A 57671-nucleotide genomic window follows, 5' to 3' on the forward strand; every position below is an offset into this window, starting at 1 on the left:
GCCGCCCCCCCACCCCCCCCCCCCCCCCCCCGGCCCACCCTCAGATGCAGTCCGAAAACAGCCCGCCGCGAGGGGGTTTCACCCGTTCGACGCACCCACTGCCATCGAACCAGCGCCGCGCCGACGCTCGATCACCACCGACACACCCCACAACAGCAGGCCGGCCGCCGCCGTAGCGGCACCTACGTACCCGGTGGACGCGTAACCGAAGCCGCCGCCGATGGCCATGCCACCCAGCCACGGGCCCAGCGCGTTGGCCGTGTTGAAGGCGGCATGGTTGGACGCGGCGGCCAGGGTCTGGGCCTCGCCGGCGGCATCCATCAGGCGGGTCTGCAGCGCCACGGCCAGTGCGCCCATGGTGCCCACCGCAATGATCGCCGGCACCATCGCCCAGGGCGAATGCGCGGCCAGCGGGAACAGCAGCAGGACCACCACCGACCATGCCAGCAGCACGCCGGCGGCGCGGAACTGCAGGCGATCCACCAGCCAGCCCCCCAGCATGTTGCCGATGATCGCGCCCACGCCGAACAGGCCGACGGCCGCAGGCATCCAGCGTTCGTCGATGCCGGTGACGTTGACCAGCGTCGGTGCCAGATAGGTGAACACGCAGAACATGCCGGCAAAGCCGATCGAGCCGATCGCCAGCGCCAGCCACACCTGGGTGGTGTTGAACGCACGCAGCTCACGCATCGGGCTGGTACGTACTTCGTTGGGGTCCGGCGCAAGGTGGCGCGACACCATCACCACGGTGGCCAGCGCCAGCAGGCTGACCAGGGCGAAGGCCGTTCGCCAGGTGAACTGCTGGCCAAGCCAGGTGGTAAGAGGATTGCCGACCAGGATCGCGATCGACAGGCCCAGCAGCACTTTCGACACGGCCGCGCCGCGCTGTGCCGGCGGGCTGATCGAGGCCGCCACCAGCATCGCCACGCCGAAATAGGCGCCGTGCGGCAGGCCGGCAACGAAGCGCGCCAGCAGCATGGTGTGGTAGTTGGGGGCCAGCGCGCTGGCCAGGTTGCCGATCGCGTAGAAGCCCATCAGGCCCAGCAGCAGGCTGCGCCGGCTGATACCGGCGCCGGCGAAGGCCAGCACTGGCGCACCCACCACCACGCCGATGGCGTAGGCGCTGATCAGGTGCCCGACCTGCGCTTCTGTGATCGACAGCCCGCGGCTGATGTCCAGCATCAAGCCCATGCTGGCGAACTCGCTGGTGCCGATGGCGAATCCGCCCAGCGACAGGGCCAGCAGGATGAAAGTGCGCTGGCGGGGCGACAGCACGGCGGCCAGCGTGGACGTGGCAACCGGGGGAGCAGACGGGTTCACGGGAAAAATCCGGGGCATTTGTACGAGTACGGATTGTACTGCTGCAGCGCAGCATAGTCGCCCGATTTGCGTCCTGCCGGCTGAACGCTGTATTTCTGCGTGCGTCATGGCGCGTTCGGGGGCAGCGCCCGCCGAGCATGGCTCGGCGCTACCGCTTCGGCGGCGCCCGCAATCTGTCAGGGGTCGGGCGGTGGGGCTGGGCGGGGGCGTTGAGCGCCATGGATGGCGCGAAACGAGGCCCGCAGGATGCGGCTTCTGCCGTCCCCCGACCAGCCCCATCGCCCGGCCCACTCACAGCCAATCCGGCCCCGACTTGCCCCGGCCAACCCCAACAGGCATAATCGGCGGCTTCCTGCGCCCAGCGTAGGAACCCTTGCCCCACCGCCGTCACCACCGCGGGGGGCTGTCCGGCCGAAACGGCCACATCCGAAAGGTATATAAACATGAGTCGTCATTACGAAATCGTGTTCCTGGTCCACCCGGATCAGAGCGAGCAGGTCCCGGCAATGATCGAGCGCTACAAGTCGCTCGTCGAGAACGGCAACGGCACCATCCACCGTCTGGAAGACTGGGGCCGCCGTCAGCTGGCGTACCCGATCCAGAACCTGGTGAAGGCCCACTACGTCATGCTCAACATCGAAGTTGACCAGGCCGTGCTGAGCGAGCTGGTGGAAAGCTTCCGCTTCAACGACGCCGTGCTGCGCAACCTGGTCGTCAAGCGCGATGGCCCGGATACCGAGCAGTCGCTGATCATGAAGAGCAAGGACGAGAAGGGCGACAAGCCCGAGCGTGGCGAGCGTCGTCGTCGTGACGACGAAGAAGGTGAGACCACCACCCCCGCCGCTGACAACGATGCCGGCGACGACGCCGCTTCGGCCGCTTAAGGAGCACTGACATGTCCAAGTTCTTCCGTCGCCGCAAGTTCTGCAAGTTCACCGCCGAAGGCGTGAAAGAGATCGATTACAAGGATCTCAACACCCTGCGCCAGTACCTGACCGAGAACGGCAAGATCGTGCCGAGCCGCGTCACCGGTACCAAGTCGAAGTACCAGCGCCAGCTGGCAACGGCCGTCAAGCGCGCCCGTTTCCTGGCCCTGATCCCGTACACCGACAACCACGACATCTGATGCCGGCGGGCGGCCTTGTGCCGCCCTCCCGCACTGATATTCGGACAGCCATCCGCTGCGGGGCATCGCCTCGCTAACGAATACATTCTGGAGTAACACCATGCAGCTGATCCTTCTGCAGAAAGTCACCAACCTCGGCAACCTCGGCGACCTGGTCGACGTGAAGCCGGGCTACGGCCGTAACTTCCTCGTGCCGCAGGGCAAGGCCGTGCCGGCCACCGAGAGCAACAAGGCCGAGTTCGAAGCCAAGCGCGCCGAGTACGAAGCCAAGGCCGAGTCGATCCATTCCGACGCCGAAGCCCGCAAGGCCAAGCTGGAAGGCAAGTCGGTGACCATCGCGGCCAACGCTTCCACCGAAGGCAAGCTGTACGGCTCGGTCGGCGCGCGCGAAATCGCCGATGCCTTCACCGCTGCTGGCCTGCCGGTCAACAAGAGCGAAGTCATCCTGGGCGAAGGCGCCTTCCGCAACATTGGCGAGTACGACGTCCTGGTGCACCTGCACGCCGACGTTGAAACCACCGTCAAGGTCGTGGTCGAAGCCGAAAAGGCCTGATCCCACGCCGAAAGGCATGGAATCACCAGAACGGGCGCCCGCAGGGGCGCCCGTTTTGTTTTGGCGCGCGCGCCGGCCGCTGCGTAGAACGCGGCCACATCGGTATACTCGGTGCATTACGCCCGACCGACGGCCCTGATCCCAGCCGGATCAAGGGGTTGGCGGGTAAATGCAGGCCTCACAACGGCCCCGGCCCGGAAACCCTATGCGTCTTTCCACGATCAAGCTGTCCGGCTTCAAGTCCTTCGTCGATCCCACCACGCTGCATCTGCCGACCAACATGACCGGCGTGGTCGGACCGAACGGCTGTGGAAAGTCCAACATCATCGATGCCGTGCGCTGGGTGATGGGCGAAAGTTCGGCCAGCCGCCTGCGTGGTGACTCGCTGACCGATGTGATCTTCTCCGGCTCGGCCGCGCGCAAGCCGGTATCGCAGGCCACCGTGGAGCTGATCTTCGACAACAGCGACCACACCATTTCCGGTGAGTACGCCTCGTTCAACGAGATATCGGTCAAGCGCACCGTCAGCCGCGATGGCAGCAGCAACTATTACCTCAACGGCACCAAATGCCGTCGCCGCGACATCACCGACCTGTTCCTGGGCACCGGGCTGGGCCCGCGCAGCTATTCGATCATCGAGCAGGGGATGATCAGCCAGATCATCGAAGCCCGGCCTGAAGACCTGCGTGTCTACCTGGAAGAAGCCGCCGGCATCTCCAAGTACAAGGAGCGCCGCAAGGAAACCGAAACCCGCATCCGCCATACCCGCGAGAACCTGGACCGGCTGGGCGACCTGCGCGATGAAATCGGCAAGCAGCTTGAACACCTCAAGCGACAGGCGCGCCAGGCCGAGCAGTACCAGACGTTGCAGGAGGAGCGCCGGGTCAAGGATGCCGAATGGAAGGCGCTGGAGTTCCGTGGCCTGGATGGCCGGCTCGGCAAGCTGCGCGAAGGGCTGTCACAGGAAGAGACCCGCCTGCAGCAGTTGATCGCCGAACAACGCGACGCGGAATCGCGGATCGAAACGTCGCGCGTGCGTCGCGAGGAGTCGGCCGAGGCGCTCAATGCCGCGCAGGCCGAGGTCTACCAGGTGGGCAGCATGCTGGCCCGGCTGGAACAGCAGATCCAGCACCAGCGCGAGCTGTCGCAGCGCCTGCACAAGGCGCGCGATGAAACGCAGCAGGCACTGGCCGAACTTGGCCAGCACATCAGTGGCGACGAGGCCCGGCTGAGGGTGCTGCGCGAGGCGGTGGATGCGGCCACGCCGCAGCTGGAACAGCTGCAGGAAGAGAACGAGATCAAGCAGGAGAGCCTGCGCGAAGCCGAAGCCCGGCTGGGTGACTGGCAGGCGCGCTGGGAACAGCACAGCAGCCAGAGTTCGGAGGCATCGCGTTCCGGTGATGTCGAACGCACCCGCGTGGACTACCTGGACCGGCAGGTGCTGGAAGCCGAGCGGCGCCGCGAGACGCTGCAGTCCGAGCGCGCCGGCCTGGACGTGGATGCGCTGGAGGCAGCGTTCGAGCAACTGCACATCCAGCACGACACCCAGAAGACCGCGCTGGATGAGCTGGGTGAACAGGTGGAACTGCGCAAGCAGGAGGTCACGGCCGTGCAGGAGCGCCAGCGCGGCGCACAGAACGAACTGGCCGAACTGCGCAAGCAGGCCAATGGCGTGCGTGGCCGCTTGTCGTCGCTGGAAACCCTGCAGCAGGCCGCACTCGGCCAGGAGCAGGGCGCGGCGGTCGCCTGGTTGAAGGCGCGCGGGCTGGATTCGGCAAGCCGCGTCGGCGAGCGGCTGAAGGTTGAAGCGGGCTGGGAAAACGCGGTTGAAAGCGCGCTGGGTCAGTTGATCGAAGGCGTGCTGGTACAGGCGCCGGAACAGCTGGTGGATGCGCTGGGTGAGCTGGGTGATGGCCGCATCGCGCTGGTGGCCGATGATGAAGCGCCGCTGCAGGTGGCTGCTACCTCGCTCGCAGCGAAGGTGCAGGGGCCGGCGGCCATCCGTCGCCTGCTGGCCCGCCTGCATGCTGCCGAAGACCTGGAACAGGCGCGCGCACTGCAGCCCACGCTGGGCGACGGCGACTCGGTGATCACCCGTGGCGGCGAGCGGCTGGGTGCGGGTTGGGTGCGGGTATCGCGCTCGGGCGCGGCCCAGCAGGGCGCGCTGCTGCGCGAGCGCGAAATCAACACGCTGCGCGAACAGATCGAACAGCTGCAGCAGCGCGAAGCCGAACTGGAGCAGTTGCTGGGTGGCTTCCGTGACCAGTTGCTTGCCGCCGAACAGCAGCGCGAAGACGTGCAGCGCGCCGTGTACCAGGCGCACCGCGGCGTGTCCGAGCTTGCCGGCCAGCTGCAGGGCCAGCAGGGCAAGCTGGAATCGGCGCGCAGCCGCATCGACCGCATCGAAGGCGAGCTGGTCCAGCTGATGGAAACCCTGGAGCTCAACCGCGAGCAGGTGCGCGAGGCGCGCGGCCGGCTGGATGACGCGGTCAGCAGCATGGGCGATCTGGAGTCGACCCGGCAGGCGCTGGAGAACGAACGCCGGCAGCTGACCGAGGCCCGTGACCGGGCCCGCGATGCGGCCCGCAGTGTGCGCGAAGCCGCCCATTCGCTGGCGCTGACGCTGGAATCACAGCGCGCCCAGGTGGCGTCGCTGAGCCAGGCGCTGGAACGCATGAGCAACCAGCGCGGCCAGCTGGATTCGCGCCTCGGCGAGCTGCACGCACAACTGGACGAAGGCGATACCCCGGTGGAATCGCTGCAGGCCGAACACCAGCATGCGCTGGAAGAGCGCGTCCGTGCCGATGGCATGCTGTCGCAGGCGCGCTCGCTGCTGGATGGTATCGACGTGGAGCTGCGCGAGCTGGAACAGACCCGGCACAAGCGTGACGAACAGGCGCTGGCACAGCGCGAGCGCATTTCGCAGCGCCGGCTTGACCAGCAGGCGCTGGTACTCAATGCCGAGCAGCTGCAGGCGGCGGTGGAGAAAGCCGGCTTCGTGCTGCAGGAGGTCATCGCCACGCTGCCCGAGGACGCCCGCCTGGGCGACTGGGAGCAGACCGTGCAGCAGATCGATGCGCGCATGCGCCGGCTGGAACCGGTCAACCTGGCGGCGATCCAGGAATATGGCGAAGCGTCGCAGCGCTCGGAATACCTGGACGCGCAGAACCTGGACCTGAACACCGCGCTGGAGACGCTGGAAGATGCGATCCGCAAGATCGACCGCGAGACCCGCGGCCGCTTCAAGGACACCTTCGACCGGGTCAATGCCGGCGTGCAGGCGCTGTATCCGCGTCTGTTCGGCGGTGGCCATGCCTACCTGGAACTGACCGGCGAGGACCTGCTGGACACCGGCGTGACCATCATGGCGCGGCCGCCGGGCAAGCGCGTTTCCAGCATTTCCCTGCTGTCCGGCGGTGAGAAGGCGATGACCGCCGTGGCGCTCGTCTTTGCGATCTTCCAGCTCAATCCGGCCCCGTTCTGCCTGCTCGACGAGGTGGACGCGCCGCTGGACGAAGCCAACGTCGGCCGCCTGGCCAACATGGTCAAGGAGATGAGCGAGAAGGTGCAGTTCCTGTTCGTCAGCCACAACAAGGCGACGATGGAGGCGGCGCACCAGCTGTCCGGTGTCACCATGCGCGAACCCGGCGTCAGCCGCCTGGTCAGCGTCGACCTGGAAGAGGCGGCGCGGCTGGCCGGGGCGGCCTGATACGCCGCGTGCACGGGGGATTGGTGCATTATTCGCGCCACCCCCGGTGCAAGAAGACCTGCATCGTGCCATTCTTGTCTGAACGTATTTAGCCGGAGACCCAACCGAATGTCCGACACCGCACTGCTGCGCATCGGCATCCTTACCGCCGGCCTGCTGTTGATCGCTGCGATCCTGTTGTTCGGCCGGCCGAAGAAAAAGACCCAGGGACGCCGTGTCGAAGGTGACCCCGGCGCCGATGGCGGCCAGCGCCGCGAGCCGGTGCTGGGCGGCGGCGTCGACGCGGCGGGCGAGGAGCCACGCGATCCCGCACTTGACGGCGAGCAGGCCGAACTAGGCCTGTCAGACAGCGAAGCCAACGCCAACAGTGACCTCGGCAAGCGGGCCAGCCAGGATTTCGACAAGATCGTTTCGTTGTTCGTGGCCGCGCGCGCCGGCGAACAGCTGCGTGGCGAAGACATCGTGGTGGCAGCGGAAAAGACCGGGCTGGTGTTTGGCCACATGAACGTGTTCCACCGGCTGGTCGAAGGCCACCCGGAGCGCGGTCCGATCTTCTCGATGGCCAGCATCATGAAGCCGGGCAGTTTCGACATGGGCACCATCCGTGAGATGGAAACCCCGGCGATCGCGTTCTTCCTGACCCTGCCGGCGCCGCTGACGGCGCTCGATTCCTGGGAGAAAATGCTGCCGACCGTGCAGCGCATGGCCGAGCTGCTGGATGCGGTGGTGCTGGACGACAGCCGCAACGCGCTGGGTCGCCAGCGTATCGCGCACATCCGCGATGATCTACGCGCCTACGACCGCCAGCACCAGGCGCCACCGCTGACCAAGACGCCACGCTGGTAGGCGGGATGTTTCCGGCACGCAGGCCGGTGCCCGCGCGGAAGACCTCGTCGAAGCGTTCAGTTCCCGCTTCGTCATGACGCGCCGCCGCGGCCTGCGCACGCCTTGGACGTTAGAATCGCGGTCTGTACAGGAATCACCGGACCCGGCATGAACGTTACTCCCGCCCAGCGTATCGATGCGCTTCGCCGTCAGCTTGCCAGCGCGAACGCGGCCTACAACGAGCGCGATGAACTGCTGATACCGGATGCCGATTACGACGCGCTGATGCGCGAGCTGGAGTCGCTGGAGCAGGCGCATCCGGAAATTTCGACAGTGGATTCGCCCACGGCAAAGGTCGGCGCACGGCCGTCCTCGCGCTTCGCCGAAGTTACCCATGCAGTGCCGATGTTGTCGCTCGGCAATGCGTTCAGCGATGAGGAAGTCGCCGATTTCGTACGTCGCATCAGCGAGCGGCTGCGGCGTCCGGCACTCGCGTTCTCCGCCGAGCCGAAGCTGGATGGGCTGGCGATCAGCCTGCGCTACGAGGGCGGCCGCTTCGTGCAGGGCGCCACGCGCGGCGACGGCAGCAAGGGCGAAGACGTGACCGCCAACCTGCGGCAGATTCGCGATATCCCGGAAAGCTTGCAGGGCACTGGCTGGCCCGATGTGCTGGAAGTCCGCGGTGAGGTCTACATGGCACGCGCCGACTTCGAAGCCTTCAACGAACGCGCGCGGCAGCAGGGCGGCAAGGTACTGGCCAATCCGCGCAACGCCGCGGCCGGATCGCTGCGCCAGCTGGACCCGAAGATCAGCGCGCAGCGCCGGCTCAGCTTCTTCGCCTATGGCACCGGCGAAGTGGATGGCGGCGAGCTGCCCGATACCCATTCCCGGACGCTGCAGCAACTGCGCGGGTGGGGCTTCCCGGTCAGCGAGCTGTGCACGGTGGTGACCGGTACAGACGGCCTGCTGGCCTATTACCGCGACATCGGTGAACGCCGCGACGGCCTGGCGTTCGATATCGATGGCGTGGTCTACAAGCTGGACGACCGCGAAGGGCAACAAGTGATGGGCTTCGTCGCGCGGGCGCCGCGCTGGGCCATCGCGCACAAATTCCCCGCGCAGGAACAGAGCACCACGGTGGAGGCCATCGAGATCCAGATCGGGCGCACCGGTGCGGCCACGCCGGTGGCGCGCCTGGCGCCGGTCGCGGTGGCCGGAGTGATCGTCTCCAACGCTACCCTGCACAACGCCGACCAGATCGCGCGGCTGGATGTGCGCGTGGGCGACAGCGTGATCGTGCGGCGCGCCGGCGATGTGATTCCGGAGGTGGTCAGCGTCATCGCCGACCGCCGTCCTGCCGGCACTACGCCATGGAAGATGCCGACGCACTGCCCGGTATGCGGGGCGGAAATCGTGCAGGAAGAGGGCGCGATCGCCTGGCGCTGTTCCGGCGAGCTGAGCTGCCCGGCGCAGCGCAAGGAGGCGATCAGCCATTTCGCTTCGCGTCGTGCAATGGACATCGACGGCCTGGGCGGCAAGTACATCGAAACCCTGGTGGATGCGGGCATCGTGCGCGGCGTGGCCGACCTGTACCGGCTGACCCGTGACACCCTGCTGCAGTTGAAACTGGTGCTAGATGCCGAGGATCCCTCCGCGCTGGCCGCCAGCTTCACCCCGCACCTGCCGCCCGATGGCAGTGGCGCAGTGCTCAACGGCGTGCTGAAGCTGGACGCAGGCGACGCGGGCTGGCGTGCGCAGGCGCTGGCCCAACCGATCACGTTCAGCTGGAACACGAAGAAGATCGCCACCCGCTGGGCCGACAACCTGGTGGCCGCCATCGAGGCCAGCCGTGACGCGACGCTGGAGCGGCTGTTGTTCGCGCTCGGCATCGAGCATGTCGGCGAAAGCACGGCGAAAGCGCTGGCGCAGTGGTTCGGCGAACTGGAACTGATCCGCCACCTGCCGTGGCCGCTGTTCAAGCGGGTACCGGACATCGGCGGCGAAGTAGCACGATCGCTGGGGCATTTCTTCGAACAGCAGGGCAACCAGCAGGCCATCGACGATCTGCTGCAGCTCGGCCAGGTGCGCATCACCGATGAGCATCCGCCCAGCGGCAAACTGCGCGAGGGGCTGGATCTTGCACAGCTGCTGGTGGAGGCCGAGATACCCGGCATCACCCGCCTGCGTGCGGAAAAGCTTGCCGCCGCACTGAGCAGTGCGCAGTCGATACTGGATGCCGAACACGGCCAGTTCGTCAATGCCGGGCTGCCTGACGACACCGCGCGCGGCCTGGCGGCGTGGCTGGATAGCGAAGGCCACGGTGAGCTGCTGCTGCAGGCAGAAGCGAAGATGAAGGAGATCCTGCAGCGCGCGCCGCAGCAGGCCGAGCAGGCCGCCGGGCCGCTGGAGGGCCAGACCGCGGTGCTGACCGGCACGCTGTCCGCGCTTACCCGCGATGCGGCCAAGGAGCGTCTGGAAGCGCTGGGCGCGAAGGTTGCCGGCAGCGTGTCGAAGAAGACCAGCTTCGTGGTCGCCGGCACCGAAGCTGGTTCCAAGCTGGACAAGGCCCAGTCGCTCGGCGTGCCGGTGTGGGACGAAAACCAGCTGCTGGCCTTCCTCGCTGCCCACGAATGAAACGTACCAAAGCCGGGTACCCGCCCGGCGGTACCCCTTGAAGGAGAGTTGCATGCAGATCGCACCGCTGGATTTCCGCATGGCCACCCGCGCCGATGAAGCACAGTTGCTCACCCTGATGCGCGCGTTCTACATCGAAGACCAGATCGCGTTCGACGAGGCGCGCGTGCGCCGCGGCGTCGATGCACTGCTGGCCGACCCGCGCAATGGCGAGGTGCTGATGCTGCTGGACGAGGACGGCTCGGTCGGCGGTTACGTGGTGATCGCGATGGGCTTCAGCCTGGAGCAGGGCGGGCATTTCGCGCTGCTGGACGAGCTGTACCTGGCGCCGGGTGTACGCGGCCGTGGACGTGGCCGGCAGGCGCTGGCGATCGTCGAGCAGCGCGCACGCGCACGCGGTGTTGAACGCCTGCGGCTTGAAGTGAACCGCCACAACGAACTGGCGCGCCGGCTGTACACCGCCACCGGCTACATCGACGATACCCGCGACCTGATGACGCTGCCGCTGGACCATCCGCGCGACGGCCTGCTGTGAGCGCGCTGCTGCAGGCGCTGCGCCAGCGCGCCGCGCTCAACGCGATGGTGCGCCGCTTCTTCGCCGAGCGCGAGGTGCTGGAAGTGGAGACCCCGATCCTGTCGGCGGCAGGTAATACCGAGCCGAACATCGACAGTTTCCATACCGATTTCAGCGGCCATCGCGATGCCGGTGCGCGTCGTCGCTGGCTGCGCACCTCGCCGGAATTCCCGCTCAAGCGATTGCTCGCTGCCGGCGTGGGTGATTGTTACGAGCTCGGCCGGGTGTTCCGCAACGGCGAAGCCGGCGGCCGCCACAACCCGGAGTTCACCATGCTGGAGTGGTACCGGGTGGGCTGGGACCATCACCGGCTGATCGACGAAACCGCCTCGCTGGTGCAGCAGGCGCTGGCGTTGGTCGGGCGGGTGGCGACCCTGCAGGTGATCGACTACCGCACGCTGTACCTGCAGCGCATCGGCGTGGATCCGTTCGAGGCGAGCATCGCCGAACTGCGGCTGCCACTGGCCGGCATCCAGATCGATGCGGCGGGCCTGGGGCGCGATGACTGGCTGGACCTGTTGATGACCCACTGCATCCAGCCGCACTTCGATGACACCGTGATGACCGTGGTGCATGACTGGCCGGCCTCGCAGGCGGCGCTGGCGCGGATCCGCGACGATACGCCGCCGCGCGCGGAGCGCTTCGAGCTGTACCTGGGGCCGGTCGAGCTGGCCAATGGCTACCACGAACTGGGCGATGCGCAGGAGCAGCGCGCACGCTTCGAAGCTGACCATGCGCGTCGGCAGGCACGTGGGGATGTGCTGCCGCCGCTGGACGAAGCGCTGCTGGCGGCGTTGCCGGCGATGCCCGCCTGTGCCGGCGTCGCGGTGGGCGTGGACCGGCTGCTGATGGCCATGGGGCGCACCGCGCGGATTGCCGACGTGCTCGCATTTGATTTCAGTCGTGCCTGAACGCCGTAACCGGCGCTTGCGGGGCATTCGCGATGATGCTCTTATCACGCCGGTTGCCGCATGGTGGCAAACGAACCACGATCACAGGGCGGACGAGTCGTTGAACAAGTTGTTGGCAGGCACGGGGGCCTCGTTGGGCGCGCTGCTGCTCTGGACCGCGCTGCTGCCATCGGCGGCTGCGCAGGGGCAGGGCGGCTATGCCGGTGAGGTGGTGCGTTGCCAGTCGCGCGACCTCGGATGGGTGCACTGCAACATGGACGTCGAAGGGGGCGTGGAGCTGGTGCGCCAGCTGTCCGAGAACGCCTGCGTGCGGGGCAGCGAGTGGGGCACCGACCGTTCCGGCGTGTGGGTCACCCTGGGATGCCGTGCCGAATTCCGCGCGCGCGGTAGCGCTGGCGCTGCAGCACCGGGTGCACCGGCCAAGGTCGTCAGGCGCGTGGTGCGTTGCGAATCCAACGGCCGCCCGCAGAGCTGTCCGGTGCGCCTGGAAGGTGCCCCGGTGCGCCTGCTGCGGCAGAACTCGCGCATGCCCTGCCGTGAAGGCCACAGCTGGGGCTATCGGCGCAACGAAATCTGGACCACCCGCGGTTGCGAGGGTGATTTCGAGATCGGCGCGGCGGACGGCAGTGGCTTCGTCGATGCGCCGCGCCGGCTCACCTGTGAGTCCAAGGATCGGCGTCGGCGTTTCTGCGGGGCCTCAATCACTACTGGCGTCAACCTGCTCAAGCAGCTGTCCGGGCGTGCCTGCGAAGAGGGGCGCAACTGGGGCTGGGACAAGCGTGGGATCTGGGTGGACGACGGGTGCCGCGCCGAGTTCTCGGTGAACTGAGCGCGCATTACAATGGGCGCATGAACGCGCCCACCGATATCGACTACGCCCGCTACGACCACATCCGCCCGATCCTGTGGACCGGCGATGCCCTGCAACTGCTGGACCAGCGCAAGCTGCCCTTCGTGGTGGAGCACGTGGCCTGCACCACCAGTGACGAGGTGGCCACCGCCATCCACGCCCTGACCGTGCGCGGCGCGCCGGCCATCGGCATCGCCGCCGCCTGGGGCGTGGTGCTGGCCGCCCGCGAGGTGCAGGCCGACGACGGCCCGCAGGCCCTGCAGAAGCTGGAACCCGCGCTGCAGTGCCTGAATGCTTCGCGGCCGACGGCGGTGAACCTGGCCTGGGCGCTGGCGCGCATGCGTCGGGTGCTGGGCGCGGCAGGCAATGACTGGCAGAAGGTGCTGGAACGCGAGGCCGAAGCCATCGCCACCGAAGACTTGGCGGCCAATCGGCACATGGGCGCCCTGGGTGCCGGCCTGATCGACGCCGGCAGCGGCGTGCTGACCCACTGCAACACCGGGTCGCTGGCCACCGCCGGCTTCGGCACCGCACTGGGCGTGATCCGTGCCGGCATGGCCCAGCAGCGCATCGCCAAGGTGTTCGCCGGGGAGACCCGGCCGTGGCTGCAGGGCGCACGCCTGACCGTGTGGGAGCTGCAGCAGGATGGCATCGATGCCACCTTGATCGCCGACTCGGCCGCCTCGCACCTGATGAAGACCGGTGCGGTGCAGTGGGTGATCGTCGGCGCCGACCGGATCTGCGCCAACGGGGACACCGCCAACAAGATCGGTACCTACCAGCTGGCCATCGCCGCACGCCACCATGGGGTGAAGTTCATGGTGGTGGCGCCGTCCTCGACGGTGGACATGGATACCGCCGATGGTGGCCAGATCGAGATCGAACAGCGTGATCCCGGCGAGTTGTACGGGGTCGGCGGCAGCCGCACCGTGGCCGACGGTATCGCCGCCTGGAACCCGGTGTTCGACGTGACCCCGGGGGAGCTGATCGACGCCATCGTGACCGAGCGCGGGGTGATCCTGGCGCCGACCGTGGCCAGCATGCGGGCCGCCTTCGGCTGATACCGGACGGGGCGGCGAAGCGGATCGGGCAGGCAACCGGGGCAATCGGTCAACAGGCGGACAACCGGTCCCTAAGTTGCTGATTTCTTCCGGTAAAAAGCCGCTGAACAGGGGAGAAAATTCCCGTGCTGTGGTAGACTCCGCCAGTTAATCGAGATTCCGCCCTGCCGCCCTGAAAAGGGAGTGGCGCGACGGACTGGACCGCTACCAGACAACGGAACCCGAATGGCAGAATCCGCCAAGGAAATCATCCAGGTCAACCTGGAAGACGAGATGCGCAAGAGTTACCTCGATTACGCGATGAGCGTGATCGTGGGACGCGCGTTGCCTGATGCGCGCGACGGCCTCAAGCCTGTGCATCGCCGTGTGCTGTTCGCGATGAGCGAGCTGAACGCACACGCCAACAAGCCTTATTTCAAGTCGGCGCGTATCGTCGGCGACGTCATCGGCAAGTACCACCCGCATGGCGACCAGTCGGTGTATGACACCCTGGTACGCCTGGCGCAGCCGTTCGCGCTGCGCTACATGCTGGTCGATGGCCAGGGTAACTTCGGTTCCGTCGATGGCGACTCCGCCGCGGCCATGCGTTACACCGAAGCGCGCATGTCGCGCCTCGCGCATGAGCTGATGGCCGACATCGACAAGGAAACCGTCGATTTCCAGCTGAACTACGACGAAAAGGAAAGCGAGCCGACGGTCATGCCGACCCGGTTCCCGAACCTGCTGGTCAACGGTTCGGCCGGTATCGCGGTGGGCATGGCGACCAACATCCCGCCGCACAACCTGACCGAATCGATCAACGCCTGCATCGCCTTGATCGACAATCCGCAGATCGATGTCGATGGCCTGATGGAGTACATCCCGGGTCCTGATTTCCCGACCGCGGGCATCATCAACGGCACCGCCGGCATCATCGCCGGCTACCGTACCGGCCGTGGCCGCGTGCGCATCCGTGCCAAGGCGGACGTGGAAGTGGCCGATAACGGCCGCGAGTCGATCATCGTCACCGAAATTCCGTACCAGGTGAACAAGGCGCGTCTGATCGAGAAGATCGCCGAACTGGTCAAGGAAAAGAAGCTCGAAGGCATCAGCGAACTGCGCGATGAGTCCGACAAGGACGGCATGCGCATCTACATCGAAATCAAGCGCGGCGAGTCGGCGGAGGTTGTCCTCAACAACCTCTACCAGCAGACCCAGATGGAGTCGGTGTTCGGCATCAACATGGTGGCGCTGGTCGACGGCCGCCCGCAGTTGCTGAACCTCAAGCAGATGCTGGAGGCGTTCGTCCGCCACCGTCGCGAAGTGGTGACCCGCCGTACCGTGTTCGAGCTGCGCAAGGCGCGCGCCCGTGCCCACGTGCTGGAAGGCCTGACCGTCGCGCTGGCCAACATCGACGAGATGATCGAGCTGATCAAGAGCTCGGCCAATCCGAACGAAGCCCGCGAGCGCATGCTGACGCGCGTGTGGGATCCGGGCCTGGTCGGTTCGCTGCTCGGCGCCGCCGGTGCCGAAGCGTCGCGTCCGGAAGACCTGCCCAAGGGCGTGGGCCTGATCCAGGGCGGCTACCAGCTGACCGAAGTGCAGGCCACGCAGATCCTGGAAATGCGCCTGCACCGCCTGACCGGGCTGGAGCAGGACAGGCTGACCGACGAATACAAGCAGCTGCTGGAAGTCATCGCCGGGCTGATCCACATCCTTGAAAACCCGGACCGCCTGCTCGAAGTGATCCGCGAGGAGCTGATCAACGTACGCGAGGAATTCGGCGACGCACGTCGTACCGAAATCCGTCACAGCGAAGAAGACCTGGACATCCTCGACCTGATCGCACCGGAAGACGTGGTGGTCACCCTGTCGCATTCCGGCTACGCCAAGCGCCAGCCGGTCAGTGCGTACCGCGCGCAGCGTCGTGGCGGTCGTGGCCGCAGCGCGGCGTCGACCAAGGAAGAGGATTTCATCGAGCAGCTGTGGCTGGTCAACACGCATGACACGCTGCTGACCTTCACCAGCGCCGGGAAGGTGTTCTGGCTGCCGGTGCACCAGTTGCCCGAAGCCGGTTCCAATGCGCGCGGGCGCCCGATCATCAACTGGATTCCGCTGGAACCGGGCGAGCGGGTGCAGGCGGTGCTGCCGGTGCGCGAGTATGCAGAAGGACAGTTCGTGTTTTTCGCCACCCGCAACGGCACGGTCAAGAAGACCCCGCTGGGTGAGTTCGCCTTCCGCCTGGCGCGCGGCAAGATCGCCATCAACCTGGAAGACGGCGATGCCCTGGTGGGCGTCGGCCTGACCGACGGTGCACAGGACATCCTGCTGTTCGCTTCCAATGGCAAGACCGTGCGCTTCGGCGAAGACAAGGTCCGTTCGATGGGCCGTACCGCTACCGGCGTGCGCGGCATCAAGATGGCCAAGGGCGAAGAAGTGGTCAGCCTGATCGTCGCCGAAAGCGCCGGCGGGATCGAGGACGAGAACGAGGACGATACGGGCGTGGAGGACACCAGCGTGGACAACGGTGATGCCGTGGTCGAGGCCGGTGACGAGGCGGGCATGAAGTTCATCCTGACCGCGACCGAGAACGGCTACGGCAAGCGCACCCCGCTGCCGGAGTATCCGCGCAAGGGACGTGGCACGCAGGGCGTGATCGGCATCCAGACCACCGAACGCAACGGCAAGCTGGTCGCTGCGGTGCTGATGGGTCCGGCCGACGAAGTGCTGCTGATCTCCGACGGCGGGACCCTGGTGCGGACGCGTGGCTCGGAAATCAGCCGGGTCGGCCGCAACACCCAGGGCGTCACCCTGATCCGCCTGTCCAAGGAAGAGAAGCTGCAGGCGGTGGAGCGGATGGACGCCTTCATCGAAGCCGATGAGGAGCAGGATGGGGTGGTCGACGCTGTGGCGATCGAGCCGGCGGCTGCTACCCCGGCCGCGACGGACGAGACGCCGTCGCAGGACTGACCGCGCTCTTGGTGGTCAACGGAAGACGCCGGCCCCGTGCCGGCGTTTTTCGTTACGCGGGATCGGTAGCGTCGAGCTTGCTCGACGCCGCGGTATTGCCCCACATTGCGGTGCGCGCCTTCCCGCGCCTGGCCATGGCTTTCACCGCGCATGCTGGAGCCATGTCCAGTCAGCTTCGCATCGGCCGGGTTTCGCTCACGGGGAACTACTACTCCATCACCACTGTCACGGCGCAACGGTCGCCTTGCTTCGTCGATCCCACGCTGGCCGCGCTGATGGTGGAGCAGCTTGAGCAATGCGATCGGTCCGGCCTGACGCGCTCCTTCGCTCGAGTGGTCATGCCAGACCATCTGCATTGGGTGATGCAACTGAAAGAGGGCACGCTGTCGCGCTGCGTGCAGTCATTGAAATCCCGGTCCGCGATCGCGATCAATGCGGCGCGCGTGAGCGAAGGCACGGTATGGCAACGGGGCTACTACGATCATCTCATCCGGGACGGCAACGACGTTCGGGCGCAGGCCCTGTATGTCATGGCCAACCCGGTCCGGGCGGGATTGGCTGAACGGATCGGTGAGTATCCTTGGGCCTGGTGCCGGTGGCCGCTGTCGTAGTGTCGAGCTTGCTCGACACCCTGCGATCGAGCAAGCTCGACGCCTACAGAAGCTTCGATCGAGCAAGCTCGACGCCTACAGAACCGGTGCCACGCGCAGCGCGCTCCGCGACGCGGTAATCTTGCGGTCCGCTGTTGAAGGAATTCCCTGTGCGTACCGTGCACGCTCTGCGCTATGTCACTCCGCTCCGCGAAGGCGGGTCATTGCCGGCGATCGTCGAAACCGACGATGACGGCATGGTCGTGCTCAAGTTCCGGGGTGCGGGCCAAGGGCCGAAGGCACTGATCGCCGAGCTGATCGCCGGGGAGATGGCGCGCACGCTGCAGCTTCCGCTGCCGGAGATCGTGTTCGTCGAACTGGATGCCGAGTTCGCCCGCACCGAGCCCGATCCGGAAATCCAGGAGCTGATCCGCGCCAGCGAAGGTCTCAACCTGGGCAGTGATTACCTGCCCGGTGCGATCAACTACGACCCGGCCGCGATGCCGGTGGATGCGGAGCTGGCCTCGCGGATCGTCTGGTTCGATGCGCTGACCAGCAACGTCGATCGCACCGCGCGTAACCCGAACCTGATGGTGTGGCACCGCAAGCTGTACCTGATCGACCACGGTGCGGCGATGTACTTCCACCACGATTGGGCGACGGCGGGACAGGCCTGCGAGAGGCCGTTCGTGCTGATCCGCGACCATGTCCTGCTGCCCTTCGCCAGCCGGATCGCCGAGGTCGATGCCGAACTGGCAGCGCGCCTGCCGGATCACGAAATCGAACGCATCGTCAGCCTGGTGCCGGACGCCTGGCTGGTCGACGAGCCTGCATTCGATACGCCGGCCGCCTACCGCCAAGCCTACGTTGACTACTTCATCCATCGCCTGCGCGTGCGCGCGGCCTTCGTCCAGGAGGCCGTCCGTGCCCACGCTGCATACCTATGATTACGCGGTGATCCGGGTCGTTCCCCGGGTCGAGCGCGAAGAGTTCATCAACGTCGGAGTCATCGTCTCCTGCCCGGGCGCCAGCCACCTGGAGGCGGCGATCGAGATCGATCCGGCGCGCCTGCACGCCTTTGCCCCCAGCCTGGACCTGGAGGCGTTGCGGCCCTGGCTGGATGCCATCGTGGCGATCTGCCGCGGGGAAGCCGGCGCCGGGCCGATCGCGCAGCTGCCGGCGCGTGCGCGCTTCCATTTCCTCACCGCCAAGCGCAGCTCGGTGGTGCAGATGTCGAGCACGCATGTCGGCCGCACGGCAGATCCGGCGGGCGTGGTGGAGCGCCTGCTGACGAAGATGGTGCGCGTCCCGAAGGGATGAGCCCACATGGCCCGCTGCACTCGCCGACCATGGGTCGGCGCTACCGGGGTTGCGGGTCCTGCGCCGATACCAGGATGGCCGGAAACGCCGAGGGCAGCACGCAGCCGTTGATCACCGCCATCACTCCGGTCCAGGCCCAGTCTTTTCGTTGATCATGGCGCGTGCCCGCGCACGTGCTCGATCAGCGCGCGCAGCTTGGCCGGTTGGTTGTGCCGGTTCGGGAAATACAGGAAAAAGCCCGGGAACGGCGGCAGGTACTCGTCCAGCATGGTGACCAGTTCGCCACGGGCCAGGTAGGGCGCGAAGGTTTCCTGCATGCCGAAGGTGATGCCGCCGCCGGCCAGTGCGGAGCGCACCATCAGCAGCATGTCATTGGTGGTCAGCTGCGGTGCCACGGTCACGTCGAATTCGCGGCCGTCTTCAACGAACTCCCACCGGTACGGGGCCACCTCCGGTGAGGGACGCCAGCCGATGCAGCGGTGCCGGGCAAGCTCACGCGGGTGGGCCGGCGTACCGTGCTCGGCCAGGTAGGCCGGCGTGGCCACCACGACTTCGCGCTGCGGTCCGGTGAGGGGAATCGCCACCATGTCCTGTTCGATCACCTGTCCCAGCCGCACGCCGGCATCGAAGCCGGCCGCTACGATGTCCGATTCATCATCAGTCACGGTGACATCCAGGGTGATGCCGGGATACCGACGCAGGAAGTCGGCAATCAGCGGCCCGGACAGGAAGCGTTCGGCGATGGAGGTCACGGCGACGCGCAGCAGGCCGTGCGGCTGGCCGTCGCTGGCGGTGTCTTCGATGGCCGCAGCGACCACGTGCAGCGGGCCGGCAATCTGGCGGTGCAGCTGTTCACCGGCTTCGGTCAGCCGCACGCTGCGGGTGGAGCGCTGTACCAGCGCGATGCCCATGCTGTCTTCCAGGCGTCGGATGCCCTGGCTTACCGCAGACCGGGTTACCCCCAGGCGATCAGCCGCCACGCGGAAGTTGTGGCCTTCGGCGACGGCCAGGAACAGGCGCAGGAGGTTGAGGTCGGTGTCCATTGGTTACCGATACTAACCATTCTGTCCAGCGTACAGGGAATTCCGTGGACGCCCCGCTCATCATAGGCTGGCAGCTCCTTCCAACAGACAGCTTCCAGGAGCCTGCCATGAACCTCATCCAGGACAAGATCATCGTCATCACCGGTGCCAGCAGCGGTATCGGCGAAGCCACCGCACGGCTGCTCGCGCGCAGCGGCGCCACCGTGGTGCTGGCCGCCCGTCGCATTGATCGCCTGCAGCAGCTGGTGGCCGACATCCAGGCCGAGGGCGGCACGGCGGTCGCGCACGCGCTGGATGTCACCGCGCGTGAACAGGTGCAGGACATCATCGACCGCACGGTCGCCGCGTACGGACGGGTCGACGTGATCATCAACAATGCGGGCGTGATGCCGCTGTCTCCGCTGGCCGCGCTGAAGGTCGACGAGTGGGACTGGATGATCGACGTCAACATCCGGGGGGTGCTGCACGGCATCGCCGCAGTGCTGCCGCAGATGCAGGCGCAGGGCCACGGCCAGGTGATCAACATCGCCTCGATCGGTGCGCATGCGGTGTCGCCCACCGCAGCGGTCTACTGCGCTACCAAGTACGCAGTCTGGGCGATCTCCGAAGGCCTGCGCCAGGAGAGTCCTGCGATCCGGGTGACCACGATCAGCCCGGGCGTCACCACCTCCGAGCTGGCCGAGAGCATCTCCGATGCGCAGGGGCGCGAGGAAATGCGCAGCTTCCGCGCCACCGCCATTCCCGCAGAGGCGGTGGCGCGCGCGATCGCGTTCGCCATCGCGCAGCCGGCCGACGTGGATACCAGCGAGATCATCATCCGGCCTACGGCCAGCCCGTACTGAGTCCGACGCGCGCGCTCAACCCGGGACCGGTGCGTCCGCCGCGATCAGTTTGAGCTGCTTCAGCTCGGCCCAGAAATCGGCTGGGATCGCGATCGCCATCGACTCCACGTTGGCACGTACCTGCTCCGGCGTACGCGCGCCGGGGATGATCGAAGACACCACCTGCGGGGCATCGGCGAACTGGAGGGCGGCGGTGCGGATGTCGATGCCGTGGCGCTCGCAGACCTCGGCGATCTTCGCGCGCTTGGCCGGCGCCCATTCCGGGATCGGTCCGCCATACAGATAGCGCTCGCGTCCGGTGAGGTAGCCGGCCAGCAACGGTGAACCGACCATCACCGACACGCCCTTTTCCGCCAGCCTGGGGAAGGTGTCGTGCAGGGCGGCTTCGTGATCCAGCAGCGAGTACTGGCAGGCCAGAAGCATGATGTCCGGATCGGCTTCTGCTACCGCGCGCAGCGCCGGCTGGGGCCGGTTCACGCCGAAGCCCCAGCCCTTGATCAGGCCTTCTTCGCGCATCTTGGTCAGTTCGGGCATGGCGCCGCGCAGGGCCTCGGAAAAACGCTGTTCCCACGGCATGCCGAGGTCTTTTTCGTTCTCCGGCGAGAGGTCGTGGATGTAGACGATGTCCAGCTGGGAGACGCCAAGCCGGTTGAGGCTGTCTTCCACCGAACGCCGCGCGCCATCAGCGGAGTAGTCGTATCGATAGTGGAACGGGGCGGGGTCATGCCAGTTGGTTTTCTGCAGCGGCTCGGCGGTGCCGGTCAGCAGGCGGCCGACCTTGGTGCTGAGCGTGTACGCATCGGCGGGATGGGTGTGCAGTTCGTGGCCCATCCTCCTTTCGCTCAGGCCCAGCCCGTACCACGGCGAGGTATCGAACAGGCGCACGCCTGCCGCCCACGCCGCCGCCATCGTGGCATCGGCCGCCTCGCGGGTGGTCGGTGCCAGGCTGCCGCCAAGCGGCGCCCCGCCCAGTCCCAGCCGAGTGGGTGGACGGTAGCGGCTGCCCTTGGGCATTGCGCGCGTGGTGGGCTGGTTGCCCGTGCGCGGGGTGCCGCGGGTGGGCAGCACGCTGCCCGGTGCCGGCGATTGGCCGAACAGGGGAGAGGCGGCCATCATCGCCGCGCTGGCCGCGGCAATCGAAAGGAACTGACGACGTGAGTTCACTGGTGTCTCCTGTGGAGGAAGGCGTTCAGGGCGCTCGCAAGCCGTTCGACCATAGCGTGGGGACGTGTCAACGCGGTGGGAACGGGATCGCGCAGGCATCGGCAGTGACGGCCGATGCCCGTCAGCTCCGGCCGTCGGTGCGTGACAACCGTCGGTGGGTGACGACCGTTGGTCGTCACTCTGCCGCTTTCCGCTGCGCTCGCCGAGCGTGGCTCGGCGCTACCAGGTCGCCTGCGGTTGCGGCGTCAGTGCGCCAGCAGGCGCGCGTACAACGCGGCGCCGTAATGCGGCGCATGCAAGGGTGCGCGCAGGACGAAGTCCGGGCTTGCCGCGTGCAGCGCGCCAGCGAAAGGTTGCATCAACGCGTCACCGGCGCTGAATGCACCGCCGGACCAGGACAGCGGCACCGGCTCGCCGGGCTGGAAGCCCAGGGTGACCCGCAATGCCTCACCGATCGCCGCCAGTTCATGCCCGGCACGCTCGAAGATCGATGCCGCCACCGCATCGCCGGCCAGCGCGGCCTGCGATACCAGCGGTGACAGCTGCGCCAGTTCGCCGCGCGAGCCATGGCCTTCGCCATACACATGCGCACAGATGTCCAGGTCGTGCTCGCCCAGCTTGAAGTGTTCGCGCAGGATCGCGTGCAACGGGCCGCGCGGCAGCCGCCCATCACTCATCCGCGAGAACGCGTTCAGGCCCTGCACGGCAATCCAGTACGCCGACCCTTCATCGGAAAAGGCTTCGCCCCAGCCACCGGCGCGTGCCGATGCATCACCACGGCGACCGTAGCCCATGGAGCCGGTGCCGGCGATGATGTTGATGCCATCGGCGCAGGCCAGCGAGCCGGCCCAGCCACATACCATGTCGTTGTCGCAGGCATAACGCGCATGCCCCAGCACCTGGCCGGGAATCGCCTGCAGCAGGGCGGTGGCGCGACTGTCTTCGCCGTACGCCGGAAGCCCGAAGAACGCCTGGGTGATATCGGCGCTGTTCGCCTGCACCTGCGCCAGCACCGCCTCGATGCCCGCACCGAGGATCGCACGCACCCCGTCCAGCCCCACCTGCGGATGGTAGGTGGTGCCCAGCTGCGCCTCGGCCAGCAGCGTGGCCTGCGCATCGATCAGCGCAAACCGGGTCTTGGTGCCGCCGCCGTCCACGCCCAGGTAGAGCGGGGCGGTCATGCGTCCAGCGCGTACAACTGCACGCCCTGTACCACGCGGTTGACGATGCCGGCCGGGTTCGGATTATCCGGCGTCACGCCGCGCTCCAGTGAATGCAGCAGCGCGTAGATCTGTGCGGCGGCGACGTACGGCCACAGCAGGTCCACGTCTTCGGCACGTTCCAGTCCCTGCACGGCCAGGGTGTCCTGGAGCGCTCCGGCGCGCGGCTGGGCGCTGATCTCCACCACGCGCGCCGCACAGCCATCGCGGCGCAGTTCGTCGATCAGGTCGTGGTCGTAGCGGCGGGTGTACGGATCATTGGACACGAACACGATCACCAGGGTGCTGTCGGTGACGAAGGTCTTCGGGCCGTGGCGGAAGCCCAGCGGCGAATCGAAACAGGTCACCACCGCGCCATTGGTCAGCTCGCCCAGCTTCAACGTGGCTTCGCGCGCCAGTCCCTGCAGCAGTCCGCTGCCGAGATAGACCACGCGGTCGTGGCGGGCTGCGGCGAGTTCCTGCAGCAGCGGCATCGCGCCTTCGATCACGCCGTCGGTGGCGCTGGAAAGCGCTCCGATGCGGCCATCCAGCGCCGCAGCCGGTGACAGTGCGGCAAGGGTTGCATACATCATGCAGCTGAAGCTGGAGGTCATGGCGAAGCTGGTGTCGTGGGTCTGCTCGGGCAGCAGCAGGGTCATCGCCTGCGCGACCGGGATGCGTGCCAGCGCACCGGCCGGGTTGCAGGTCACCACCAGATGGCGGATGTCGCTCACCAGTGCTTCGGCCAGTTCCACCGCAGCCAGGCTTTCCGGACTGTTGCCGGAGCGGCCGAAGGACACCAGCAGCAGCGGTTGGCCAGGATCCAGGTACAGCTGCGGGGCGCAGACGATATCGGTGGTGGGTACCGCATCCACGCGCGCGGCGAGCTGGCGGTCCAGCAGCGGTGCGAGGCACTGGCCGATATAGGCCGAGGTCCCGGCACCGGTCAGGATCACACGTGCCTTGGGGTCATCCACCAGCGGGGCGATGAAAGCACGCAGCTGCCCGGCCAGCGAGTCCACCAGCGCATGGGTGGCCCGCAGCATGGCCGGCTGCTGGGCGATCTCGCGCGCCGTCCACAGCGCGCCCTTTGCCTCCAGCAGGGGTTCTGGGAATCCGAGGATTTCAGGAGAGGTCATGGTCTTGGCATGCATGGTGGTAGTCATCGAGGACAGCGCTGATATGGGCCATGGCCAGGGACTGCGGATCGAACGTAGCAGTTCCATCGCGCACTGCGTGCAGGGCATGGGGAAGGTATTGGCTGACGAGCGGCAGCGGCGGCGGATCGGCACGCAGGTTGTCGAACAGCTGCACGCGCGCAGCGTCAATGGCGGTGTCCGGCCAGTAGTAGCGGATGCGGTCGCTGAGGCTGTACTGCAGGTCGGTGGACAGCGCACGTCCGGCACCGTGGTAGTAGCGCTGCCAGTAGCCCGGCGCCTCCTGCATGCGGCGCAGGGTGACTTCGCGCAGGCGCGCACGCTTGCCATCCTCGATCCACTCGCCTTCGATCGCATCCAGTGCCCACAGCGCTTCGCGCAGGGCGAAGGTCAGGCCGGGGCCGACCTTCAGGATCGCGAAGTGGTCGCGCACCAGCGCGGTCAGCGCATCGCGGGTCTGGTAGTCGGTCGAATGCGCTTCGAACACCAGTCTGGGCACGGTGGTGACCGAATGGCTGAGCGGCTGGGCCTTGTCGCTGTCGTAGTCGATGACATCGTGGTGGTCGAACTCCACGCCCGGCTGCACCACCGAGGCCAGCACGCGCTGCCAGGCGGCGTCCAGTCCGGCTTCGGCGAAGGCGACCCGGTGCGCCTCGATGGTGGTCAGCGCCGCTGCCGGAGTGGTCAAGGCGAGACCGTCGATCGCTTCGGTCGCGCCGCCCGGAACCGGTACTTCGGTGCCGATCACATACACCGGCGCCTCGCCGCCTGCGCTGGCCCAGGCGTCTTCGGCCGCGCGGCACAGGCGCACCGCGCGGCGCACGATCTCCGCTTCGGGCAGCGGCTCCGGATCGCCCTTGCAGGCCATCGAACAATCCAGGTGGATCTTGCGGAAGCCGGCGGCCACGTACTCGGCCACCATCACCTCGGCCTTGTCCATTGCCGTGGCGGCATCCAGCGCGGTCCATGGGTTGGGTCCGAGGTGGTCACCGCCGAGGATCAGCCGCTCGATATCGAAACCCACCCGCGCGGCGATGCCATGCACGAAGCGCACGAAATCGGCCGGGCGCATCCCGGTGTAGCCTCCCTCCTGGTTGACCTGGTTGCAGGTTGCTTCGAACAGCAGCAACGCCTGGCCGCTGCGCTGGGCGTGGCGCAGGCTGGCTTCGATGACGAGGGGATGGGCCGAGCAGATCGAGGTCACGCCGATGGCGTGGCCCTGCCGATGCCGCGCGACCAGGTCGAGCAGTGCGTGCATGGGGGAGTCCTTCAGGAAAGGGGGCGTTGTGCCGGTTCGCGCTCGGGTTCGAGCACCAGCAGCAGCGAGGCGACCAGCGCCAGCACCAGGCCGACGGTCTTCAACGGACCGGGCACCACGCTGGCGAACAGCAGCGACAGCACGGCGGTGACCAGCGGCGCGCCGGCATTGCTCAGCGGCGCCACCACCATCGCCTTGCCGTGGCGGAACGCATACACCAGGGTCAGTGCGCCGACCGCGTTGAGGATCTGGATGCCGGCGGTCATCCACGGGCCATCCAGCCCCCAGTTGATCGGCTGGCTGAAGTCGGTCATCGCCAGCGCCACCGGTGCCAGCAGCAGCGCGCCGACGGTCATGTAGGCGAAGATGCTTTCTGCCCGCACGCTGTCGTTGGCCAGCTTCATGAAGTAGGCCTGCAGGCCCCAGGCCAGCATGATCAACAACGACTGCAGGAACCAGCCCAGGCCGGCTTCGCCGCTGCCAAAGGAGAAGTCCAGCAGGGGCAGGGCGACAAGCGCCAGCACGATGCCGAGCGTGCCCTGCCAGCCGGTGCGTTCGCGCAGCAGCAGGAAGGACAGCGCGATGGTCACCACCGGCGAGAGTGAAATCACCGGGAACACGAAGTACGCCGGGCCGATGGTCAGGGTGTGGAACAGCAGCATCTGTCCGCCCGCGCCAAGCAGGCCGATGATCAGGCCATAGCCGATGGCGCGCGGCGAACGCTCCAGCTGCCAGCCGCCACGCCACAGGATGTAAAGCGCCGGCGGCAGCATGGTCAGCGCCCACACGCAGTACACCAGCGTGTCCGGGAAGCCGTGCGCGGCCGACAACGGTGACAGCGCGCCCCATACGCCCCACAGCGCGACGGTGGCCAGCGCATAGCCGAGCCACGGGCGCCGCCGCGGGGTCACGGACACGGCCACGGCGTCGGCACTCATGCCACGCTCCCGGCCGGGGTGGCCTGCAGGAACAGGAAGCGTTCGAAGCGCGCGGGCAGGGTAGCCACCGCACCGCCGTCGACCACGCCCAGTTCGGTTTCGTTGAACAGGTCGCGGACCTGCCAGCGGCCCGCCGGCAGGCCGCGCAGCTCGACCTTGCCGTCCCAGCGCGGGGCATAGAAGGTGTAGTACTGCGCACCGTCCTTGCGGATGGCGTGGGCTTCGGGCTTGTCGAAGCCGATGTCATACAAGGTGCCGAGGTACTCGCCCTTGGGCAGCATGTGCGTGTTGTACAGGCCTACCCAGCGGCGCCACAGCGCCTCGCGTTCGTCGGTCAGCACGAAGCCGCCCGGCGGCAGCGGTACCGAAGGTCGATCGGTGTCCTTGGGCCAGGTGAACTTGCTGGAAATCACCGCGCCGATGCCCACGCTTGAAGCAAAGTCATCGCGGTTGTCGGACAGCTCCACGTGGTCGCCGGCGTAACTGCTGCGCTCGCCGATCAGCGCCTTGATCGACTTGCCCTTGCTGCGCACCTGCCACGATGACAGCGGGTCCGAGGAGGGGAACTGATCGGTCGCCGGCAGGTTGTGGAAGGCGAACGCGGTGCCGCACGGGCACAGCTCCACCACCGCCTCGGGATTGGCGTCATGGGCGGCGCGGTAGATCGCGTTCCAGAACGTGGCCAGTCCGGTGACCGAGTCTTCCGGGCTGGCGTGTCTGTGCGCCGGATTGTGGCAGGGCGCCACGGCGTTGAGGTGCTGGCCGTCCAGCTTGATGCCCTCGAAGCCCCAGTCGCCGATCGCCTTCTTGACCAGCTCGACATAGAAATCGATGGTCGGCTGGTAGGCCGGACACTGGGTCAGCGCGTTCCACCAGGTCACGGTCTGGAAGGCGCCTTCCTTGTCCAGCAGCAGCATGTCCACATGGTCGTGCAGCACGTCGCTGCCCGGATCGGCCGCGAGCGGGGCCAGCCACAGCCGCGGGCGCATGCCGTGCCGGCGGACTTCGGCGGTGAACGCGCGCATGTCCGCATCACCGCGCGGGAACTTGCGCCGGTCGATCTTCCAGTCGCCTTCGTTGGTCTGCCAGCCATCGTCCAGCACGGCCCATTCAAAACCCAGTTCCTTGGCCTTGGGCAGGGTGGCGTAGATCTGTTCGACGCGGAAATCACGTTCATAGCCCCACGCGCACCAGATCGGGGCGAACGCCGAATCCGGTGGACGCGGGCCTTCGATGCCCTCGCCGCGCATGAACACCTGGTACTGCTGCAGCGGCGCGTAGAAATCGCCTTCATGCACGGCCAGCAGGGTGCGTTCGGTGACCAGTTCCTGCCCCGGTGCGAGGGTCTGCGCCTTCGGTGACTCAACCGCGATGGACGCGCCCCTTGCGGTGCGCTTGACCGGCATGTCCAGTGGGCGCGGCACCGGTTCGACGTGGCCCACGGCCAGGCCCCCATCGCGACGCCAGATGTTGGCCACCGGCGTGCCGCCGCCGTAGTCCGATGAATCCATCGCCAGGGTGTTGCGCTGGTCGAAGTCGGCCGCCAGCGGTTGCACCCAGTCGCGGCGATCGGTGTGGGTGGCGCCGGAGAAACTCCAGAAGCCACCGGGCGCGTCGTCGAGCTGGTAGGCGCTGCTGCGCCAGCCGGTCACTTCAAGCGGCGCACCGCCGAGGTTGCGGTAGCGCACCTGCAGCAGCGCCAGTCCGGGCTGGGCGTCGAAGCTGCTGACCGAGACCTGTTTTTCCACACCCGCCGCGCGCGAGCGACCGGTGAACACCACCTGCCTGCCAGCCCCGTGGCGGGGGTCATCCAGCACATGCGCGGTCTGCTCGACCAGCGCAAAGTCGGTGATATCCCCGCTGGCCAGCAGCAGGGATTCGCTGGGCTGCCAACCGGTGAGCGGCTTGCCATGGCGCCAGACGCGCGTATGCATGCGCTTGTCGAAACCGATGGACAGCACGGCATCACCTGCGCGGCCATCGGGGGCGGGTGCAGCGGTGGCAGCGCGCACCCAGGGGGCGGCACTCCAGGCCATGCTGCCTGCCACGCTTCCGGCAATCAGCTTCAAGGCGGTACGGCGTCCGATCGGTGGCATAAGCGTCAACCCGGTGGAGATGGCTAGCATTCTGCGCACGCACATCAGATTGATGCAAGCGTTTTGTTGCGATATGGTTCGATCAAGTTTCGTTATGTATAAGCGAGGGCGTCATGCGGTGGAACCTGCGTAGCTGGACCGGGTGTGCTGTGGTTGGAATGGTCGTACTGGCGGGCTGTAAGCCGGAAAAAACGCTGCCGGAAGAGCCGAGTGCGACAGCCATGACAGAGGGGCACGGCGGCCCGTCCTATGCGATGGCGGACTTTTCCACGGTGCGCAAATTCGACGCGCACGTGCATGCCAACGACCGTGGTACAGCGCTGCTGGAGCAGGCGCGCGCGGACAACTTCGGGCTCCTCTCCATCAATGTGGATTACCCCGACTTCCCCAGCCTGCAGGACCAGCGCGCGATCGCTGTAGCGCAGGCACGGCAGGATCCCGGGCACTTCCATTGGGCGACCACCTTTTCAATGAAGGGCTACGGCAGTGAAGGCTGGGCCGGCCAGGTCAACGCCGCGCTGGACCGTGACGTGGCCGAGGGCGCGCGTGCGGTGAAGGTGTGGAAGAACATCGGCATGGTGGAAAGGGATACGCAGGGCAGGGCGATCATGCTGGATGATCCAGGTCTTTCCCCGGTGGCCGAGCACGTGCGCGCGCTGGACGTGCCGCTGATCGCGCACCAGGGCGAGCCCTACAACTGCTGGCTGCCGCTGGACAAGATGACCACCAACAATGATCGCGAGTACTTCGCCAAGCATCCGCAGTACCACATGTTCCTGCACCCCGAGCAGCCTTCGCATGCCGAGCTGATGGCCGTGCGCGACCGCTTCGTCGCCGCCCATCCGCAGCTGCGCGTGGTGGGTGCACACATGGCCAGCCTGGAGTACGACGTGGATGTGCTGGCCGCCTTCCTGGATCGTTTTCCGCAGGCCACGGTGGACCTGGCCGCGCGCATGAGCCAGGTGCAGTTCCAGTCCAACGCTGATCGCGCGAAGGTGCGCGATTTCTTCATCCGCTACCAGGACCGGCTGCTGTACGGCACCGACCTGACTCAGTCCCCCGGCGCGGATGCGGCGCAGTTCAAGGCGGAAACGCACGCGGTATGGCAGTCGGACTGGCGCTACCTGGCGACCGGCGAGAGCCAGCGGATCGAGGTGCTGGAGGCGGACGTGGCAGGGCTGTCGCTGCCGCGCGCAGTGATCGACAAGGTGTACTACGGCAACGCGGCGCGCGAGTTCAAGCTGTAAGTCGGGTAGCGCCGAGCCATGCCCGGCGAGCGCAGCGGGAAGCGGGAGCGTGACGAACAACGGTCGTCACCCACCGACAGCAGGAGCATGACGGCCAGCGGCCGTCACTACCGGGCGGGCGATCAGGCCAGCTGCAGGTCCACGCCCAGCGCACGACAGGCGTCGGCGACCTCGCCGGGCGCGCCGGTGTCGGTGATCAGCGCGTCCAGCCCGGATACCGGGATGATCCGGTGCAGGCAGACCTTGCCGAACTTGGAGCTGTCGGTGATCGCCACCACCGCACGCGCGGCTTCCACCATCTTGCGGTTGAGCATCGCTTCGGGTTCGTAATGGGTCGTGATGCCGCGCTCCAGGTCGAAGCCATCCACGCCCAGGAACAGCAGGTCCACGTGCAGCGCATCGAGCGCTTCCACTGTCAGCCCACCGTAGAAGGCCATGTTCTTGCGGCGCAGCTCGCCGCCCAGCATCACCAGGTTGATCCGGGTCTTCGGGCTGAGCACGGTCAGCACGCCGAAATCGTTGGTGACCACGGTCAGGTCGATGTCCGGAAGCGCCTCGGCCAGCTGCATCGAGGTGGTGCCCGAGTCGATGGCGATGGTGTCGCCTGGCTGCACCATCGCCGCTGCGCGCGCCCCGATCCGGCGTTTTTCATCCAGGTAAGCAGTGCGCTTGGCTTCGTAATGGGGTTCTGCCGCCGGGGCCGGACCCACCGCGCCACTGTCGATGCCGCCGCCGTAGGCGCGCGCCATCACCCCGCGTTCGGACAGATAGCGCAGGTCCTTGCGCACGGTCTGCAGGCTGACGCCGAACTGCTGGGCCAGCGAGGACACCTGCACGCTGCCGTGCTGGCGTACCAGTTCACTGATCTGTTGACGGCGATGGCTGGTGTCCCGGGTGGCGACCATGCAGAAAGCTCCTTTCAAACGTTCCAGAGTATGGCGGTTTTCGTTACATTTCGCTATTGATGCAAAACGAAACCTCATATACGCTCGGTTTCGTTGTTTCACCAGCCAGGCCCCCACAGCCCGCCGTCCTATGCTTCATGCCTCAGGAGAGAGAGCCCGTGAACGCCGTCCGTCCGCACCGCCACTGTCTTTACCATGGAATTGCCCTTGCCCTGCTGCTGCCCGCTACGGCGTGGTCGCAACAGGCCACCGAACCTGTCCCCGCCAGCACCTCGACCGGGCAGGCCGCTGCACCCGCAGGCGAGGGCCCGATCGACCTGCAGACGGTCCAGGTCAGCGGCGTCCGCGCCGCGCTGGCGCGTTCCACCGAGCTCAAGCGCGATGCGTCCACCGTGCAGGATTCGATCAGCGCGCTGGAGCTGGGCCGGTTCCCGGATGACAACGTGGCCGATTCGCTCAGCCATATCACCGGCGTTTCCATCACCCGCACCGCCGGTGGCGAAGGCCAGAAAGTCAGCGTGCGCGGGCTGGGCCCGGAATACACACTGACCACGTTCAACAACCGCATCCTGGCCACCGATGGTGCCGGCCGTGATTTCGCCTACGACGTGCTGCCCTCCGATGTGATCAGTGGGGCCGACGTGGTCAAGGGCGCCCAGGCCGCGCTGACCGAAGGTGCGATCGGCGGCCTGATCAACCTGCGTTCGGCCAGCCCGTTCGACAACAAGGGCCAGCACGCCATCGTGCGTGCCGAGGGCGACCACAACCAGATGTCCGAGTTGAACGGCCGCAAGTTCTCCGCGACCTACAGCAACACCTTCGCCGATGACACCATGGGCCTGCTGATCGGCGCGGTGTACGCCGAGCGCAAGGACCGCACCGATATCGCCGGCAACGACGGCGGCTGGACCCGCAACCCGGACCCTGCCGACCCCAGCTGGGGCGGCAATGCGTGGGGTGGCAACATCGACCCGAACGGCAACGGCGAACTGGACCCTGAAGAGTACGGGCTGATCGCGCCGGGCCAGTTCCGCGTCGGTACGGTGCAGGAAGACAAGAAGCGCAAGGCATTTTCCGGCAAGTTCGAATGGCGTCCCAACGATGACGTGCGGATCGTGGTGGACGGCCTGAAGACCCGGCTGGATTCGCCGCAGGTGTCCTACCAGCAGTCCTTCTATCCGCTGTTCGCGCCTGGCCGCTGGTCGGACATCAACGTGCAGAACGGCATCGTCACCGGCTTCACCATGGACAACCCGGATCCGGAGCAGCGGATGAACCCGGAGCTGCTCAACCAGACCGAACACCGCGTGGTGGACACCGACCTGTTCGGCATCAACGGCAGCTGGAGGGTCAATGACAGCCTGACCATGACCGGCGATGTGTACCGCTCCACCTCCGAACGCAAGTCCGGCGGCCAGGATACCTACGTCGTGCTGCGCATGAACCAGCCCAACGTCACCCGCATCGACCTGACCCGCGACGCCGTGCCGAATGTCACCACCACCTTCGATGATGGTCGTGACCTGTCCACCGGCCTGGCCAACGGCCAGTTCAACGACAGCGACTTCAACACGCACTACATGGAACTGCGCGGCGACAACATCAAGGATGAGATCACCGGCGGAACCGTCGGCGGCAAGCTGTACGTGGGCCAGTGGGGCATCGACAGCCTGAACTTCGGCATGACCCGCACCGAACGCAGCAAGCGCCGTGACCTGGTCAACAACACCCTCAACGGCGGTGCCGATTACTACTCGGTGGACAACGCGATCAACGTCGGCGACCTGGGCGGCGGCGTGCTGGATCGCACCCTGTCGCTGCCGAACTTCATGAACAAGGTCGGTTCCAGTTTCCCGCGCAGCTTCCTGGGCTTTGACGTGCCCAATTACCTGAGCAGCCTGCAGGCCTACAACGGCAACCCGCGCCCGGATGGCACGGTCTACGATTTCGCCAACGCCGCGCCGCAATGGAACCCGCTGGAAAGCTACCGCGTGGAAGAGAAGACCAACGCGTTCTACGTGCAGGCCGATCTGTCCGGCGATCGCTGGAGCGCGGACGTAGGCGTGCGCGTGGTCAGCACCCAGACCCGCGCCGAAGCCTGGGATGCGAAGATCATCGGCATCACCGAGAACGGCGCCTTCAACTACACCGCCCGCTATGCCGATCCCACCCCGGTGCAGCAGGATGGCAGCTACCGCTACATCCTGCCGTCGGGCAACTTCACCTGGCGCTTCACCGATGAGCTGTTGCTGCGCCTGGGCGCGGCCAAGACCATGGCCCGCCCGCCAGTGGACAAGCTGGCCCCGACCAACACCACCGCCAGCGTGTCCTGGGGCGAGTTCACCCAGATCTACGGTGGCAACGTCGACCTCAAGCCGTATACCGCCAAGCAGGGTGACGTGTCGCTGGAGTGGTACTTCGCTGAACAATCCATCGCCAACATGGCGGTGTTCTACAAGCGCATTTCCAACCAGATCACCACCAGCTGGGAGCCGGGCCAGGACATCGGCGTGCCGGGCTATCTGTTCAACGTGATGCGCCCGATCAACGGCGACTACGCCAAGGTGCACGGCCTGGAAGCCGGCCTGCAGCACTTCTGGGAGAACGGCCTGGGTTTCCGCGCCCAGTACACCCGCAACTGGTCCAAGAGCTTCGTGGCAGGGGAAGAACGTCCGCTGGAAGGGATTGCCCCGTCGGTCTACTCGCTGGGCCTGATGTATGAAAAGGGCCCGTGGTCGATCAGCACCACCGCCGACTACAGCGATGGTTTCGTGACCGCCACCAACGTGCTGGGCGCGGGCTACAACGAACAGGCCGATGAGATCACCTGGCTCACCGCCAGCATCTCTTATGAGATCAACGACATGTTCAGCGTCAGCCTGCAGGGCCAGAACCTGCTGGACGAAGCGCAGACCTACAGCATCAACGGCAATCCGCTGCTTTCGCAGGGCTACTACCGTTACGGCCGTTCGTTCACGCTCGGCTTCAGCGCGCGCTTCTGATCTCGATGGCGTGCCGGCTTTCCGGCCGGCACGCCATGCGCAACGCTGGGCAGATGGTCATCATCGGCCATTACACTATCCCGTCTTTGCCACGGGGCCCCCGATCATGAAACTGCATGCTGCAGGCCTGTGCTGCCTGCTCCTCACCAGCGCGCCCGCATGGGCCGATGCGGTCACCGTCAGTGGACGGGTCTACCAGGAACGTGATGGCAAGTCCGGTCGCGGGCCGACCGATCCGGGCATGGGCGGCGTACAGGTCTCCAACGGCCGCAGCATCGTGCGCACCAGCGCCGATGGCAGCTATCACCTGCCGGTCGAGGCCGGCGATACCGTGTTCATCATCAAGCCCGACGGCTACCGCATTCCAGCCGGTTCGGATGGATTGCCCGCATTCTGGCGCCACCACGTCCCGCAGGGGTCGCCGGTGTTGAAATACCGCGGCATCGCGCCGACCAGCACACCCGCTACTGCCTACGATTTCGCGCTCGCCCCTGAAAAACACGACAACCGCCGCGGCTTCCAGATGCTGGTGTTCACCGATCCGCAGACCGCAACGCGGGGTGACATAGGCTACTACGAGCAATCCATCGTCAGTCCGCTGGTGGGAAAGACCAAGGCGCGCCTCGGCACCACGCTGGGCGACATCGTCAACGACGACCTGTCGCTGTATCCGGCCATCAACAAGGTGACCACCCAGCTCGGTGTCCCGTGGTTCCATGTCCCCGGCAACCATGACCTGGATTTCGACGCCGGCCATGATGAGCACTCGCTGGACAGCTGGCGTGCGGTGTACGGACCGGACACCTATGCAGTGGAAGAGGGCGGCGCCAGCTTCGTGTTCCTGGACGATGTGGTCTACGATCCGGCGGCCCGGCCGACCTACATCGGCGGGCTGCGTGAGGATCAGTTCGCCTTCCTCGGCCAGTACCTGAAGGGCGTGCCGCACGACCGCCTGCTGGTGCTCGGGATGCATATCCCGCTGTTCGATGCCGCACCGGGTCGCGAAACCTTCCGCCATGCCGACCGCCAGCGCCTGTTCGAGATGCTCAAGCCTTTCAGCAATGTGCTGGTGTTGAGCGGCCACAGCCATACCCAGCAGCACTACTACCACGCCGCGGCCGATGGCTGGCACGGCGACAAGCCGCTGCACGAGTACAACGTCGGCGCCAACTGCGGCGCGTTCTGGTCCGGGGTCAAGGATCGGCGTGGCGTGCCCGACAGCACCATGAGTGATGGCACGCCCAAGGGCTACGCGCTGCTGGATGTGGCCGGCAACGGGACGTACCGGCTGCAGTACCGCGTGGCCGGTGCGGCGGACAGCGAACAGATCGGCCTGCATGCGCCGAAGGTACTGCGCCAGGGCGCTTACCCGGCCTGGGGCGTGTTCGCCAACGTGTACATGGGCGAGGCTGCCACGCGCGTGGAGTTCCGCATCGACGGCGGCCCCTGGCAGCCGATGAAGCAGGTGCGCCAGGGCGATCCGCGGCTGCTGGCGGAGAACGTGGCCGATGACCTGGCCCCGGCCTTGCGCGGCTATGACCGTTCGCCGGAAGCCACCCCGTCGCCGCACCTGTGGCGCGGCGCGCTGGCCACCGACCTGGCCCTTGGTGAGCACAAGGTGGACGTGCGCGCGACCCAGCCGGATGGTTCGGTCTACACCGCCAGCACCCGTTACGCGTTGCAGTCAGCCCAGCCCTGAGCAGCAGGCGAGGGTAGTAGCGCCGGCCAGTGGTTGGCGAGCGCAGCGGGCCGCAGAAAAGAAACGGCAGCCGCCCATCAAGGCGCGGCTGCCGCGGAGAGAACGGACCCCGCCGCGAGGCGGGGTTTTTTCAGCTCAGAACTTGTAATTCAGGCCGAAGTACAGCTGGCGGCCACTGTAGATGTTGGAGATCAGGCGGGCCTTGGTGTCGCCCCCCAGGTGCATGCGCTGTTCTGACTTGGTGGCGTTGAGCACCGAAGCGGTCAGCGTCAACGCCTCGGTCAGGTTGTAGGCCGCATTGAGGTCCAGCTGGTCGTAGGGCTCGGTGAACACGGTCATGCCGTTGTTGAGCCCACCGACCACTTCGCCGCGGCGGTTGTAGGACGCGCGCGCGAGGAACTTGTCGTTCTCGTAGAACAGGGTCACGTTGGCCTGGTTCTTCGCGCTGCCGACCAGCGGCGAAGCGCCGATGTTCTCTCCGTCCAGCACGATCGAGGCCAGGTTGGTGTCGTTGTAGGTGTAGTTGGCCTGCATGCCAAAGCCCATGTCGAAGGTGTACTGGCCGTAGATTTCCACGCCCTGCGACACGCCGTCACGGCCGTTGGCCTCGGTGGAGTAGTTCTGCACCGTCACCATCTCGCCGCCCACGTCCATCTGCTGGTCGGTCACCACCGGCACGGTGAAGTTGTCCACGTCCTTGCGGAACAGGGCCACGCCGGCGACCGCGCCCGGCTTGAAGTAGTACTCCAGGCCGAGGTCGTACTGCAGGGCCTCGAACGGCTCCAGCTGCTTGTTGCTGCCCGACCCGTACCAGCCCGGGGTGGTGGTGCCACCGGCCACGCGGCGGTCGTTGCTGTATTCCTCGCTGATGTACTCCAGGCCGCCCGGGTAGGCGATGCTGGTATAGCCGGGACGTGCGATCACCTTGGAGGCCGCGCCGCGCAGCACGAGGTTTTCGGTGATGTCCCAGGCGATGTTGAAGCTGGGCAGGACGTCGGTGTAGGTCTTGTCCAGCGAGGACTGCTCGTAGGTTTTCTCGCGCACGTCGCGGCGCACGAAGCCGGATTCGCAGACCGTGCCGGCCGGCGGCGCGCCGGTCGGGCAGGCCAGCGGATTGCCGTCGGCGCCGTCGACGAAGTAGTCCATGAAGCGCTCGACCGAGTCGCTCGATGCCGCGTGCTGCTTGGTCTGCACCAGGCGCACGCCCAGGTTGCCGCGGACGCGTTCGGTGCGGAAGTTGGCCTGGAAGTAGGTCGAGTAGATCTTCTCGTTGACGTCGTAGACGAAGTCCGGCTCGATCCGCTTCTGCATGCCGCCGTAGCGTTCGTTGAGGTAGGCCAGGTAGGCGGGGAAGTTGATGCCCGGCATCACGTTGGCGTCGAAGCCGCCGGCGATGTCGTCGATCGGGCTGGACAGGAAGAAGCCCGGCTGGGCTACGCTCTTTTCCGGATCGGCACAGTTGCCGGCCTGGTAGCGTGCCTCGTAATCGTTCGGATCAGCACCCTGGCAGGCCCAGTAGGTGTTGCCGGTGTTGCGATGGACCTTGCCGTCGCGGTACTTCACGCCGAACTGGAATGAATCGATGAAGCCGCTTTCAAACAGGCGGGTGAAGTCGGCCTGGAAGTAGTTCTGTTCGATGCTGGTCTCGCGCCACGACGAATCGGTCGAGCCGGTGTCGATCTCGGCGATGCCGGCCATCAGCTGGTCCTGCAGGTCCGGCGAGAACGTGGCCGACGGCGTGCCGGTCAGGTCGTAGGCGCTGTAGCTGTTGCCGGATTGCCACACGCCATCGACCTGGCGGCGCGGCTTGGCCGACATGCGGAAGTTGATCGACGGGCCGCCTTCGGACCAGGTGCGGCCGCCCTTGAAGGTCACCTTGGACAGCGGGCTGATTTCCCAGTCCACGGTCAGGTCGCCGGTCTGCGAAAGCGCCTTTTCGCGGCTGTAGGCCCCACTCAGCTGCGGGGTGGGGATGGTGCAGTCGTCCGGGCCCCAGCCACCCGGCGCCATGCCGGCGGCAGCGGCCTGTGCTTCGCTGCAGTAGTACGCCTTGCCCGGCAGCTTCTCGAACTGTGCGCCGGTGACGACGCTGCCGCTGGAATCGAAGTCCATGCCATTGAGCAGGCGTCCGCCGGCCCAGTTGCCGTCGCCGTTGTAGCGGGCGATGTTCCACTCCGGGATCTTGGCCTGGTTCAGCGTGTAATCGCCGGACAGCTCGAAGCGGAAGTAGTTGGCGGTGACGGTCAGGTTGTCGACCGGCTTGAACTGGAAGGTGAACTGGCCGCCGGTGCGCTCGCGCTCTTCTTCGCGCACGCCGAAGTTGACCGACGTCGGCATGAAGAATTCGCTGTAGTTGCCACCGGTCTGGTTGTTGAAACCGGACTCGCCCCACCAGTAATGGATGCCATCCTGCGGCAGCGTATTGCCGTAGGCGTCCTTGGCTTCGGTGCCGGCGCCGTACCACTGGTAGTCATCTACGGTGACTTCCATGCTGCGGTTGGTGCGCTTCTGCTTGGTCGCCCCGATCAGCACGCCGAAACGCTCGTCCTTGCTGTGCCAGGCGTACATCGCCGACAGGTTCGGATCCACGCTGTCGCTGGTATCGGAGGTGACGCCTTCGATGTTGACGAAGCCGGAGTTGGCTTCCATCTCCAGCGGGCGGCGGGTATGCAGGATCACCGTACCGCCGATGCCGCCTTCGTCGATGCGCGCTTCGGGCGACTTGAACAGCTCCGCGCTCTCCAGCATGTTCGACGGCAGCAGGGTGTAATTGAACGAACGCGAAGCCTCGTTGTTGGTTTCCGAGGTGGCGATGTAGTTGCCGTTCAACTGGGTCAGGGTCAGGTCGGCATCCAGGCCGCGCACGCTGACATTCTTGCCTTCGCCGCCATCGCGGGTGATGACCACGCCGGGCACGCGCTGCAGCGCATCGGCGACGTTCTTGTCGGGGAACTTGCCGACGTCTTCTGCGGTGATGACTTCGACCACGGCATTGGCGTCACGCTTCTGCTGCAGGCTCTTTTCGATGGCGTAGCGGTAGCCGGTGACATTGACGCTGTCCAGCGTGGTGGCGCTGGGCGAAGCGGCGGGGGTGGCCGGTGCTGCGTCCTGGGCGAACGCCGGCGCCGCAGTGGCCGCCAAGGCGAATGCGATGGCTGCCGACAGGGCGTGGCAACCGTGCTTGTGTGACATGTAATTCATTCTCTCCCTCTCCTGGATCGAACCGTTGGCTGATACGAAATACTTGAATCGATCTTATGTTTTGACGCGAGACCGCAAGCGTGGGGCGGGAGAGACAGGGCACCTGGGGGGCGTTGCTGTCGGATTCCGAACCCGGCAATCGTGACCGTTTGAAGTTGGATCGATCTAAACGATTGCCGCGCATTTTTTAACACGGCCTGACTCAAGTCGCATGCTGCTGCGCAATATGAAAACGTTTGCAGTGCGCCCGCGCCCCGGTGGGCGGCGTTCCATGTTGCGCTGCAGGATGCGCGAGGACGGACGTTCATGTTTACTTCAATCGATCTAAATCGACGAACAGGCATCGGGCCGACCTCCCGTGACGCGGGCCTGTCGGCTCGGATCCCGATCTGCCAACGCCCGCCAAGGAGCCCGTGAACGTGACCTTCCGACGTTGTTTTCCCCTGCGTGCCTTTACGCCCATCGCCTCGCTGGCGTGCGTGATCGCGTTGTCTGCCGCGCCCGCCCTGCAGGCCGCGCCGGCCGCGCTGGAGCGCGAAGTGAACACCTTCATCGGCAGCAAGGATGATGGCAACACCTTCCCGGGCGCCTCGGCGCCATTCGGCCTGATCCAGGTCAGCCCGATCGGCAGTCATTACGCCGGCTGGCGCTACGACGACGAAAAAATCCGCGGCTTCGGCCATTCGTTCCTGTCCGGTGCGGGCTGCTGGGAGCAGGGCGGTCAGGTCTCGGTGCTGCCGGTCACCGGCACCATCGGGGCAGGCGGCGATTTCGATACGTCCAACCCCAAGGCGTTCGACCACAAGGCCTATGCGTCCACCTATGAGCATGCCGGTGAAGTCGGCCAGGCCGGCTACTATCGCGTCCGCTTGACTGGCTACGGCGGCATCGATGCCGAAGCCACCGCGCGTACCCGCGCCGCCGCCGAACGCTACACCTTCGCCGCCGGACAGAAAGAAGGCCACGTGCTGGTGAATGTCGGCCAGGCCAACGAGCGCCATGCGGTGATCGGCAGCGTGGTCGACGTGGTCGGCGACCGCGTGGTGGAAGGCAAGCTGGTCACCAAGAGTTTCTGCGGTGGCCATCAGTACACGACGTGGTTCCGGATCGAGTTCGACCGTCCGTTCACCGCACACGGGGTGTGGGGCGAAGAGCGCGGCCTGCCCGGCGCGCGCCACAGCATGGAGGGTGAGGCCAAGCCGAATGGTGCCTGGCTGACCTTCGACATGGCGCAGGGCCGCGCCGTCACCGCGGTCAGTGCGATCTCGCACGTGGATGCCGAAGGTGCGCGCACCAACCTGCGCAGCGATGGCATGCAGGGCGGCAAGCTGCTCGGTTTCGATGGCATGCGCCGCCTGGCGCAGGACGCCTGGCGCGAAGAACTGTCCACGGTGAAGCTCGACGGGGGCAGCAAGGACGACCGCACGGTGCTGTATACCGCCCTGTACCACGCGCTCCTGCAACCGTTGACGGGCAGCGATGCCGACGGCCGCTATCGTGGCTACGACGATGCGATCCACCGCGCCGACGGCTGGACGTACTACGAGTATTTCTCGCTGTGGGACACCTATCGCGCGCAGAACCAGTGGCTGGCGCTGACCCGCCCGCAGGTGGCGCGTGACATCGGCCGCACGCTGCTGGCCATCGATGCACAGGGGGGATGGCTGCCGCGCTGGGGCTATGCCAACTTCGAAACCAACATCATGACCGGCGATCCGGTCACGCCGTTCATGGCCGACCTGTGGCGCTTCGGCGCGCTGGAAGGCCGCGAGCAGGAAGCCTGGTCGGCGCTGCGCCGCAATGCGTTCGACGTGCCGCCGTTGAACTCCCGCGCGGCCGGTCGCTCGGGCAACCCGTCCTACCTGGACAAGGGTTACGTGGTGTATGACCGCGCGTTCCCATCCAAGGGCATGGACGTGGACCCGCACCATGGCGGTTCGGCGACGCTTGAATACGCCTTGGCCGATTGTGCGCTGGCGCAGATGGCCGATGGCCTGGGCCATGCCGCCGACGCGGCGACCCTGCGTGCCCGTGGGCGTAACTGGCGCAACGTGTGGGATATGTCGGTCCGCGATGACGAGACCGGATTCACCGGCTTCCCGCGTCCGCGCACCGACGGTGGCCAGTGGTATGCGCCGTCCGACGGCCACTACAGCCCGCGCTCGCACCATGGCTTCCATGAAGGCACCGCCTGGCAGTACCAGTGGCTGGCGCAGCAGGACGTCCCGGGCCTGGTGGAAGCGATGCATGGCCGCGAGCAGGCCGGCAAGCGCCTGGATGCGTTCTTCGCGATGGATGCGCTGCTGGCCGATCCGCTGCAGGCCGCGCGCAAGGAATGGGTGGTGGGCCCTTACAGCTATTACAACCAGTACCGCTACAACCCCAACAACGAACCGGACCTGCATGCGCCGTGGATGTACACGCTGATCGGCCAGCCGTGGAAGACCGCCACCGTGGTCCGCGCAGCGCAGCAGTTGTTCACCAACGCCCCGAACGGCGTGACTGGCAACGATGACCTGGGCACGATGTCGGCCTGGTACCTGTTCAGTGCGCTGGGCCTTTATCCGGCGGTGCCCGGCAGTGGTGAGTTCCTGCTGCACGCGCCGCGCTTTGCCAAGGTGGATGTGGCGCTGGGCAACGGTCGCACGCTGAAACTGCGTGCCCCCGGCGCGGACGGTCGCACGCTGCAGTACGTGCAGGGCGTGCAGGTGGATGGCGCCGCGCAGTCCGCGGTGTGGCTGGACTGGGAAGCGCTGCGCGCTGGCCCCACCCTGCAGTGGTCGCTCGGCACGCAGGCGCCGGAACAGGGCTGGGGCACGGCGGTCAATGACCTGCCGGTCTCGTTCTGCGCCGCACCCGGCAGCGTCCTGAAGTGAGGCATTCGGCCGCCCGTGCTGCGCATGACCGTGCACGCGCGGCTGGGGCCGTTATGATTCAGGTACCTATCCAGAGCTCAGGGTCCATTCCAGGATGAATGACGCCACCGGCAGCAAGGGGCCGCGCAAAAGCGGCGACCGCGCGGTCACCGTGACCGACATCGCACGCGCGATCGGCGTGTCACGGGCGACCGTGTCGCTGGTGCTGCGTGGCAGCCCGCTGGTGAACGTGGACACGCGCGCCAAGGTGGAGGCCGAACTGCGCCGCCAGCGCTATGTGTACAACCGCGCGGCGGCCAACCTGCGCCGGCGCACATCCTCCAGCGTGGCGCTGGTGATCAACGACCTGTCCAACCCGTTCTTCGCCGAGTTCGCCGCCGGCGTCGACGAAGCACTGGGCGACCAGGGCTACGTGACCCTGCTCGGCAGCACCGGCGAATCACCACAGCGCCAGCAGGCGGTGCTGGGCACGCTGATGGAGCACACCCCGGCCGGATTGATCCTGTCACCGGCCGAAGGCAGCGATACCGCGCAGGTGCGCCAGGCGCTGGGGCCTACCGCCAACGTGCTGTTGTTCAACCGTGCACTGGCCGGCGCTGACTGGGATTTCCTTGCACTGGACAACCAGCAGGGAGCCTATCTGGCGACCCGCCACCTGATCGAACGCGGTCACCGCGAAATCGCTTTCTTCGGTGGCCACGCCGATTCCAGTTCCTGCGAACAACGCCGTGCCGGCTACCAGCAGGCACTGGGCGAGGCCGGCCTGTCGGCCACGCCGCAGTGGCTGATCGAATCGGCGCCGAACCGCCTGGAAGCCGCGCGCCGGGTCGACGAACTGTTCGTCGGTGGTGGGCGGCCCAGTGCCGCGGTCTGCTACAACGATACCGTCGCGCTGGGGCTGATGCTGGGCCTGACCTCGCGCGGGATCCGTCCCGGCGGCGATTTCGCCGTCACCGGTTTCGATGACATTCCCGAGGCGGCCGTCGCCGTGCCGCCGTTGACAACCCTCACAGTTGATCCGCGGGCGCGCGGACGCCAGGCCGCCGAGCTGCTGCTGCAGCGTGTGCAGACCCCGGATGCGCCACCGCAGCGTACCGTTGCCCCCGTGCAGCTGCGCATACGCGAAAGCAGCGCCGCCCGCCCGAACTGATTCCCCTTCCTCATTCAACCTACGCGCACCGAGGCGCGAACCCGCATGCCGATTTCATCAACGCCCCGTTTGAACACCACGCCCGGGCAAGGCGCACCACCGGTCAACACCCGCATGGCGCTGGGCGTGGCCACCACCATCTTCTTCATGTGGGGCTTCCTGACCTGCCTCAACGACATCCTCATTCCGCACCTGAAGGCGGTGTTCGAACTGAATTACGCGCGCGCGATGCTGGTGCAGTTCACCTTCTTCGGCGCCTATTTCCTGATGTCCCTGCCGGCCGGTCGGCTGGTGGCCCACCTGGGGTACAAGAAGGGCATCGTGGCCGGCCTGCTGATCGCCGGCGTCGGCGCGCTGGGCTTCTGGCCCGCCGCCGAGCTTCGTGAGTACAGCGCCTTCCTGGGCGCGCTGTTCGTCCTGGCCACCGGCATCACCGTGCTGCAGGTGGCCGCCAACCCGTACGTGGCGCTGCTGGGTCCGGTGGAAACCAGTTCCAGCCGCTTGACCCTCGCCCAGGCACTGAACTCGCTGGGTACGGCGATCGCGCCGATCTTCGGCGGACTGTTGATCCTCGGCAACACGGTCAAGAGTGCCGATGAGATCAACGCGCTGTCGGTGGCCGAACAGGCCGCTTACCGTGCAGCCGAGGCGCAGTCGGTGCAGGGCCCCTACATCGGCCTGGCGATCGCTCTGGCGCTGCTGGCGCTGTTCGTTTACCTGTTCCGCCTGCCGACGCTGAGCGAGAGCACCGAGAAGGTCGATGATGGCCCGCAGCAGAGCTACGGCGCGGCCCTGCGCCACCGCCACCTGCTGTTTGCGGTGCTGGGCATCTTCTTCTACGTGGGTGCCGAAGTCTCCATCGGCAGCTTCCTGGTCAACTACCTGTCGATGCCCAACATCGGTGGCTTCACCGAACAGCAGGCCACGCATTACGTGTCCGCCTACTGGACGATGGCGATGATCGGCCGCTTCGCCGGTTCGGCGCTGCTGACCCGCTATTCGCCGCGGCACATGCTGGCCCTGTTCGCCGGCATCAACGTCGTGCTGCTGGGTGCCACGATGGCCAGTTCGGGCCAGGTCGCGCTGTACTCGGTTGTGGCCATCGGCCTGTTCAATTCCATCATGTTCCCGACCATCTTCGCGCTCGGCATCGAACGCCTGGGCCCCCTGACCAACAAGGCCTCCAGCCTGTTGATCATGGCCATCGTCGGTGGCGCGCTGGTGCCGTACCTGCAGGGCGTGCTGGCCGACCACATCGGTCTGCAGCCGAGCTTCATCCTGCCGCTGCTGTGCTATGGCTACGTCATCTTCTTCGGTCTGGTGGGCGCCCGCCTGCCGGCTGCCACGACCCGCGGAGGCTGATGCAGATGGGCACCATTGTCTGCTTCGGCGAGATTTTGATCGATCTATTAGCGCAGCCACCGGCCTCGCCGACCGACCCGCGCGCGTTCCTGCAGTACGCCGGTGGCGCGCCAGCCAACGTCGCGGTGGCCGCCGCGCGGCTGGGCGTGGATACACAGTTCGTGGGCATGCTGGGACGGGACATGTTCGGCGATTTCCTCGCCGACAGCCTGCAGCAGCACGGCGTGGGCATCGACTACATCGCGCGTACCGATGCGGCCAAGACGGCGCTGGCATTCGTCGCGCTGGATCCGCATGGCGAGCGCAGTTTCAGCTTCTACCGGCCGCCGGCGGCCGACCTGCTGTTCCGCGCCGAGCATTTCCAGGCAGCCTGCTTTGCGCAGGCACGCTGCTTCCACGTCTGTTCCAACAGCCTGACCGAAGCGGCCATCGCGCAGGCGACGTTCGAGGGCATGCAGCGTGCGCGCGCGGCCGGTGCCCTGGTCAGCCTGGACCTCAACCTGCGCCCGGCCCTGTGGCCGGCCGATGCTGATCCGCTGCCGACGCTGTGGCAGGCGCTGGCGCTGGCCGACGTGGTCAAGCTGTCGCGCGAAGAGCTGGATTTCCTTGCCGCACCGCTGGGCGACGAGGGCGCCGCGCAGGTCCTGCAACGGCTGTTTGCCGCGCAGGCGCGCTGGGTGGTGGTCACCGATGGCGCCGCCGCACTGCGCTGGTACACGCGCAGCGCGCAGGGCCAGGCCACCAGCTTCCGTGTCGCCACCGTGGACAGCACCGCTGCCGGCGATGCCTTTGTCGGCGGCCTGCTGACCGCGCTGATCGAGCGCGGCGTGGATGCCGCCAACCTGCCGGCGTTCTGCAGCGATGAAGCCGCCATGCGCGAGGTGCTTCGCTTCGGCGCTGCGGTGGGTGCGCTGGCGGTGACCCGCAAGGGCGCATTCGCGGCCATGCCCTCGCGCGATGAAGTCAACGAACTGCTGCTGCAAACCGAGGAATCGCACTGATGACCCAGACTCCGGACTTCCGTTCGCCGGCTTTCCTGCGCGGCCACATCGCCCACACGATGGCGTTCTACCATCCGCGTTGCATCGATCCGAAGGGTGGCTTCTTCCATTACTTCCGTGACGACGGCAGCGTCTACGATGCAGGGCATCGCCATCTGGTGAGCAGCACGCGTTTCGTCTTCGACTACGCCATGGCCTACCGCGAGTTCGGTGATGCCGCTTACCTGGACGGGGTCAAGCATGGCGTGCGCTACCTGCGCGAGGTGCATCGCAACCCGGCTACCGGCGGCTATGCCTGGACGCTGCGCGATGGCGTGGTGGAAGACGATACCAACCACTGCTACGGCGTCGCCTTCGTGCTGCTGGCGTACAGCTGCGCGCTGAAGGCCGGCATCGAAGAAGCGCGTGGCTGGATGGAGGAGACCTGGCAGCTGCTGGAAACGCGGTTCTACGAGCCGGCGCACGGTCTGTACCGTGACGAAGCCGACGCGCAGTGGAACTTCAGCGGTTACCGTGGGCAGAACGCCAACATGCACATGTGCGAGGCGATGCTGGCCGCGTTCGAGAGCAGTGGCGAGCAGCGCTACCTGGATCGCGCGCTGCAGCTGGCCGACATCATGACCCGGCGCCAGGCCGCCAAGGCAGACGGGCTGGTGTGGGAGCACTACGACAGCGAGTGGAACATCGACTGGAAATACAACCTGGATGATCCCAAGCACCTGTTCCGTCCGTGGGGCTTCCAGCCCGGTCACCAGACCGAGTGGGCCAAGCTGTTGCTGATCCTGGATCGCCATGTGCAGGCGGACTGGCTGGTGCCGACGGCGCGCCATCTGTTCGACGTAGCGGTGGAACGCAGCTGGGACAACGAGCGCGGTGGGCTGTATTACGGCTTCGCGCCGGATGGCAGCGTCTGCGACGACGACAAGTATTTCTGGGTGCAGGCGGAGTCGCTGGCGACCGCGGCGGTGTTGGCACAGCGCACGGGTGATGCGGTGTACTGGGAGTGGTACGACCGTTTGTGGGCCTATGCGTGGGAGCACTTCGTGGACCATGAGTACGGTGCGTGGTACCGCATCCTGGATGCGGACAACCGCAAGTACAGCGATGAGAAGAGCCCGGCCGGGAAGGTGGATTACCACACGATGGGCGCGTGCCATGAGGTGTTGAACGTGGTGCGTTCCGGAGCCAGAGCTGCGGCGCCTGTTTGATTTCGGGTAGCGGCGGCGGGGAGGCCTGCGCAGGACACGCCGCAAGTACGTCCCTGTAGGCTCGTTTCCGCCCGTCCGGGGCTCCAACGGTCCTGCGCAGGCCTCCCCGCCGCCGCCCAGCCGGGGTCCCGCGTGCGCGGCGGGTTCAGAGCCAGACACGTTCGGTGCGGGGCTTTCGAGGCGGGATCATTGTTGCGACGGGGGTTGGGATGCAGATCCGGGATGCATGGGTGCGGTTCGGTGCGGTAGTGCTGGCGTGTCTGTTGCCGGTGCTGGCGCAGGCCGGTGTGCTGCAGGCACGCTGGGAGTTCCGGCTGCTGCCGGGTGGGGCGCAGGTGGCCGTGCATCCGGAAGCGGCAGGCTGGGGCGCAGCGCAGGTGCCGGGTAGTGTGCATACCGATCTGCTGGCTGCGGGCTTGATCGGCGATCCGTACGTCGGTGCACCGGAAGCGCAGCTGCAGTGGATCGGGCTGGCGGATTGGGAATATCGCGCTGGCTTCGATGTGGATCCGGCGACGTTGGCGCGGCCGCACGCCGAGCTGGTGTTCGAAGGCCTCGATACCTTCGCCGAGGTGGAACTCAACGGCCAGCCGTTGCTGCGCGCAGACAACGCGCACCGGACGTGGAAGGCGCGCGTCGATGGTCGCCTGCAGTCGCGGGGCAACGTGCTGCGCATCGTCTTCCGTTCGCCGATCACCCGGTTGCTGCCGGCCGTGCAGGCGATGCCGCACAAGATCGCGGGCAACTATCCCTCGCCTTATGGCGACGAGCCGCGCGATGCGATGGTCGGCAACTTCGTGCGCAAGCCGGCCTACCATTTCGGTTGGGACTGGGGGCCGCGCTATGTCACCGCAGGCGTGTGGAGGCCCGTACGGCTGGAGACGTGGGGCGCACAACGGGTGACCGACCTGGCCGTACGCACCGAGGCGCTGGATGCGAACCTCGCCGCGTTGACCACCCTGGTCGAGGTCGAACATGCCGGCGCCGACGCGACGTTGCCACTGCGGCTGGAGGTGCGCGATCCGGACGGCAAGGCTGTGGTGCGGATAGTTCGCGATGTGCTGCTGAAAGCGGGAACGCAGACCCTGCAGGTGCCGTGGCAGATCCCGAAGCCGCGTCGCTGGTGGCCGGCCGGGCAGGGCGCGCAGGACCGCTACAGCGTGCAGGTCACGCTGGGGGCGGGCGAGGATCCGGCACTGCGGGCCAGCCGAAGGATCGGCCTGCGCAGCGTGGAGCTGCGGCGCGACAAGGATGCCCAGGGTGGCCAGGGCTTCGCCTTCGTGATCAATGGGCGCGAGGTGTTCGCCAAGGGGGCCAACGTGATCCCCTTCGATGCGTTCCCCGCACGCGTGGACACCGCCCGCCTGCGCACTATCCTCACCGCCGCACGCGATGCCAACATGAACATGCTGCGCAACTGGGGCGGCGGTTACTACGAAGACGAGGCGTACTTCGAGCTGGCAGACGAGCTCGGGCTGATGGTGTGGCAGGACTTCATGTTCGGCGGCGGCATGCAGCCGGGGTTCGATCCGGCGTTCCGGCAGAGCGTGGTCGCCGAGGCCCGCGACAACGTACGGCGGCTGCGCCACCACCCCAGCATCGTGCTGTGGTGTGGCAACAACGAAGAAGAAACGGCTTGGAAGGATTGGGGGCATGGCCGCGATCTTGGAAAGGCCGACCCTGCGTTCGCCGCCCGCGTGTGGCAGGGCTACGTGGACCTGTTCGGGCATGACCTGCGCGCGGTCGTGGCCGAACAGGGCCTGGGTGTCCCGTACTGGTCCAGCTCGCCCAGCAACGACCTGGATGACAAGGCCAACGACTCCACCCGTGGTGACAAGCATTACTGGCAGGTGTGGGGCAATCCGGCGTTGCCGGTCAGCGCTTACCTGAAAGAAACACCACGCTTCATGTCCGAGTATGGCCTGCAGTCCTGGCCGTCGCAGGCCATGGTCGACCGCTTCGCCACGCGTGCCGAGCAGCGCATCGACAGTCCGGTGATCCAGGCGCACCAGAAATTCATGGCCGGGCAGGGCAACGAACGGCTGCTGCATTACATCCGGCTCGGCTATGGCGAGCCGGCCGATTTCCCCGCGTTCCTGTACCTGTCCCAGGTGATGCAGGCCGAAGGCATCCAGCTGGCTGCACTGCACCACCGGGCATCGCGTCCCTACACCATGGGGTCGCTGTACTGGCAGCTCAATGATGTGTGGCCGGGTGCGTCGTGGTCGGGCATGGACCACGAGGGCAACTGGAAGGGGCTGCATTTCCAGGCACGTCGCTTCTTCGCCGACCTTGCCGTAGCGGCGCTGCGTGATGACGGGATGACCCGCGTGAGCCTGCTCAACGACACTGCCCAGCCTCACTCAGTGCGCTGGCGGCTGCGGGTGATGGATCTGCAGGGGCAGGTGCTGGGTACGCAGGAGCAGGCGGTGGTGCTGGCGCCGGGATCAGCGACCGAGGTCGGGCGTTTCAGCGATGCGCGCCTGCTGGGCGGGGCGGATCCGGCGCGCACGATTGCGGTGGTGGAACTGCTGCAGGAACAGCGGCTGCTGTCGCGGCAGGTGGTCGGCTTCGTCGAGGCGCGCGATCAGGCGTTGCAGCCCGGACAGCTGCAGGCAAGCCTGCAGGGCGAGGGCGATGCGCTCGAAGTGGTGGTGCAGGCACGCGGGCTGGTGCGTGCGGCATGGATCGATTTCGGGGCAAACGAGGCGGTGCTGGAGGACAACCTGCTGGACCTGCTGCCGGGCGAGCGCCGGGTGCTGCGTGTGCGCTCGGCCAGTGACGTCGAGACGCTGCGCGCGGCACTGCGCGTGCAGACCCTGGGCGATGTGCTGGAAGAGAGCCGGTAGCGCTGAGCCATGCTCGGCGGCTGTGCGCGGGAGGGCCCCCGCCGAGCACGGCCCGGCGCTGCCAGGGCCCGGCCGGCGCAGCTCGCTCAGAGCGTGATCTGCTGGAAATTCTCTACCCGTTCATGGCCGTGCGTGCCCTCGCCGCTGCGCGGCAGCGGGTAGTCGTCCAGGCGGTCCAGCAGGCGGGTCTGCAGGCCGGCTTCGCGCGCCGCATCGAGTTCTTCCACCACGTCGGACAGGAACACGATCTCAGCGGCGGGCACGCCGATGGCCGCCACGATGCGGCGGTAGCTGTCCGCCTCGCGCTTGCCGCCGATTTCCGTATCGAACCAGCCGGACACCAGCGCGGTCATGTCGCCGGCCTCACTGAAGCCGAAGAACTGCTTCTGCGCCGGCACCGAGCCGGACGAATACACGTACAGCGGCAGCCCCGCGGCATGCCAGCCCTTCAGCACCGCGGCGACTTCCGGATAGAAGTGCGCCTTGTAGTCACCGTTGCGGTAACCGGATTCCCAGATCATGCCCTGCAGCGCCTTCAGCGCCGTGTGCTTGCGATCCTGGTCGATCCAGCCCTGCAGCGTTTCGGCCACCACGCTGTCCTGGCAGGCGCCACCGATCTCGGTGGCCACCGCATCCAGCCAGCGCCGGACCTGCGGTTCGTTGCCATGGGCGGCGATGAAGCCGGGCAGCGCCTGGCGTGCATACGGGAACAGCACGTTCTTGACGAACGAGATGCTGCTGGTGGTGCCTTCGATATCGGTGAGGATGACGCGCGGCTGCATGGATCTTCAGGCCTGGGTAGGGACGTAACGGGGGAACTTCTGCGCGATGTCGGTGCCGGTGAAATGACCGACCCAGCCATCGGCCTCAGTAAAGAAGCGGATCGCCACGAAGCTTGGTTCATCGCCCATGTCGAACCAGTGGTTGACGCTGTCCGGCACGGCGATCAGGTCGTCCTTCACGCACTCGATCTCGTAGACCTTGTCGCCCACGTGCAGGGTGAACAGGCCGGACCCTGCGACGAAGAAGCGGACTTCGTCTTCCTTGTGGAAATGCTCGTCGAGGAACTTCTTCCGCAATTCGGCACGGTTCGGGTTGTCCGGGGCGATCGACGCCACATCCACGCTCTTGAACCCGCGTTCGGCGACCAGCCGGTCGATGTCGGTGCGGTAAGCAGCGAACACCTCTTCCTGGCTGGCGCCCGGGGCGACCGGCTGGCTGGCCTGCCAGCGCTCGAAGGTGACGCCTATCTTCTGCAGTTCGGCGGCAATCAGCGCGCCGTCCTGGGAGTCCAGCAACGGGGCTTCGGGGGCGGTGTCGTTGTAGATGCGCAGTCGGCTCATGGCGGCAGCTTGAACGTCGGGGGGACGGGTAGGGTAGCAGCGTGGCGCGGCGGGGTCAGATTCCCATCGGCCATGTGAGCGCTCCGGATTCAGCCTCGCAGGCGGCGCAGTTCCAGTTCACAGTGGAACAGGAACTCGAACGCCTCCAGATGCCGGCGTGCTTCGGCCATATCGCGGCCCCAGGCGTACAGGCCGTGGCCGTCGATCAGGTAGCCCCACAGGCACTGCGTATCCAGCAGCGCGTCGACCTGGGCGGCCAGCACGTCCATGTCCTGCGTGTTGGCGAACACCGGCACGTCGATGGCCATCTCATGGGTACTGTTGCCGGCGAAGGCCTTCAGCAGCTCGTAGCCTTCCAGCCGGATGTGGCCCTGCGGTGCGTACAGCCGCGAGGCGATGGTCTGCACCGGGGAATGGGTGTGCAGTACGCAGCCGACTTCGGGGAAGCGGCGATACAGCTGGGTATGCAGCAGGGTTTCGGCAGACGGGCGCAGCGGGCGGCCGACGGCCTTGCCGTCGAAGTCCACCACCATGATGTCGTCTTCGATCAGGCGGCCCTTGTCACGGCCGGACACGGTGATCGCCGCATGCTGGTCGTCCAGTCGATGCGAGAAATTGCTGCTGGTCGCGGGCGTCCAGCCGGCCTGGGCCAGCTCGCGGATGTTGTCGATCAGCAGCTGCGCCAGTTCGCTCAGGCGCTGGCTGTCATACGGAAAAATGGGCGCGTTCATGCGCCCCATTCTATCCGGTCCCGCCGGGCAGGGTGCGTGCCTGCCCCGGTAGTGACGGCCGTTGGCCGTCAGCGCCTGCCGTTGGTGGGTGACGGCCGTTGGTCGTCACGCTGTCGCTTGCCGCTGCGCTCGCCGGGCATGGCCCGGCGCTACCAACCGATGGCTTGGCGCTACCCGCTGCCTGTTACCGGCGCAGGCGGCTGTGGCGGAAGCCGTAACCGAAGTAGATCGCGAAACCGACCACCGTCCACACACCCATCAGCATCCAGTTGTGGAACGTCATGGCCGACAGCAGCGCCATGCAGCTCAGCACGCCCAGGCTGCAGACCAGCCAGGCACCGCGGATGCGGAACGGCCGCGGCAGGTCCGGCTGGGTGCGGCGCAGTACCAGCACGCCGGCACACACCGCGGCGAAGGCGATCAGGGTGCCCATCGAGGTCAGCTCGCCCAGCACGTCCAACGGGAACAGCGCGGCCAGCAGGGCGATGCCGATGCCGGTGATCACCGTGTTGATGTGCGGAGTGCGGTACTTCGGGTGGATCTTGGTGAACAGGGGCGGCAACAGGCCGTCTCGGCCCATGATCATGAAGATGCGCGGCTGGCCGATGATCATCACCAGCACCACCGAGGACAGGCCGACCAGCGCACCGATTTCCACCACCACGCGCAGCCAGCCCAGCGACGGGTGGGCGGCCACCGCAGTCACCACCGGCTCATCGGTGCCCAGCAGCGTGTACGGCACCAGGCCGGTCATGACCGCCGCCATGGCGATGTACAGGATGGTGCAGATCGCCAGCGAGAGCATCATGCCGATCGGCATGTCACGCTGCGGACGGTGAGATTCCTGCGCCGCCACCGAGACCGCCTCGAAGCCGATGTAGGCGAAGAACACCATCGCCGCACCGCGCAGCACGCCTTCCATGCCGAACTGGCCGGGGCCGGTGTTTTCAGGGATGAACGGCTGCCAGTTGGCTGTGTCCACGTACTTCCAGCCCACCGCGATGACCAGCACGATCAGGCCGGTTTTCAGGATCACCATCGCCATGTTCATCGCCGAGGACTTGCGGATGCCGACGTAGCACAGCCAGGTCAGCAGCAGCACCAGGATCGCAGCGGGGACGTTGGCGATCGCTCCGGTGGGGCGCAGCTGGCCGTCCAGTGGCGCGCTGACCAGCGCGGCGGGCAGGTGGATGTCGAAATGGCTGAGCAGGCTGAGGAAGTAGCCGGTCCAGCTGACCGCCACCGCCGAGGCGGAGACGCCGTATTCCAGCACCAGCATCCAGCCGATGAACCACGCCGCCAGCTCACCGAAGGTGGCGTAGGTGTAGCTGTAGGCGCTGCCGGAAACCGGCACCATCGCGGCGAATTCGGCGTAGGCCAGCGCACAGAAACCGCAACAGATGGCGGCCAGCACGAAGGACAGCATGATCGCCGGTCCGGCATGGTTGGCGGCGGCCTGGCCGGTGATGACGAAGATGCCGCCGCCGATCACCGCGCCGATGCCCAGTGCGGTCAGGCCCCAGGGCCCCAGCGTACGGGTGAGGCTGAGGCCGTTGGCATCTTCGTGGGCGGCGTGCGGGTGCTTGGTGGCCCACAGTTGCTTGAGCATGGATGTGTGTTCTTGTGGGTGCGTGCAGGCAACCGGTGCCTGCGGGATGTGCCGGTATCAAAGCAGACGGGCCGGCGAGGAGCCGACCCGTCAATGTATCAGGAGGACTTGGCCAGCTTGCTGTTGCGCATGCCGTATCCGAAGTAGATCAGCAGCCCCAGCACGGTCCAGCCGACGAACAGGTGCCAGTGTTCGCGGAAGGCCATGGCGAACAGGGTAAGGCACGCCAGCGCACCCAATGGACAGATCAGCCAGGCCATCGGCACGCGGAACGGACGCACCAGTTCCGGACGGGTGTAGCGCAGCACCAGCACGCCGACGCAGACCGTGGCAAAGGCCAGCAGGGTGCCCATCGACACCAGTTCACCGAGCACGTTCAGCGGCATCATGCCGGCCAGTGCCGCAGCGATGACACCGACGATGATGGTGGCCACGTACGGCGTCTTGAAGCGCGCATGGACCTTGCCCAGGAAGCCCGGCAGCAGGCCGTCGCGGGAAATCGTGTAGGCGATGCGGGTCTGGCCCATCATCATGACCAGGATCACCGAGGACAGGCCCGCGATGGCGCCGATCTCCACGGCGGTTTTCAGCCATGCCAGCTGCGGATACGCTTCCAGCGCGGTGGCGACCGGCTTGGCGGTTCCCAGCTGCTGGTAAGGCAGCAGGCCGGTCAGCACCAGGCATACGATCACGTAGATGACGGTGCAGACGGCCAGCGAGCCGAGCAGGCCGATCGGCATGTTGCGTTGCGGGTCCTTGGTCTCGCCGGCGGCGGTGGACACCGCATCGAAGCCGATGAAGGCGAAGAACACGATCGAGCCGGCGCGCAGTACGCCGCTCCAGCCGAACTCACCGAAGGTGCCGGTGTTCTCCGGGATGAAGGGTTGCCAGTTGGCGGTGTCGATGTGCGAGGCGCCAAAGCCGATGAACAGGCAGATCACGCTGACCTTGATCGCGACGATGATGCCGTTGACGAAGGACGACTGGGAAATGCCCACGTACAGCAGCCCGGTCAACACCGCCACGATCAACACCGCCGGCAGGTTGAACAGCTGCCCCGAGGAGACGAACTGGCCGCCTTCCCAGGCGATGGGAGCCGAACTGAGGGCGGCCGGGAAGGGCATGTCCAGCGTGGTGGTCACGAAGCTCAGCAGATAGGCCGACCAGGCAACGGCCACCGACGCGGAGGCAAACAGGTACTCCAGCACCAGGCACCAGCCGATGAACCAGGCCATGCCTTCGCCCAGCGTGGCATAGGAATAGGAATAGGCACTGCCGGATACCGGCATCATCGCGGCGAACTCGGCATAGCACAGGCCGGCCAACGCGCAGGCCAGGCCAGCGGCCACGAAGGACAGGGTGACGGCGGGGCCGGCATGGAACGCCGCGGCCTGGCCGGTCATCACGAAGATGCCCGCACCGATCACCGCGCCGATGCCGAGCAGGATCAGGTGTTTTGCCGTGAGCGTCCGTTTCAGGGTGGCTTCGCCGTCCAGGCGGCCTTCGATGGGTTCGCCAGCGTCAACGTGTCCGGCTGGCTCAACCGGTTTGACCCTCAACAGAGCTTTCAGCATGCGTACTTCCCTAAGTGGTCGTTGGGTGGCCGGCGATGCGTTGCCGCCGGCGCGTATGGTTGGTGAAGGCCATGCGAATGGCTCGCTGTACCTTAGCCAAAGCTGAAGGTGATGCACAAGCCGCATGTGCAATATTTTCTGGCGATAATGGCCGATACTTTTGCTGAACGCGTGGCGGATATGTCGGAAACTGTCGCAACCCTTGCCCTGCTTGACGATCCGTTGCGTCAACTGCTTCGCCGATACGCGCTTGAAGTGCCTGTGCAGGGCGCCTTGGCTGACGAATTCAGCACACTTCTCGATGATCCGCTGGACCCGTTTGTTCGCGAGCGGCTGGAAGGCCATTTCACCGGTAGCGCGTGGCTGGTCAGCGCCGATGGGCAACGGGTTCTGTTGACCCACCACCGCAAGCTGGACCGATGGCTGCAGCTGGGTGGGCATGCCGATGGCGATCACGACCTGGCGCGGGTGGCCTTCAAGGAAGCCGAGGAAGAATCCGGGCTGTCCGGGCTGTCACTGGACGATCCGGCGATCTTCGACCTGGACAAGCATTGGATCCCGGAGCGCCACGACGTGCCGGGGCACTGGCACTACGACGTGCGTTTCGTGATCCGCGCGGGCGCGTCGGAAGCCTTCGCGATCAGTGAAGAGTCGCTGGCGCTGGCCTGGCGCGACATCGCCCCGATCTCCGCTGACCCGCAGGCGGATGAATCGCTGCGGCGGATGGCCCGCCGCTGGCTGAGCCGGTAGCGACGGCCGTGCTCGGTGAATGCTGTCGGTCGCACCAGCAAAGAGCCGCCGAGCATGGCTCGGCGCTACCGATCCGCTGCTCAGCTGTATAGCACGCGGGTACGCAGGGTACCGGGGATGGCGGCCAGTTCATCGCGTACCGCGCCGGCCTGCTCCACGCTGGCGGTGATGTCGATCACCACGTAGCCCACCTTCGCGTCGGTGCGCAGGAACTGGCCGTCGATGTTGACGTTGTGGCGCGAGAAGATTTCGTTGACCTTGGACAGCACGCCCGGCACGTTGCGGTGGATGTGCAGCAGGCGCAGGCTGCCGTCGTGCTCGGGCAGGGTGACTTCGGGGAAATTGACCGCGGTCAGGGTGCTGCCGTTGTCGCTGTAGCGGACCAGCTTGGCCGCCACTTCGATGCCGATGTTGTCCTGCGCTTCCAGCGTGCTGCCGCCCACGTGCGGGGTCAGGATCACGTTGTCGTGCGCGGTCAGCGGGGAATCGAAGAGGTCGCCGTTGCCCTTGGGTTCCACCGGGAACACGTCCAGCGCCGCACCGCCGATGTGCCCGGAGCTGAGCGCTGCATCCAGCGCGGCGATGTCGAGGATCGTGCCGCGCGCGGCGTTGATGACATGCGCGCCGCGGCGCATCTTCGCCAGTTCCGTCGCGCCGATCATCCACTGCGTGGCGGGGGTCTCCGGCACGTGCAGGGTGATGATGTCCGAGCGTTCCAGCAGGTCGTCCAGGCTGATCGCGGCGCGCGCGTTGCCCAGCGCCAGCTTGGCTTCCACGTCGTGGAAGATCACCTGCAGGCCCAGTGATTCGGCCAGTACGCCAACCTGGGTGCCGATATGGCCGTAGCCGATGATGCCCAGCGTCTTGCCGCGCACTTCGTGGCTGCCGGCAGCCGATTTGGACCAGCCGCCACGGTGGCATTCAGCGTTCTTCTGCGGGATGCCGCGGGTCAGCATGATGGCTTCGGCGATCACCAGTTCGGCCACGCTGCGCGTGTTGGAGTAGGGCGCGTTGAATACCGGGATGCCGGCCAGTTCAGCCGCGTCCAGGTCGACCTGGTTGGTGCCGATGCAGAAGCAGCCCACCGCGATCACGCGCTTGGCCTCGGCCAGCACCTCGGCCGACAGCTGGCTGCGCGAGCGGATGCCGACGATGTGGGCTTCGGCGATGCGCGCCTTCAGCTCGTCTTCGGGCAGCGCTTTGGCATGCAGTTCGATCTGGCTGTAGCCGGCCGCAGTGAACACGTCCACGGCGGTCTGGCTGACCCCCTCCAGCAACAACACGCGGATATCCTGCTTGGGGTAGGAGGTCTTCTTCGGCGACATGGGACGGCACGGCCAGTGGGACAAGGGCTGATCACTATGCCAGATGCGGCTGCCCATGGTGCACTGCGGAATTGGTTGCAGACGTAGCCATTGCTGATCGCGCGCAGGGCTGGACGCTGGGCGGCGGCACTGGCACGCTTTCTCGTTCTGCCTGTGTCTGCCTGGACTGCCATGACCGATCCCCGCATTGCCTCCCTCCAGCAGGCCGTTCCCGACCTGCGCCTGAAGACCGACGCGGCCGATCTGGAGCATTACGGGCGCGATTGGACCCGGCGCTGGACCCCGGCCCCATTGGCCATCGCGCTGCCGGCCAGCGTGGAAGAGGTGCAGGCGGTGATGCGCTGGAGTGCTGCCGAAGGCGTGGCGGTGGTGCCGTCGGGCGGACGGACCGGCCTGTCCGGTGGTGCGGTGGCGGCCAACGGCGAACTGGTGCTGAGCCTTGAGCGCATGAACAAGGCGCTGGGCTACGACGCGGTGGACCGGACCCTGGTGGTGCAGGCGGGCATGCCGCTGGAGTCGCTGCACAACGCGGCGCTGGAGCACGGGCTCATCTACCCGGTGGATTTCGCTGCGCGCGGGTCCTGCTCGATCGGCGGCAACATCGCCACCAATGCCGGCGGTATCCGGGTAATCCGCTACGGCAATACCCGCGAGTGGATTGCCGGGCTCAAGGTTGTCACCGCTGACGGTGAGCTGCTGGAGCTCAACAAGGGCCTGATCAAGAACTCCAGCGGCTATGACTTCCGCCAGCTGCTGATCGGCTCGGAGGGCACGCTGGGGGTGATCGTGGAAGCCACGGTGAAGCTGACCGATCCGCCGCCGGCCAGCAACGTGATGCTGCTCGCCGTGCCCAGCTTCGAGGTGCTGATGCAGGTGTTCGCTGCGTTCCGTGCGCGGCTGCAGCTGCAGGCCTTCGAGTTCTTCACCGCCCAGGCACTGAAGCACGTGCTGGCGCATGGCGCGCAGGCCCCGTTCGACCAGGTGCATCCGTATTACGTGGTGACCGAATTCGCCGCCGGTGACGAGGCGCAGGAGGCGGCGGCGATGGCGGCGTTCGAAGACTGCATGGGCAATGGTTGGGTCATCGACGGGGTGATCAGTGCCAGTGACGCCCAGGCCGCGCAGTTGTGGCGCCTGCGCGAGGGCATCACCGAGGCGGTCGCACGTTACAAGCCGTACAAGAACGACGTGTCGGTGCGGATCTCGGCGATGCCGGCGTTCCTCGCCGAAACCCAGGCGCTGATCACCCAGGCCTACCCGCAGTTCGACGTCGTATGGTTCGGCCACATCGGCGATGGCAACCTGCACATCAACGTGCTCAAGCCCGATGACACCGGCGATGCGGAGTTCCTGCAGCAGTGCGAGCAGGTGACCAAGCTGCTGGCGCAGGTGCTGGCACGCTTCGATGGCAGCATCTCCGCCGAGCACGGCATCGGGCTGGTCAAGAAAGCCTACCTGGACAGCACCCGCGGGCCGGCCGAAATCGGCTTGATGAAGGCGGTCAAGCGCGCGTTTGATCCGCAAGCCCGGCTGAATCCCGGCAAGGTCTTTGATCTCTGAGCTGCCGTTTGCGAGACGGGTCGGGTACGCTCTGCACGTACCCTTCACGAGCAAAACCATGATCTCCCGACTGCCTTCGCTGCTGGTTCCCTTCGCGCTGTCCCTGTTGGTGCTGCCACTGGCTGCGGGTGCGTCCAGTTTCGCCGGAACTTCGGCGGGC

At 66.6% G+C, this 57671-nt stretch carries 43 protein-coding genes (1 of these 43 running past the window's edge); 27 read left to right on the forward strand and 16 right to left on the reverse strand.

Annotated elements, in window-relative coordinates; all coding sequences use genetic code 11:
• Positions 1-78: 78 nt before the first annotated feature.
• Entirely contained in the window at positions 79-1338 is a 1260-nt protein-coding gene (locus H9654_RS12900) for an MFS transporter (RefSeq protein ID WP_191771164.1), read from the reverse strand.
• Between the two features lie 425 nt (positions 1339-1763).
• Here H9654_RS12900 and rpsF point away from each other — a divergent pair, with 425 nt between their 5' ends.
• The 14 genes from rpsF to H9654_RS12970 all read left to right on the forward strand — a co-directional run bounded on the left by rpsF (position 1764) and on the right by H9654_RS12970 (position 18422).
• The gene (gene rpsF / locus H9654_RS12905; protein WP_042613984.1) at positions 1764-2204 is read left to right on the forward strand and encodes a 30S ribosomal protein S6; all 441 of its coding nucleotides are present in this window, start codon (positions 1764-1766) and stop codon (positions 2202-2204) included.
• Between the two features lie 11 nt (positions 2205-2215).
• Complete coding sequence (gene rpsR / locus H9654_RS12910) at positions 2216-2446, forward strand: 30S ribosomal protein S18 (protein ID WP_005926280.1); 231 nt, start codon at positions 2216-2218, stop codon at positions 2444-2446.
• Positions 2447-2546: 100 nt separating this feature from the next.
• Entirely contained in the window at positions 2547-2999 is a 453-nt protein-coding gene (rplI, locus tag H9654_RS12915) for a 50S ribosomal protein L9 (protein ID WP_042613983.1), read from the forward strand.
• Positions 3000-3204: 205 nt separating this feature from the next.
• On the forward strand, positions 3205-6708 hold the full coding sequence (gene smc, locus H9654_RS12920; RefSeq protein ID WP_191771165.1) for a chromosome segregation protein SMC: 3504 nt from the start codon (positions 3205-3207) through the stop codon (positions 6706-6708).
• Positions 6709-6816: 108 nt separating this feature from the next.
• Complete coding sequence (zipA, locus tag H9654_RS12925) at positions 6817-7554, forward strand: cell division protein ZipA (RefSeq protein ID WP_191771166.1); 738 nt, start codon at positions 6817-6819, stop codon at positions 7552-7554.
• Between the two features lie 147 nt (positions 7555-7701).
• Positions 7702-10167, forward strand: coding sequence for an NAD-dependent DNA ligase LigA (gene ligA / locus H9654_RS12930; protein ID WP_191771167.1), 2466 nt, complete (start codon positions 7702-7704; stop codon positions 10165-10167).
• Positions 10168-10219: 52 nt separating this feature from the next.
• Positions 10220-10702 (forward strand): GNAT family N-acetyltransferase, encoded by a 483-nt coding sequence (locus tag H9654_RS12935; protein ID WP_191771168.1) that lies wholly within the window; start codon positions 10220-10222, stop codon positions 10700-10702.
• Complete coding sequence (epmA, locus tag H9654_RS12940) at positions 10699-11652, forward strand: EF-P lysine aminoacylase EpmA (protein ID WP_269801197.1); 954 nt, start codon at positions 10699-10701, stop codon at positions 11650-11652. The genes H9654_RS12935 and epmA overlap by 4 nt, the downstream gene beginning before the upstream one ends.
• 133 nt (positions 11653-11785) lie before the next feature.
• Entirely contained in the window at positions 11786-12481 is a 696-nt protein-coding gene (locus tag H9654_RS12945; protein WP_406833477.1) for a DUF3011 domain-containing protein, read from the forward strand.
• A gap of 20 nt (positions 12482-12501) precedes the next feature.
• Complete coding sequence (gene mtnA, locus H9654_RS12950; protein ID WP_191771170.1) at positions 12502-13563, forward strand: S-methyl-5-thioribose-1-phosphate isomerase; 1062 nt, start codon at positions 12502-12504, stop codon at positions 13561-13563.
• Positions 13564-13788: 225 nt separating this feature from the next.
• The gene (gyrA, locus tag H9654_RS12955; RefSeq protein WP_191771171.1) at positions 13789-16512 is read left to right on the forward strand and encodes a DNA gyrase subunit A; all 2724 of its coding nucleotides are present in this window, start codon (positions 13789-13791) and stop codon (positions 16510-16512) included.
• 77 nt (positions 16513-16589) lie between these two features.
• Complete coding sequence (locus H9654_RS12960; protein WP_225212050.1) at positions 16590-17123, forward strand: REP-associated tyrosine transposase; 534 nt, start codon at positions 16590-16592, stop codon at positions 17121-17123.
• 149 nt (positions 17124-17272) lie between these two features.
• Positions 17273-18049 (forward strand): HipA family kinase, encoded by a 777-nt coding sequence (locus tag H9654_RS12965; protein ID WP_191771172.1) that lies wholly within the window; start codon positions 17273-17275, stop codon positions 18047-18049.
• A complete protein-coding gene (locus tag H9654_RS12970) occupies positions 18027-18422 on the forward strand; it encodes a DUF3037 domain-containing protein (protein WP_191771173.1) in 396 nt (131 codons plus the stop codon). The genes H9654_RS12965 and H9654_RS12970 overlap by 23 nt, the downstream gene beginning before the upstream one ends.
• 152 nt (positions 18423-18574) lie before the next feature.
• Here H9654_RS12970 and H9654_RS12975 read toward each other — a convergent pair whose 3' ends face one another.
• Complete coding sequence (locus H9654_RS12975; RefSeq protein ID WP_191771174.1) at positions 18575-19465, reverse strand: LysR family transcriptional regulator; 891 nt, start codon at positions 19463-19465, stop codon at positions 18575-18577.
• Positions 19466-19572: 107 nt separating this feature from the next.
• Here H9654_RS12975 and H9654_RS12980 point away from each other — a divergent pair, with 107 nt between their 5' ends.
• Positions 19573-20307: an SDR family oxidoreductase gene (locus H9654_RS12980; protein WP_191771175.1), complete on the forward strand. Its 735-nt coding sequence runs from the start codon at positions 19573-19575 to the stop codon at positions 20305-20307.
• A gap of 15 nt (positions 20308-20322) precedes the next feature.
• Here H9654_RS12980 and H9654_RS12985 read toward each other — a convergent pair whose 3' ends face one another.
• The 6 genes from H9654_RS12985 to H9654_RS13010 all read right to left on the reverse strand — a co-directional run bounded on the left by H9654_RS12985 (position 20323) and on the right by H9654_RS13010 (position 28119).
• Complete coding sequence (locus H9654_RS12985; RefSeq protein ID WP_191771176.1) at positions 20323-21471, reverse strand: aldo/keto reductase; 1149 nt, start codon at positions 21469-21471, stop codon at positions 20323-20325.
• A 245-nt stretch (positions 21472-21716) separates the two neighbouring features.
• Positions 21717-22652, reverse strand: coding sequence for an N-acetylglucosamine kinase (locus H9654_RS12990; protein ID WP_191771177.1), 936 nt, complete (start codon positions 22650-22652; stop codon positions 21717-21719).
• On the reverse strand, positions 22649-23809 hold the full coding sequence (locus H9654_RS12995; protein WP_191771178.1) for an SIS domain-containing protein: 1161 nt from the start codon (positions 23807-23809) through the stop codon (positions 22649-22651). The genes H9654_RS12990 and H9654_RS12995 overlap by 4 nt, the downstream gene beginning before the upstream one ends.
• Positions 23796-25085 (reverse strand): D-tagatose-bisphosphate aldolase, class II, non-catalytic subunit, encoded by a 1290-nt coding sequence (locus tag H9654_RS13000; protein ID WP_191771179.1) that lies wholly within the window; start codon positions 25083-25085, stop codon positions 23796-23798. The genes H9654_RS12995 and H9654_RS13000 overlap by 14 nt, the downstream gene beginning before the upstream one ends.
• Positions 25086-25096: 11 nt before the next feature.
• Entirely contained in the window at positions 25097-26023 is a 927-nt protein-coding gene (locus H9654_RS13005; protein WP_191771180.1) for a DMT family transporter, read from the reverse strand.
• Positions 26020-28119: a glycoside hydrolase family 36 protein gene (locus H9654_RS13010; protein ID WP_191771181.1), complete on the reverse strand. Its 2100-nt coding sequence runs from the start codon at positions 28117-28119 to the stop codon at positions 26020-26022. The genes H9654_RS13005 and H9654_RS13010 overlap by 4 nt, the downstream gene beginning before the upstream one ends.
• 221 nt (positions 28120-28340) lie before the next feature.
• Between H9654_RS13010 and H9654_RS13015 the strand changes: the two genes are divergently transcribed.
• Positions 28341-29366 carry an amidohydrolase family protein gene (locus H9654_RS13015; RefSeq protein WP_225212051.1) on the forward strand — a complete coding sequence of 342 codons (1026 nt, stop codon included), beginning with the start codon at positions 28341-28343 and terminating at the stop codon, positions 29364-29366.
• Between the two features lie 122 nt (positions 29367-29488).
• Here the strand turns inward: H9654_RS13015 and H9654_RS13020 are convergent, their stop codons facing one another.
• Positions 29489-30271 (reverse strand): DeoR/GlpR family DNA-binding transcription regulator, encoded by a 783-nt coding sequence (locus H9654_RS13020; RefSeq protein WP_101100543.1) that lies wholly within the window; start codon positions 30269-30271, stop codon positions 29489-29491.
• 158 nt (positions 30272-30429) lie between these two features.
• Between H9654_RS13020 and H9654_RS13025 the strand changes: the two genes are divergently transcribed.
• On the forward strand, positions 30430-33273 hold the full coding sequence (locus H9654_RS13025; RefSeq protein WP_318241140.1) for a TonB-dependent receptor: 2844 nt from the start codon (positions 30430-30432) through the stop codon (positions 33271-33273).
• 106 nt (positions 33274-33379) lie between these two features.
• Complete coding sequence (locus H9654_RS13030; RefSeq protein WP_191771184.1) at positions 33380-34972, forward strand: calcineurin-like phosphoesterase C-terminal domain-containing protein; 1593 nt, start codon at positions 33380-33382, stop codon at positions 34970-34972.
• Between the two features lie 135 nt (positions 34973-35107).
• Here H9654_RS13030 and H9654_RS13035 read toward each other — a convergent pair whose 3' ends face one another.
• Positions 35108-38173, reverse strand: coding sequence for a TonB-dependent receptor (locus H9654_RS13035; protein ID WP_101100540.1), 3066 nt, complete (start codon positions 38171-38173; stop codon positions 35108-35110).
• Positions 38174-38652: 479 nt separating this feature from the next.
• On the opposite strand from H9654_RS13035, the gene H9654_RS13040 reads away from it, so the two are divergent.
• The 6 genes from H9654_RS13040 to H9654_RS13065 all read left to right on the forward strand — a co-directional run bounded on the left by H9654_RS13040 (position 38653) and on the right by H9654_RS13065 (position 48619).
• Positions 38653-41049 (forward strand): GH92 family glycosyl hydrolase, encoded by a 2397-nt coding sequence (locus H9654_RS13040; protein WP_318241141.1) that lies wholly within the window; start codon positions 38653-38655, stop codon positions 41047-41049.
• A gap of 94 nt (positions 41050-41143) precedes the next feature.
• On the forward strand, positions 41144-42199 hold the full coding sequence (locus tag H9654_RS13045) for a LacI family DNA-binding transcriptional regulator (RefSeq protein ID WP_191771186.1): 1056 nt from the start codon (positions 41144-41146) through the stop codon (positions 42197-42199).
• Positions 42200-42244: 45 nt separating this feature from the next.
• Positions 42245-43561: a sugar MFS transporter gene (locus tag H9654_RS13050; protein WP_191771187.1), complete on the forward strand. Its 1317-nt coding sequence runs from the start codon at positions 42245-42247 to the stop codon at positions 43559-43561.
• 5 nt (positions 43562-43566) lie between these two features.
• Entirely contained in the window at positions 43567-44562 is a 996-nt protein-coding gene (locus H9654_RS13055) for a carbohydrate kinase family protein (protein WP_191771188.1), read from the forward strand.
• Entirely contained in the window at positions 44562-45770 is a 1209-nt protein-coding gene (locus H9654_RS13060; protein WP_191771189.1) for an AGE family epimerase/isomerase, read from the forward strand. The genes H9654_RS13055 and H9654_RS13060 overlap by 1 nt, the downstream gene beginning before the upstream one ends.
• A gap of 209 nt (positions 45771-45979) precedes the next feature.
• Complete coding sequence (locus H9654_RS13065; RefSeq protein WP_191771190.1) at positions 45980-48619, forward strand: beta-mannosidase; 2640 nt, start codon at positions 45980-45982, stop codon at positions 48617-48619.
• A gap of 86 nt (positions 48620-48705) precedes the next feature.
• Here the strand turns inward: H9654_RS13065 and mtnC are convergent, their stop codons facing one another.
• The 5 genes from mtnC to H9654_RS13090 form a co-directional block, all read right to left on the reverse strand.
• Complete coding sequence (gene mtnC, locus H9654_RS13070; protein WP_191771191.1) at positions 48706-49401, reverse strand: acireductone synthase; 696 nt, start codon at positions 49399-49401, stop codon at positions 48706-48708.
• A 6-nt stretch (positions 49402-49407) separates the two neighbouring features.
• Entirely contained in the window at positions 49408-49962 is a 555-nt protein-coding gene (locus H9654_RS13075; protein WP_191771192.1) for a 1,2-dihydroxy-3-keto-5-methylthiopentene dioxygenase, read from the reverse strand.
• An 89-nt stretch (positions 49963-50051) separates the two neighbouring features.
• A complete protein-coding gene (locus tag H9654_RS13080; RefSeq protein WP_191771193.1) occupies positions 50052-50693 on the reverse strand; it encodes a methylthioribulose 1-phosphate dehydratase in 642 nt (213 codons plus the stop codon).
• A gap of 184 nt (positions 50694-50877) precedes the next feature.
• Positions 50878-52302 (reverse strand): amino acid permease, encoded by a 1425-nt coding sequence (locus tag H9654_RS13085; protein ID WP_191771194.1) that lies wholly within the window; start codon positions 52300-52302, stop codon positions 50878-50880.
• 98 nt (positions 52303-52400) lie between these two features.
• Positions 52401-53876 carry an amino acid permease gene (locus H9654_RS13090; RefSeq protein WP_191771195.1) on the reverse strand — a complete coding sequence of 492 codons (1476 nt, stop codon included), beginning with the start codon at positions 53874-53876 and terminating at the stop codon, positions 52401-52403.
• 180 nt (positions 53877-54056) lie between these two features.
• Between H9654_RS13090 and H9654_RS13095 the strand changes: the two genes are divergently transcribed.
• Positions 54057-54626, forward strand: a complete 570-nt coding sequence (locus tag H9654_RS13095) for an NUDIX hydrolase (RefSeq protein WP_191771223.1) — start codon at positions 54057-54059, stop codon at positions 54624-54626.
• Between the two features lie 80 nt (positions 54627-54706).
• Here the strand turns inward: H9654_RS13095 and serA are convergent, their stop codons facing one another.
• On the reverse strand, positions 54707-55951 hold the full coding sequence (gene serA / locus H9654_RS13100; protein WP_191771196.1) for a phosphoglycerate dehydrogenase: 1245 nt from the start codon (positions 55949-55951) through the stop codon (positions 54707-54709).
• A gap of 171 nt (positions 55952-56122) precedes the next feature.
• Here serA and H9654_RS13105 point away from each other — a divergent pair, with 171 nt between their 5' ends.
• Entirely contained in the window at positions 56123-57511 is a 1389-nt protein-coding gene (locus H9654_RS13105; RefSeq protein WP_191771197.1) for an FAD-binding oxidoreductase, read from the forward strand.
• A gap of 58 nt (positions 57512-57569) precedes the next feature.
• Positions 57570-57671 carry the beginning of a DUF2388 domain-containing protein gene (locus tag H9654_RS13110; protein WP_406833476.1) on the forward strand. The gene runs 216 nt beyond the window's last position, so only the first 102 of its 318 coding nucleotides appear in the window; its start codon is at positions 57570-57572; its stop codon lies beyond the right edge, outside the window.

This window comes from Stenotrophomonas lacuserhaii (genome assembly GCF_014836545.1).
Lineage (GTDB): Bacteria > Pseudomonadota > Gammaproteobacteria > Xanthomonadales > Xanthomonadaceae > Stenotrophomonas > Stenotrophomonas lacuserhaii.

Bases quoted from the DNA above. Each gene is read 5' to 3' on its own strand.
- H9654_RS13050 (WP_191771187.1), top strand. From the start codon at position 42,245: ATGCCGATTTCATCAACGCCCCGTTTGAACACCACGCCCGGGCAAGGC.
- zipA (WP_191771166.1), top strand. From the start codon at position 6,817: ATGTCCGACACCGCACTGCTGCGCATCGGCATCCTTACCGCCGGCCTG.
- H9654_RS13005 (WP_191771180.1), bottom strand. From the start codon at position 26,023: ATGAGTGCCGACGCCGTGGCCGTGTCCGTGACCCCGCGGCGGCGCCCG.
- H9654_RS13055 (WP_191771188.1), top strand. From the start codon at position 43,567: ATGGGCACCATTGTCTGCTTCGGCGAGATTTTGATCGATCTATTAGCG.
- H9654_RS13020 (WP_101100543.1), bottom strand. From the start codon at position 30,271: ATGGTCGCCACCCGGGACACCAGCCATCGCCGTCAACAGATCAGTGAA.
- H9654_RS12990 (WP_191771177.1), bottom strand. From the start codon at position 22,652: ATGACCGCCCCGCTCTACCTGGGCGTGGACGGCGGCGGCACCAAGACC.
- H9654_RS13080 (WP_191771193.1), bottom strand. From the start codon at position 50,693: ATGAACGCGCCCATTTTTCCGTATGACAGCCAGCGCCTGAGCGAACTG.
- H9654_RS13035 (WP_101100540.1), bottom strand. From the start codon at position 38,173: ATGAATTACATGTCACACAAGCACGGTTGCCACGCCCTGTCGGCAGCC.
- smc (WP_191771165.1), top strand. From the start codon at position 3,205: ATGCGTCTTTCCACGATCAAGCTGTCCGGCTTCAAGTCCTTCGTCGAT.
- H9654_RS13095 (WP_191771223.1), top strand. From the start codon at position 54,057: ATGTCGGAAACTGTCGCAACCCTTGCCCTGCTTGACGATCCGTTGCGT.
- H9654_RS13060 (WP_191771189.1), top strand. From the start codon at position 44,562: ATGACCCAGACTCCGGACTTCCGTTCGCCGGCTTTCCTGCGCGGCCAC.
- mtnC (WP_191771191.1), bottom strand. From the start codon at position 49,401: ATGCAGCCGCGCGTCATCCTCACCGATATCGAAGGCACCACCAGCAGC.
- mtnA (WP_191771170.1), top strand. From the start codon at position 12,502: ATGAACGCGCCCACCGATATCGACTACGCCCGCTACGACCACATCCGC.
- rpsR (WP_005926280.1), top strand. From the start codon at position 2,216: ATGTCCAAGTTCTTCCGTCGCCGCAAGTTCTGCAAGTTCACCGCCGAA.
- H9654_RS13030 (WP_191771184.1), top strand. From the start codon at position 33,380: ATGAAACTGCATGCTGCAGGCCTGTGCTGCCTGCTCCTCACCAGCGCG.
- H9654_RS12980 (WP_191771175.1), top strand. From the start codon at position 19,573: ATGAACCTCATCCAGGACAAGATCATCGTCATCACCGGTGCCAGCAGC.
- H9654_RS13075 (WP_191771192.1), bottom strand. From the start codon at position 49,962: ATGAGCCGACTGCGCATCTACAACGACACCGCCCCCGAAGCCCCGTTG.
- H9654_RS12975 (WP_191771174.1), bottom strand. From the start codon at position 19,465: ATGGACACCGACCTCAACCTCCTGCGCCTGTTCCTGGCCGTCGCCGAA.
- rpsF (WP_042613984.1), top strand. From the start codon at position 1,764: ATGAGTCGTCATTACGAAATCGTGTTCCTGGTCCACCCGGATCAGAGC.
- H9654_RS13015 (WP_225212051.1), top strand. From the start codon at position 28,341: ATGACAGAGGGGCACGGCGGCCCGTCCTATGCGATGGCGGACTTTTCC.
- H9654_RS13045 (WP_191771186.1), top strand. From the start codon at position 41,144: ATGAATGACGCCACCGGCAGCAAGGGGCCGCGCAAAAGCGGCGACCGC.
- gyrA (WP_191771171.1), top strand. From the start codon at position 13,789: ATGGCAGAATCCGCCAAGGAAATCATCCAGGTCAACCTGGAAGACGAG.
- H9654_RS13000 (WP_191771179.1), bottom strand. From the start codon at position 25,085: ATGCACGCACTGCTCGACCTGGTCGCGCGGCATCGGCAGGGCCACGCC.
- H9654_RS13090 (WP_191771195.1), bottom strand. From the start codon at position 53,876: ATGCTGAAAGCTCTGTTGAGGGTCAAACCGGTTGAGCCAGCCGGACAC.
- H9654_RS13065 (WP_191771190.1), top strand. From the start codon at position 45,980: ATGCAGATCCGGGATGCATGGGTGCGGTTCGGTGCGGTAGTGCTGGCG.
- rplI (WP_042613983.1), top strand. From the start codon at position 2,547: ATGCAGCTGATCCTTCTGCAGAAAGTCACCAACCTCGGCAACCTCGGC.
- H9654_RS13105 (WP_191771197.1), top strand. From the start codon at position 56,123: ATGACCGATCCCCGCATTGCCTCCCTCCAGCAGGCCGTTCCCGACCTG.
- ligA (WP_191771167.1), top strand. From the start codon at position 7,702: ATGAACGTTACTCCCGCCCAGCGTATCGATGCGCTTCGCCGTCAGCTT.
- H9654_RS12900 (WP_191771164.1), bottom strand. From the start codon at position 1,338: ATGCCCCGGATTTTTCCCGTGAACCCGTCTGCTCCCCCGGTTGCCACG.
- H9654_RS13085 (WP_191771194.1), bottom strand. From the start codon at position 52,302: ATGCTCAAGCAACTGTGGGCCACCAAGCACCCGCACGCCGCCCACGAA.
- H9654_RS12995 (WP_191771178.1), bottom strand. From the start codon at position 23,809: ATGACCTCTCCTGAAATCCTCGGATTCCCAGAACCCCTGCTGGAGGCA.
- serA (WP_191771196.1), bottom strand. From the start codon at position 55,951: ATGTCGCCGAAGAAGACCTCCTACCCCAAGCAGGATATCCGCGTGTTG.
- H9654_RS12935 (WP_191771168.1), top strand. From the start codon at position 10,220: ATGCAGATCGCACCGCTGGATTTCCGCATGGCCACCCGCGCCGATGAA.
- H9654_RS13010 (WP_191771181.1), bottom strand. From the start codon at position 28,119: ATGCCACCGATCGGACGCCGTACCGCCTTGAAGCTGATTGCCGGAAGC.